Source organism: Corynebacterium curieae (genome assembly GCF_027570035.1).
Classification (GTDB): domain Bacteria; phylum Actinomycetota; class Actinomycetes; order Mycobacteriales; family Mycobacteriaceae; genus Corynebacterium; species Corynebacterium curieae.
The window spans coordinates 168,165-225,297 of the sequence record NZ_JAKMUU010000004.1; the positions used below are offsets into that span (position 1 = coordinate 168,165).

General features: G+C 58.3%; 54 protein-coding genes, 3 tRNA genes and 2 pseudogenes (2 of these 59 only partly in view). 30 read left to right on the forward strand and 29 right to left on the reverse strand.

The annotated features are described in order from the left end of the window. The 8 genes from L8V01_RS08360 to L8V01_RS08395 form a co-directional block, all read left to right on the forward strand. On the forward strand, positions 1-36 hold the end of the coding sequence (locus L8V01_RS08360; protein ID WP_269946623.1) for a PP2C family protein-serine/threonine phosphatase. It extends 1,329 nt beyond the left edge of the window; only the last 36 of its 1,365 coding nucleotides appear in the window; its start codon lies beyond the left edge, outside the window; its stop codon occupies positions 34-36. Between the two features lie 3 nt (positions 37-39). After that, the gene (locus L8V01_RS08365) at positions 40-1,392 is read left to right on the forward strand and encodes an FtsW/RodA/SpoVE family cell cycle protein (RefSeq protein ID WP_269946624.1); all 1,353 of its coding nucleotides are present in this window, start codon (positions 40-42) and stop codon (positions 1,390-1,392) included. Next, positions 1,389-2,819: a penicillin-binding transpeptidase domain-containing protein gene (locus tag L8V01_RS08370; RefSeq protein ID WP_269946625.1), complete on the forward strand. Its 1,431-nt coding sequence runs from the start codon at positions 1,389-1,391 to the stop codon at positions 2,817-2,819. The genes L8V01_RS08365 and L8V01_RS08370 overlap by 4 nt, the downstream gene beginning before the upstream one ends. Next, entirely contained in the window at positions 2,819-4,264 is a 1,446-nt protein-coding gene (locus tag L8V01_RS08375) for a serine/threonine-protein kinase (RefSeq protein WP_269946626.1), read from the forward strand. Before L8V01_RS08370 ends, L8V01_RS08375 begins: the two co-directional genes overlap by 1 nt. 3 nt (positions 4,265-4,267) lie before the next feature. Further along, positions 4,268-6,229: a Stk1 family PASTA domain-containing Ser/Thr kinase gene (gene pknB, locus L8V01_RS08380; protein WP_269946627.1), complete on the forward strand. Its 1,962-nt coding sequence runs from the start codon at positions 4,268-4,270 to the stop codon at positions 6,227-6,229. Positions 6,230-6,293: 64 nt separating this feature from the next. Then, positions 6,294-6,563 (forward strand): cell division protein CrgA, encoded by a 270-nt coding sequence (gene crgA / locus L8V01_RS08385; RefSeq protein WP_269946628.1) that lies wholly within the window; start codon positions 6,294-6,296, stop codon positions 6,561-6,563. Positions 6,564-6,637: 74 nt separating this feature from the next. After that, positions 6,638-6,811, forward strand: a complete 174-nt coding sequence (locus L8V01_RS08390) for a hypothetical protein (protein ID WP_269946629.1) — start codon at positions 6,638-6,640, stop codon at positions 6,809-6,811. A gap of 69 nt (positions 6,812-6,880) precedes the next feature. Beyond that, the gene (locus tag L8V01_RS08395) at positions 6,881-7,204 is read left to right on the forward strand and encodes a hypothetical protein (protein ID WP_269946630.1); all 324 of its coding nucleotides are present in this window, start codon (positions 6,881-6,883) and stop codon (positions 7,202-7,204) included. On the opposite strand, the pseudogene L8V01_RS08400 reads toward L8V01_RS08395, so the two are convergent. From L8V01_RS08400 to L8V01_RS08410, 3 genes and pseudogenes are all read right to left on the reverse strand, one after another. Further along, positions 7,173-8,607, reverse strand: a pseudogene (locus tag L8V01_RS08400) (phytoene desaturase family protein). The gene L8V01_RS08395 and the pseudogene L8V01_RS08400 sit on opposite strands and share 32 nt — an antisense overlap. Before the next feature lie 306 nt (positions 8,608-8,913). Then, positions 8,914-9,567, reverse strand: coding sequence for a rhomboid family intramembrane serine protease (locus tag L8V01_RS08405; protein ID WP_269946631.1), 654 nt, complete (start codon positions 9,565-9,567; stop codon positions 8,914-8,916). Positions 9,568-9,677: 110 nt separating this feature from the next. After that, a complete protein-coding gene (locus L8V01_RS08410) occupies positions 9,678-10,208 on the reverse strand; it encodes a peptidylprolyl isomerase (protein WP_269946632.1) in 531 nt (176 codons plus the stop codon). Positions 10,209-10,277: 69 nt separating this feature from the next. Here L8V01_RS08410 and L8V01_RS08415 point away from each other — a divergent pair, with 69 nt between their 5' ends. After that, positions 10,278-10,937: an HAD family hydrolase gene (locus L8V01_RS08415; protein ID WP_269946633.1), complete on the forward strand. Its 660-nt coding sequence runs from the start codon at positions 10,278-10,280 to the stop codon at positions 10,935-10,937. Here the strand turns inward: L8V01_RS08415 and L8V01_RS08420 are convergent. Next, positions 10,897-12,534: a dihydroxyacetone kinase family protein gene (locus tag L8V01_RS08420; protein ID WP_269946634.1), complete on the reverse strand. Its 1,638-nt coding sequence runs from the start codon at positions 12,532-12,534 to the stop codon at positions 10,897-10,899. The two genes, L8V01_RS08415 and L8V01_RS08420, sit on opposite strands and share 41 nt — an antisense overlap. A gap of 142 nt (positions 12,535-12,676) precedes the next feature. Between L8V01_RS08420 and L8V01_RS08425 the strand changes: the two genes are divergently transcribed. After that, the gene (locus L8V01_RS08425) at positions 12,677-13,315 is read left to right on the forward strand and encodes a DedA family protein (RefSeq protein ID WP_269946635.1); all 639 of its coding nucleotides are present in this window, start codon (positions 12,677-12,679) and stop codon (positions 13,313-13,315) included. A gap of 48 nt (positions 13,316-13,363) precedes the next feature. Here the strand turns inward: L8V01_RS08425 and metE are convergent, their stop codons facing one another. Then, a complete protein-coding gene (gene metE / locus L8V01_RS08430) occupies positions 13,364-15,634 on the reverse strand; it encodes a 5-methyltetrahydropteroyltriglutamate--homocysteine S-methyltransferase (RefSeq protein WP_269946636.1) in 2,271 nt (756 codons plus the stop codon). Further along, a complete protein-coding gene (locus tag L8V01_RS08435; RefSeq protein WP_269946637.1) occupies positions 15,621-16,553 on the reverse strand; it encodes a methylenetetrahydrofolate reductase in 933 nt (310 codons plus the stop codon). The genes metE and L8V01_RS08435 overlap by 14 nt, the downstream gene beginning before the upstream one ends. Positions 16,554-16,837: 284 nt before the next feature. Between L8V01_RS08435 and L8V01_RS08440 the strand changes: the two genes are divergently transcribed. Further along, the gene (locus L8V01_RS08440; protein ID WP_269946638.1) at positions 16,838-17,590 is read left to right on the forward strand and encodes a hypothetical protein; all 753 of its coding nucleotides are present in this window, start codon (positions 16,838-16,840) and stop codon (positions 17,588-17,590) included. A gap of 121 nt (positions 17,591-17,711) precedes the next feature. Then, positions 17,712-17,915, forward strand: a complete 204-nt coding sequence (locus L8V01_RS08445) for a hypothetical protein (RefSeq protein ID WP_259887647.1) — start codon at positions 17,712-17,714, stop codon at positions 17,913-17,915. A gap of 99 nt (positions 17,916-18,014) precedes the next feature. Here the strand turns inward: L8V01_RS08445 and L8V01_RS08450 are convergent, their stop codons facing one another. After that, a complete protein-coding gene (locus L8V01_RS08450) occupies positions 18,015-18,962 on the reverse strand; it encodes an SMI1/KNR4 family protein (RefSeq protein ID WP_269946639.1) in 948 nt (315 codons plus the stop codon). Positions 18,963-19,212: 250 nt separating this feature from the next. Here L8V01_RS08450 and L8V01_RS08455 point away from each other — a divergent pair, with 250 nt between their 5' ends. Continuing rightward, positions 19,213-19,683: a GNAT family N-acetyltransferase gene (locus tag L8V01_RS08455; RefSeq protein ID WP_269946640.1), complete on the forward strand. Its 471-nt coding sequence runs from the start codon at positions 19,213-19,215 to the stop codon at positions 19,681-19,683. Here L8V01_RS08455 and L8V01_RS08460 read toward each other — a convergent pair. Together L8V01_RS08460 and L8V01_RS08465 are read right to left on the reverse strand one after the other, a co-directional pair. Further along, positions 19,680-19,928: a hypothetical protein gene (locus L8V01_RS08460; RefSeq protein WP_269946641.1), complete on the reverse strand. Its 249-nt coding sequence runs from the start codon at positions 19,926-19,928 to the stop codon at positions 19,680-19,682. The two genes, L8V01_RS08455 and L8V01_RS08460, sit on opposite strands and share 4 nt — an antisense overlap. A 246-nt stretch (positions 19,929-20,174) precedes the next feature. Then, a tRNA-Ala gene (locus L8V01_RS08465) sits at positions 20,175-20,247 on the reverse strand. Between the two features lie 167 nt (positions 20,248-20,414). On the opposite strand from L8V01_RS08465, the gene L8V01_RS08470 reads away from it, so the two are divergent. After that, complete coding sequence (locus tag L8V01_RS08470; RefSeq protein ID WP_269946642.1) at positions 20,415-21,278, forward strand: polysaccharide deacetylase family protein; 864 nt, start codon at positions 20,415-20,417, stop codon at positions 21,276-21,278. Further along, positions 21,278-21,826: a DNA-3-methyladenine glycosylase gene (locus L8V01_RS08475; protein WP_269946643.1), complete on the forward strand. Its 549-nt coding sequence runs from the start codon at positions 21,278-21,280 to the stop codon at positions 21,824-21,826. The genes L8V01_RS08470 and L8V01_RS08475 overlap by 1 nt, the downstream gene beginning before the upstream one ends. A gap of 18 nt (positions 21,827-21,844) precedes the next feature. Here the strand turns inward: L8V01_RS08475 and L8V01_RS08480 are convergent, their stop codons facing one another. From L8V01_RS08480 to gyrA, 6 genes are all read right to left on the reverse strand, one after another. Continuing rightward, positions 21,845-22,330 (reverse strand): MarR family winged helix-turn-helix transcriptional regulator, encoded by a 486-nt coding sequence (locus L8V01_RS08480; RefSeq protein ID WP_269946644.1) that lies wholly within the window; start codon positions 22,328-22,330, stop codon positions 21,845-21,847. A 52-nt stretch (positions 22,331-22,382) separates the two neighbouring features. Next, the gene (locus tag L8V01_RS08485; RefSeq protein ID WP_269946645.1) at positions 22,383-22,799 is read right to left on the reverse strand and encodes an MmcQ/YjbR family DNA-binding protein; all 417 of its coding nucleotides are present in this window, start codon (positions 22,797-22,799) and stop codon (positions 22,383-22,385) included. A 174-nt stretch (positions 22,800-22,973) separates the two neighbouring features. Beyond that, positions 22,974-23,046 (reverse strand) — tRNA-Ala (locus L8V01_RS08490). 9 nt (positions 23,047-23,055) lie between these two features. Then, a tRNA-Ile gene (locus L8V01_RS08495) sits at positions 23,056-23,132 on the reverse strand. A gap of 161 nt (positions 23,133-23,293) precedes the next feature. Continuing rightward, on the reverse strand, positions 23,294-23,632 hold the full coding sequence (locus L8V01_RS08500) for a DUF3566 domain-containing protein (RefSeq protein WP_034667939.1): 339 nt from the start codon (positions 23,630-23,632) through the stop codon (positions 23,294-23,296). Positions 23,633-23,635: 3 nt separating this feature from the next. After that, entirely contained in the window at positions 23,636-26,188 is a 2,553-nt protein-coding gene (gene gyrA, locus L8V01_RS08505; protein ID WP_269946646.1) for a DNA gyrase subunit A, read from the reverse strand. 78 nt (positions 26,189-26,266) lie between these two features. Between gyrA and L8V01_RS08510 the strand changes: the two genes are divergently transcribed. From L8V01_RS08510 to L8V01_RS08530, 5 genes are read left to right on the forward strand one after another with little or no spacing between them, the layout of a single operon-like run. Next, on the forward strand, positions 26,267-26,488 hold the full coding sequence (locus tag L8V01_RS08510; RefSeq protein WP_269946647.1) for a CopG family transcriptional regulator: 222 nt from the start codon (positions 26,267-26,269) through the stop codon (positions 26,486-26,488). 6 nt (positions 26,489-26,494) lie between these two features. Then, a complete protein-coding gene (locus L8V01_RS08515; protein WP_269946648.1) occupies positions 26,495-26,755 on the forward strand; it encodes a cell filamentation protein Fic in 261 nt (86 codons plus the stop codon). Between the two features lie 38 nt (positions 26,756-26,793). Further along, the gene (locus L8V01_RS08520) at positions 26,794-27,150 is read left to right on the forward strand and encodes a hypothetical protein (RefSeq protein WP_269946649.1); all 357 of its coding nucleotides are present in this window, start codon (positions 26,794-26,796) and stop codon (positions 27,148-27,150) included. 20 nt (positions 27,151-27,170) lie between these two features. After that, positions 27,171-27,608 (forward strand): DUF6918 family protein, encoded by a 438-nt coding sequence (locus L8V01_RS08525; protein ID WP_269946650.1) that lies wholly within the window; start codon positions 27,171-27,173, stop codon positions 27,606-27,608. A 42-nt stretch (positions 27,609-27,650) separates the two neighbouring features. Then, positions 27,651-29,126 (forward strand): MFS transporter, encoded by a 1,476-nt coding sequence (locus L8V01_RS08530; protein ID WP_269946651.1) that lies wholly within the window; start codon positions 27,651-27,653, stop codon positions 29,124-29,126. 71 nt (positions 29,127-29,197) lie between these two features. On the opposite strand, the gene gyrB is transcribed toward L8V01_RS08530, so the two are convergent. The 5 genes from gyrB to dnaA form a co-directional block, all read right to left on the reverse strand. Beyond that, entirely contained in the window at positions 29,198-31,267 is a 2,070-nt protein-coding gene (gene gyrB, locus L8V01_RS08535; protein ID WP_269946652.1) for a DNA topoisomerase (ATP-hydrolyzing) subunit B, read from the reverse strand. A gap of 157 nt (positions 31,268-31,424) precedes the next feature. Then, complete coding sequence (locus L8V01_RS08540) at positions 31,425-31,994, reverse strand: DciA family protein (RefSeq protein WP_269946653.1); 570 nt, start codon at positions 31,992-31,994, stop codon at positions 31,425-31,427. Further along, the gene (recF, locus tag L8V01_RS08545) at positions 31,987-33,186 is read right to left on the reverse strand and encodes a DNA replication/repair protein RecF (RefSeq protein ID WP_269946654.1); all 1,200 of its coding nucleotides are present in this window, start codon (positions 33,184-33,186) and stop codon (positions 31,987-31,989) included. The genes L8V01_RS08540 and recF overlap by 8 nt, the downstream gene beginning before the upstream one ends. Next, positions 33,186-34,367 carry a DNA polymerase III subunit beta gene (gene dnaN / locus L8V01_RS08550; protein ID WP_269946655.1) on the reverse strand — a complete coding sequence of 394 codons (1,182 nt, stop codon included), beginning with the start codon at positions 34,365-34,367 and terminating at the stop codon, positions 33,186-33,188. The genes recF and dnaN overlap by 1 nt, the downstream gene beginning before the upstream one ends. Before the next feature lie 730 nt (positions 34,368-35,097). Then, positions 35,098-36,732: a chromosomal replication initiator protein DnaA gene (dnaA, locus tag L8V01_RS08555; RefSeq protein ID WP_269946656.1), complete on the reverse strand. Its 1,635-nt coding sequence runs from the start codon at positions 36,730-36,732 to the stop codon at positions 35,098-35,100. A gap of 673 nt (positions 36,733-37,405) precedes the next feature. On the opposite strand from dnaA, the gene rpmH reads away from it, so the two are divergent. Genes rpmH through L8V01_RS08595 form a run of 8 tightly spaced genes read left to right on the forward strand, consistent with a single transcriptional unit; the run spans position 37,406 to position 42,292 of the window. Beyond that, positions 37,406-37,549: a 50S ribosomal protein L34 gene (gene rpmH, locus L8V01_RS08560; RefSeq protein WP_003847033.1), complete on the forward strand. Its 144-nt coding sequence runs from the start codon at positions 37,406-37,408 to the stop codon at positions 37,547-37,549. A 3-nt stretch (positions 37,550-37,552) separates the two neighbouring features. Next, a complete protein-coding gene (gene rnpA / locus L8V01_RS08565) occupies positions 37,553-37,915 on the forward strand; it encodes a ribonuclease P protein component (RefSeq protein ID WP_269946657.1) in 363 nt (120 codons plus the stop codon). A 47-nt stretch (positions 37,916-37,962) separates the two neighbouring features. Then, entirely contained in the window at positions 37,963-38,178 is a 216-nt protein-coding gene (gene yidD, locus L8V01_RS08570; protein ID WP_259887629.1) for a membrane protein insertion efficiency factor YidD, read from the forward strand. A gap of 13 nt (positions 38,179-38,191) precedes the next feature. Then, positions 38,192-39,169 carry a membrane protein insertase YidC gene (yidC, locus tag L8V01_RS08575; protein WP_269946658.1) on the forward strand — a complete coding sequence of 326 codons (978 nt, stop codon included), beginning with the start codon at positions 38,192-38,194 and terminating at the stop codon, positions 39,167-39,169. A 29-nt stretch (positions 39,170-39,198) separates the two neighbouring features. Further along, complete coding sequence (rsmG, locus tag L8V01_RS08580) at positions 39,199-39,798, forward strand: 16S rRNA (guanine(527)-N(7))-methyltransferase RsmG (RefSeq protein WP_269946720.1); 600 nt, start codon at positions 39,199-39,201, stop codon at positions 39,796-39,798. A gap of 10 nt (positions 39,799-39,808) precedes the next feature. After that, the gene (locus L8V01_RS08585; RefSeq protein ID WP_269946659.1) at positions 39,809-40,657 is read left to right on the forward strand and encodes a ParA family protein; all 849 of its coding nucleotides are present in this window, start codon (positions 39,809-39,811) and stop codon (positions 40,655-40,657) included. 6 nt (positions 40,658-40,663) lie between these two features. Further along, positions 40,664-41,704 (forward strand): ParB/RepB/Spo0J family partition protein, encoded by a 1,041-nt coding sequence (locus tag L8V01_RS08590; protein ID WP_269946660.1) that lies wholly within the window; start codon positions 40,664-40,666, stop codon positions 41,702-41,704. 9 nt (positions 41,705-41,713) lie between these two features. Beyond that, positions 41,714-42,292: a hypothetical protein gene (locus L8V01_RS08595; RefSeq protein ID WP_269946661.1), complete on the forward strand. Its 579-nt coding sequence runs from the start codon at positions 41,714-41,716 to the stop codon at positions 42,290-42,292. 10 nt (positions 42,293-42,302) lie between these two features. On the opposite strand, the gene L8V01_RS08600 is transcribed toward L8V01_RS08595, so the two are convergent. The 9 genes and pseudogenes from L8V01_RS08600 to L8V01_RS08640 form a co-directional block, all read right to left on the reverse strand. Continuing rightward, positions 42,303-43,484 (reverse strand): N-acetylmuramoyl-L-alanine amidase, encoded by a 1,182-nt coding sequence (locus tag L8V01_RS08600; protein ID WP_269946662.1) that lies wholly within the window; start codon positions 43,482-43,484, stop codon positions 42,303-42,305. A gap of 87 nt (positions 43,485-43,571) precedes the next feature. Further along, positions 43,572-43,895, reverse strand: a complete 324-nt coding sequence (gene trxA / locus L8V01_RS08605; protein WP_259887624.1) for a thioredoxin — start codon at positions 43,893-43,895, stop codon at positions 43,572-43,574. Between the two features lie 6 nt (positions 43,896-43,901). Further along, positions 43,902-44,828, reverse strand: a complete 927-nt coding sequence (gene trxB, locus L8V01_RS08610; protein ID WP_269946663.1) for a thioredoxin-disulfide reductase — start codon at positions 44,826-44,828, stop codon at positions 43,902-43,904. A gap of 84 nt (positions 44,829-44,912) precedes the next feature. After that, positions 44,913-45,461: an RNA polymerase sigma factor gene (locus L8V01_RS08615; RefSeq protein ID WP_269946664.1), complete on the reverse strand. Its 549-nt coding sequence runs from the start codon at positions 45,459-45,461 to the stop codon at positions 44,913-44,915. An 83-nt stretch (positions 45,462-45,544) separates the two neighbouring features. Further along, positions 45,545-48,070, reverse strand: coding sequence for an aminopeptidase N (pepN, locus tag L8V01_RS08620; RefSeq protein WP_269946665.1), 2,526 nt, complete (start codon positions 48,068-48,070; stop codon positions 45,545-45,547). Positions 48,071-48,251: 181 nt separating this feature from the next. After that, on the reverse strand, positions 48,252-48,785 hold the full coding sequence (locus L8V01_RS08625; RefSeq protein ID WP_269946666.1) for a YceI family protein: 534 nt from the start codon (positions 48,783-48,785) through the stop codon (positions 48,252-48,254). Between the two features lie 216 nt (positions 48,786-49,001). After that, positions 49,002-52,430, reverse strand: coding sequence for a murein biosynthesis integral membrane protein MurJ (gene murJ, locus L8V01_RS08630; RefSeq protein ID WP_269946667.1), 3,429 nt, complete (start codon positions 52,428-52,430; stop codon positions 49,002-49,004). Positions 52,431-52,448: 18 nt separating this feature from the next. Then, a complete protein-coding gene (locus tag L8V01_RS08635) occupies positions 52,449-54,644 on the reverse strand; it encodes a DUF6049 family protein (RefSeq protein WP_269946668.1) in 2,196 nt (731 codons plus the stop codon). Then, a pseudogene (locus L8V01_RS08640) lies at positions 54,644-55,237 on the reverse strand (NUDIX hydrolase); the annotation flags it as partial. The gene L8V01_RS08635 and the pseudogene L8V01_RS08640, both read right to left, overlap by 1 nt. Before the next feature lie 88 nt (positions 55,238-55,325). Between L8V01_RS08640 and L8V01_RS08645 the strand changes: the two are divergent. Next, complete coding sequence (locus L8V01_RS08645; protein WP_269946670.1) at positions 55,326-56,762, forward strand: CCA tRNA nucleotidyltransferase; 1,437 nt, start codon at positions 55,326-55,328, stop codon at positions 56,760-56,762. After that, on the forward strand, positions 56,762-57,133 hold the 5' portion of the coding sequence (locus tag L8V01_RS08650; protein WP_269946721.1) for a YqgE/AlgH family protein. Its footprint extends 225 nt past the window's final position; only the first 372 of its 597 coding nucleotides appear in the window; its start codon is at positions 56,762-56,764; the stop codon falls past the right edge of the window. Before L8V01_RS08645 ends, L8V01_RS08650 begins: the two co-directional genes overlap by 1 nt.

Consider the following 57,133-nt stretch of genomic DNA (forward strand, 5'->3'; position numbering starts at 1 on the left):
AAAAACAAGCCTGGCGTCACCTGCCGGGAGGTGTAGGTTGTGAAAAAGTTTTTTAGCCGAGGAACCGAACTCGGCCTGCTCATCCTAGCCGCCATCGTCTTCGCTATTACCCTGGTCAGCCTGGAACTATCCCAAGACAACGCGCTGACCATGGATCTGGTTTACCTTATTGGCGGATTCATTGGCGTCTTCACCGTCGCCCACTTGGTGATGTGCTTCTTAGCGCCTTATGCCGATCAAATCATGCTGCCCATTGTGGCGATCCTTAACGGCATCGGGCTCATCATGCTGGCCCGCCTGGATCTGGTCAATGAAGGCGGGCTCGCCGTGCGCCAGGTCATGTGGACCATCGTCGGGCTCGTGTTGTTTATACTGGTCCTCGCCATTTTGAAGGACCACAGGTCACTGACGCGCTACTCCTATATCTTGGGGGCCGCCGGCCTCATCCTGCTGGCTCTGCCGCTGGTATGGCCGCAGCCCCCAGACGTGGAGGCACGCATCTGGCTAAATCTGGGACCCTTCTCTATTCAGCCGGGCGAGTTCTCCAAGATCTTGCTGATCTTATTCTTCGCCATGCTGCTGACGCAGAAGCGCTCCCTTTTTACCGTGGCGGGCTACCGCGTGCTGGGTATTTCTTTGCCGCGCCTGCGTGACCTCGCGCCCATCCTGATCGTCTGGGCCATCGCGATCGTCATCATGGGTATCTCCAATGACTTCGGCCCAGCATTGCTGCTGTTTAGCACCGTGCTCGGCATGCTCTACATGGCCACCGGCCGCGTGAGCTGGCTGCTCATCGGCGTGGTCCTCGTCGGCGTCGGCGGGTTTGGCATTTACCAAGTCTCCGCGAAGATCCAGCAGCGCTTTTCTAACTTTTTGGATCCGCTGGGTAACTATGACGTCACAGGTTTCCAGCTCTCCCAATCGCTATTCGGCTTGTCTTCCGGCGGCATCTCTGGCAGCGGCTTGGGCGAGGGGCATCCAGAACTAGTTCCGGTGGCCCACTCGGACTACATCCTTGCTGCAATCGGTGAGGAGTTCGGCCTCATTGGCCTCGCTGGCGTGCTGGTGCTTTTCGGTATGCTGGTTACCCGCGGCTTTGGCACTGCGCTGCGCACCCGCGATACCTATGGCAAGCTGGTGGCTTCTGGTCTTTCTCTTACCTTGGCAGTTCAGGTCTTCGTGGTCACCGGCGGCATCTCTGCCCTGCTGCCGATGACCGGTTTGACCACGCCGTTCATGTCTGCCGGTGGTTCCTCTCTCATGGCTAACTATGTGTTGTTGGCGATCTTGCTGCGGATCTCTAACGCGGCTCGCCGCCCCATGCAGGAGACCTCGAGCAATGCGCCGAGCGATACCTCCATGTTCCCGTCGGTCCAGGAGGCTCACCGATGAATAGATCCATCCGTCTAGTGTCCTTATTTGCCGTCATTTTGACCGCTATTTTGCTGGTCAATTTGACGGTAATCCAGGCTTTTTCTGAAGATAAGTACGCCCATAATCCACGGAATATGCGCGGCTTCATGGAAATGCAGACCACTCCGCGCGGCCAGATCTTTGCGGGCAATACCGTGTTGGCGCAGTCGACGCAGAACCCGGATGAGACCTACTCGCGCTCCTATCCCATTGATTCACCAGCCTTTGGCAACTTGACCGGCTACTTGTCTAGCCAATTTGGCGCCTCGGAACTGGAGTCCTCCCAAAATGACATCCTCAATGGCACTGATGATTCTTTAATGAAGCAAAACTGGCTGGATGCTCTGGCCGATAAGCCGAAGCAGGGCGCAAATGTGGAGGTGACCATCGATCCTGCGCTCCAGCAGGCTGCCTATGATCAGCTAGTGGGCCCGGGTTACGAGGGCTCTGCGGTTGCCATTCAGCCTTCCACTGGCAAGATCTTGGCCATGGCCTCCAACCCGGGCTATAACCCCAATGATCTGATGGGCGATTCTGCCGAGGATCATTGGGCCAACCTGCAAGAACAGGAGGACCAGCCACTGGTCAACCACGCCGGTGCCGAGACCCTGCCACCTGGTTCCATCTTCAAGATCATCACCACTGCGGCAGGCCTAAACAATGGTTTTGATCCCTCTTCCACGCTGACCGGTTCCAATGTCATTACTTTGCCGGATACGGTTACGGAGCTGACCAACTACGCCAATCAAAAGTGCAATGGCCAGGATTCGGTGACGCTCCAGACCGCGTTTGCGTTGTCCTGCAATACCGCGTTTGTGGAAATGTCGGAGCAGATCGGCGCGGATGAGCTGCGCAAGTACGCCAAGGCCTTTGGTGTGGGTGAGAACTACGACCTTGGCGTGTCCACCTCCGGCGGCACCTTGGGTGATTTGCCGGACGGTGCGGCCACAGCGCAGTCTGCCATCGGCCAACGCGATGTCACCATGACCGCGCTACAGGCGGCCGTCATGGCAGGCACGGTAGCCAATAAGGGTACCCGCATGCAGCCTTACCTGGTCAATCGCATTACCGACGCCCAGATGAAAGACGTCCGCACCACCAAACCCAAGAAGGCAGACCAGGCGGTTAATGAGGAGACCGCGGCTACGCTTACTGATTTGATGTATGCCTCTGAGCGTTCGTCCTGGGGCTATGACGGTAACGGCTTTGCCTCGAAGACCGGCACCGCCGAGCACGGCGAGGGGCTGGCCCCGCACGTGTGGTACGTTGCCTTCGATCCGGAACGCGATATTGCCGTGGGCGTCGTGGTGAAAAATGGTGGTAACTTGGGTGAGTCCGCTACGGGCGGCAAGGTTTCCGGCCCGATTGGCCGCGCCATTCTGCGCGCATACCAGGGGGAGCAGTAATGAATAGCGCTGAGAATAAAGAACATCTCCAAGAACTTATTGGCAGCGACTACGAGCTGCAGTGGATCATCGGCCACGGCGGAATGTCCACCGTGTGGCTGGCCGATGACACCCACAACGATCGCGAGGTAGCGCTCAAAGTCCTGCGCCCGGAGTTTTCCGATAATCACGAATTCCTCTCCCGCTTCCGCAACGAGGCGAAATCGGCCGAATCCATTCAGTCAGAAAACGTGGTAGCCACCTATGACTACCGCGAATTAGAGGATAACGGCCGCAAATTCTGCTTCATGGCTTTAGAGTACGTGCGCGGCGAATCTTTGGCGGATCTGTTGGCACGTGAAAATACGCTGCAGGAGGAGCTGGCGCTCGATGTCCTCGAGCAGGCTGCGCATGGCCTTTCCATCATTCACCGGATGGATTTAGTTCACCGCGATATCAAGCCCGGTAACCTGCTTATTACGCAAAATGGCCAGGTCAAAATCACGGATTTTGGCATCGCCAAGGCTGCCGCCGCCGTGCCGCTTACCCGCACCGGCATGGTAGTAGGCACCGCACAGTATGTATCCCCCGAGCAAGCACAAGGCAAGGATGTCACGCCGGCTTCCGACGTCTATTCGCTCGGCGTCGTCGGCTATGAAATGCTGGCCGGCAAGCGTCCCTTTACCGGAGATTCCTCCGTGTCCATCGCCCTGGCACACATCAACCAGGAGCCAGAGCCGCTTTCGACAAATATCAGCGCTCCAGCCCGCGAGCTCATTCGCATCGCATTGCGCAAGGACCCTTCCACCCGCTACGCCGATGGCAATGAGTTCACTCTGGCTATTTCCGCGGTCCGGCTAGGCAAGCGCCCTCCGCAACCCAAGTCTGCACCGCTAGCACAGCGCGCGCCGGAGCCATCGCCGTCTGCCTCGACGGAGATGTTGGGCAATGTCGCCCAACCCACCACCATCCATCCGGCCGTGGGAACCGCTCCCACAAAGGAGTCCAAGGGCGGCTCCTCTTTCCTGAAGGGTTTAGGCATCACCCTGCTCCTCGCAGCCTTGGCCGGTGGTGGCTATGCCGCCTACCAGCACTTTGGCGATAGCGAGGGACAAAGCGAGCCCTCCAGCACTCCTGAAGCCTCGGTCGTTACGGAATACCGCGACCCCACCACCACGCACCAGGATGCCCCGGAAGAAGATACGGAAGAGGCACCGGCACCAGTGACGGTGACGGAAACGGAGCCACAAGAAACCGAACGGGAAGAGGCGCCGCGTACGACGCACCGCGAGACGCCCACGCGTCATTCTCCCACGCACCAAAAGCAGCCTCCAGCCGCGCCGACGCAACAGAACCCGCAGGATACGCACGTTGAAACTACACCCGAGGTAGATACTCCAGTAAACTCACAGCCTAATGAGCTCCCCGGAGACTTGGCCGATCTAATTACGCAGGAGGGTGACTAAGCGATGGTCAATGACCGCTATCGGAGAGGCGAGATCATCGGCGCCGGCGGCATGTCTGAGGTTTATGCCGCCGAAGACACCGTCCTGGGCCGTCAGGTTGCGGTAAAGATGCTGCGCCCCGAAATGGCGCGCGACGTCAATTTCCGCGAGCGCTTTTACCGCGAGGCCCAGAACTCTGGCAAGCTGAATCACCCCAATATCGTGGCGGTTTATGACACCGGAGAGACTGAGCTGGACGGCATGACCATCCCGTATATCGTCATGGAGCGGGTCAACGGCCGCACCTTGCGCGATATCATCCGCGAGGATGGAGCGCTTTCTGCCCAAGAGGCAGCGGATATCCTCAAGCCTGTGGCAGATGCGCTGCAGGCTTCGCACGAAGCCGGGATTATTCACCGCGATATCAAGCCTGCGAATATCATGCTCACCAACACCGGCCAAGTGAAGGTGATGGACTTTGGCATTGCCCGTGCACTGGATGACTCCACCTCGGCGATGACGCAAACCTCCGCCGTTATCGGCACCGCCCAGTACCTTTCTCCAGAGCAGGCTCGCGGTAAGAATGCGGATGCCCGTTCGGATGTCTATGCACTGGGCTGCGTACTCTATGAAGCACTCACGGGCCACACGCCATTTGAAGGTGAAACCCCGTTTGCGGTGGCCTATCAGCACGTACAGGAAGAGCCGACGCCGCCGTCAGAACTCATTGCAGATCCTTCACTGACCCCCACCCAGCGAGTCAATATCGATGCGGTGGTGCTTACCGCCATGGCCAAGCACCCAGCGGATCGTTATCAGTCCGCTTGGGAAATGGCCGGTGATTTGGAGCGCCTGCGCAATGGACAGGTCACCGCAGCTGCGCGCATGCACGTCAACGAGGACGACATCGAACAGCCTACGGAGATGGTGGGGGCCGCTGCGCCCGCCGCAGCAGCGCATCGCGCACCCATTCAGTCCACTCGCCCCACCGAAGATGAGGATGATGATCAGGGCGGCGGCTGGATGAAATGGTTGGCAGCGTTCTTGGCCGCCCTTCTGGTAGCTATCGTGGGCTATTTCGCCTGGGACTTCTTCTCCGATGATAAGGAGGCTCCTGAAAAGCCGCGTCAGACCCAATCCGCTCAGCACGACAAAATCACCGTGCCAGAGGTGGAAAACCGCCCGCGCAATGAGGTGGTTAAGGAACTGGAAGACATGGGTCTACAGGTGACCGTCAACGAGGAAGCCAACCCGGATATCAAGCGCAATAATGCTATCCGCATTAATCCGGCCCCTGGTTCCGAGCTGCAAAAGAATGCCTCTGTGACCTTGACTGTTTCCTCCGGCAAGGAGATTACGGACGTCCCAGATATCACCGGCATGACCTTGGACGAAGCCTCCCAGGCCCTCGAAGAGGCAGGCTTGGCGCTTAACTCCGATGTCTCGGAAGAAAACGATGAAGCACCAGCCGGCCAAATCATCAAGCAGGACCCAGCGGGTGGTACGCAACTGTCCAAGGGATCCAAGGTACGGGTGACGGTTTCTAAGGGCGTCGAAAAGAAGCGCGTTCCCGATGTTTCCGGCATGGACGTCGATGATGCCCAAAGCCGCCTAGAGTCGAATGACTTTGATGTAGACGTGCGCGAGGTGGATTCCTTGGAGCCAAAGGGCACGGTGCTCAGCGTTTCCAATGAGGGCGCAGAGCTGGAAAAGGGCAAGCCGGTCACCGTTGAGGTTTCCAATGGCATGCTCTTTAAGGCCCCTGACCTGGTACGCAAGAATCAAGGCCAAGCTGAGGCTGCGCTGCGGGAGGCTGGCTGGACCGGCCAGTTCGTCGTGGGCGAGCCTGCCCCTACCGGCGCGTTGGTGGATGCCAATAAGATTGGTTGGGCTTCCGTGAACCCGGGCGATACCATGCGCAAGGATCAAAATATTGATATCCGCCTGTGGGACTTCGACCCCGCTGCACTTCTGCCGCAGCCATAACTGCTGGTATCCTAAGGCCTCAGTAAGAACTTAGATAAGAACTTAAATCTAGAAAAGGTATCTTATGCCGAAGTCAAAGATTTCCCAGAGCTCCTCCGTCCCTACCTCGAGCTCTACTACCAACCGCACGCCCGTCAAGATCAATTCTGAGGGAACCCCGAAGTGGTACGTCGCCATCATGCTGGGCCTGATGGTTATCGGCCTGCTGTGGCTCGTGGTCAATTACCTCGCTGGCGAGGACATCCCGTTCATGGCGGAACTCGGCGCTTGGAATTACGGCATCGGCTTCGGCCTAGCCATCATTGGCCTGCTGATGACCATGGGTTGGCGCTAAGCTAAACGCCCCAGCCTATTCCCTCGCTCCCTACTTCCGGTAGGCGGCGAGGGTTTTTCATATCTAGGAGCCTTATGCCTCGCCACATTCTTGCTGCTGGACTCATCATTTCGGTGGCCTACGCGGCCGTGCACATCGCCTTTGGCGATACCACCCTACTCACCGGCGCCGCTCCCCTCCGCCTTTCGGTGCGTAACTACCTTGGTAACGTCTTAGGCTCAGGCATGGTGTGGGGAATCTTTAGTTAGCTAGCGGGCAAAGCGTTTCCGGGTCGGTGGCTCACAGCACTCCTGGCCGGTACAGGGATCATCGTTATCATGCTGGTCGTGCACTACGCCCTGCTCATGGTCTTCGGTGTGTATAACTGGCGCGAAGCATTTGAGTATAACGCCCAGTGGTTTTTCTTGGCACTCGTCTCTGGACCGGTATTGGGCCTAGCCGGTGCCGCCTCGGCACGGTTCCGCTGGTTCGATTTATTCGCCGCCCTTGGCTTCTTCCTCGAACCCGTCATAACCGGGCAGGTCCCCGGTAGCTCCTACCTGCCCCGCACCACGACCATCCCTGGGTACTTCGCCGCCGCGACTCTCTGGCTCATCGGCGCGGGCTTTTTCATCTGGCAGCGCCGCCATCCCACACGCTAAACGCTTCCTCAGCGGCCCACCATCCCGGCATACCGTGCACACCAGCGCCGGGAGCGGCGGAGCTTGAGGCCATGAAAACTCCCGGCGCGAGACGATGCGGATGATTTGAACCGTGGTCGCAGGAGGGTTTGCAGCCCGGTCATGGCACCGCCAGCAATATCGCCACCCACCAGGTTAGGATTCCATCGCTCCAGATCGGCCGGGCTCGTAGCACGGGTGGCCAAAATAGTATCGCGAAAACCGGGAGCAAAGCGCTCGATCTGCGCGGTAATCAACTCGGTTACCTCGCCCGGATAGCGCTCCGCATAGCCGCGCGGGACGTGCGCATACGTCCACAGAGTAAGCCCCCGGGAAGGATCGGCCACGTATTGCTGGCACGCCAATAGCAATGGCCGCTCAGGCATGCACCGCTTGCCGACGTCCCCCTCGGCCCGACATATCTCCTCCAGCGTGCCTCCCACGTGCACGGTGCCGGCCTGACCCACGCGGGGATCGGTCCATGGCACGGGTTCGCTGAGGTGGAAGTCCACCCTAAAAACGGCGCTGCCATAGCGCCAGCGCGCTAGGCTGCGTCGGGTGCCGCCCCGCAGTTCCAGCCCGCCCAGGCTCAGAATCTGGCGCGGGGTCAGATTCAAAATGATCGCATCGGCTTGAGGCAGCTCGCGCAGGTCGGTGACTTCGCATCCGGTGTGGAGGCGGGCATGGTGGGAACGGAGGAGGGCCAAGAGGGCGTCGATAAGAGCACCCGTGCCGCCCTCCACCACGGGCCAGCCGCGGGTCATGCCCAGCCCGCCAAAGAGCAGGCCGAAAGCGGAGGTAAAAAGCGTGGTGGGCGAGGTAATCGCGTGCACCGCGCTGCCTGCAAAGAGCGCGCGGGCCTGAGGCGTGCAGAAGGCCACCCGCGCGAGGCTACTGGCAGGCAGGACTCCGGCCGCGCCGAATTGTGCCAAGCGCACAGGGCGATGGGGCCAGCGCACCAGCGGGGTAAGTGCGTTATCCACATGCTCATCGATGTGGCGGACAATGTGCCCATGTAGCCGCGTCCATGCCCGGGCATCGGCTCCCAACTCCGCCGCCGTGTCCGCCAAGCAGCCGTGCAGGATCCCGGCCAGGGCACCTTCTAGCGGATGGGCCATGGGATAAGGAGCATTGCGCCACCGCAAACCGTAGGCCTCTAAGTCGAGGGCGCGAAAGGCTGGGCTCGCTACGCCAAAGGGATGGCCAGCCGCTCCGAGATCCACAATCATGCCCGGAAAAATCTCCGTAGACGAAGCCGCTGCACCGCCGGCCCGGCTGGCGCGTTCGTAGATATCCACTCTCCAACCGGCTTTGGCCAAGCGCGCCGCGGCCGTGAGCCCGTTCGGGCCTGCACCGACGATCACAGCGCGGGGTTGATAATCCACAATGCTCCTTATGCAGGTCAGTACCCAAATTTATCAGGCTTGTTAACACAGTGGGTAAAAAGTTATCCACAGGCTGTGGAGAATGCCTGTGAAATGTGAATTTCACACAATTATTAACAACCTGTGGATAACTGTTTTCACGGACTTCCACAGGCTGATTTTCGCACTTTCGCACGGGCTAGACCAGCGTGATCAGGGAAAACTCCGGAAAAGCGTTCGGTAAATTACAAAAATGTAGTTATCCACAATGTGGATAAACATTGTGGAATTCTTTCGCACACGCTTTCCGGTGATCAAATTTCACAGTTATCCCCAAAGCCCAGCTTGTTGGGCTAGCAATGCGAGGATTACCGCGGCCGCCGCAGCAACGCCGCCCCAGCGAAGCGCAGGGCTCTTCCGATAGAGGAATAGGCTCAGCACGATTCCTGTGCACAACCCGCCCAGATGACCCCATAGGGATACGCCATCGGCGAGGAAGGTATAGGCCACGTTCGCCAGAACGAGGGCGATGGGCGCGCGGAGATCGAGCCCGCGCTGCCGGTAAGCGCCCACAAGCATCGCCATGAGCGCGAAGAGTACGCCGGATGCGCCAACGGTAGGAGTATTAAAATCGAATTTCAGGATCATAGCGGACGCGCCGAGGCAAGAGACGAGGTAGGCGGCGAGGTACAACCCAGTACCGAGCGCACGCTCCACTTCCCTACCTATGAGCAAGAGCATGATCATGTTTACTGCCAGATGGCCCGCGTCGAGGTGCATGAATTCGGAAGACAGCGCCGTCTGCGGTGCTAAGGAATACTCTGGGCCCCATAGACCCCAGTCCGCCGCGAGCGCGGAGTCATAGAAGGTAGCTCCCAATGTCCGCGCTTGCACCGCGGTAATGAGCCAAGCAATTGTGCACACGATGGCTATGAGTGCGGTAGCCGGGGTATCGCGGACATAGTTTCTCACCATGGTCATGAGTTTGTCAGTCCTTCAGACAGGTTCTAGCGAGTGTATAGCTCAGGGCAAAACTGCAACGAGCCCGCCGCCGCACGGAAATGCGGTGGCGGGCCCGAGGGAAAAGGAGATTACGCGATATCGATGGACTCGATAACAACGTCCTCGTGCGGACGGTCCATGCGGTCGGTATCAACCTTGGCGATCTTGGACACAACCTCCTGGGAGGCGGCATCAGTAACCTCACCAAAGATGGTGTGGTGGTTATTCAGGTGCGGGGTCGGCGCCACGGTGATGAAGAACTGGGAACCATTGGTGCCTGGGCCGGCATTAGCCATAGCCAGCAGGAATGGGCGGTCGAACTGCAGCTCCGGGTGAAACTCATCCTGGAACTGGTAGCCCGGGCCACCGCGGCCGGTGCCGGTGGGGTCGCCGCCTTGGATCATGAAGTTATCGATGATGCGGTGGAAGAGGGCGCCGTCATAGAACGGACCGGACTGCTCGCCCTTTGCGTTCTGGGTAGAGTAGTCCTTCTCGCCCTTTGCTAGGCCGATGAAGTTTTCAACGGTTACCGGTGCGTGGTTACCGAAGAGATCGATAACAATGTCACCGTAGTTGGTATGCATCGTTGCAGTTGCGGTCTTCTGAGTCATGCCAGCCATTGTAAAGAATTTAACGCGCGCCTGCCGTGCATGACATAACGCTGTCAGCGATCGCGCTAGCCTGAAGGCATGATTCGCGCGCTGCTTTTTGATCTGGATGACACATTGCTTGACCACACCGGCGCGGCCCGAGACGCGGTCGACCAGTGGTGCCGCGAGCTGGGCCTGCCCGAGGGCCAACATGCACGCTTTGCGGCCATTGAGCGCAAGTGGTTCAACGCCTACGAGCGCGGCGAGGTCACCCACCAAGGCCAGCGGGCGGCGCGCTGCCGCGAATTCCTCGGCCGACAGATGAGCGATGCCGAGGCGCTGGCCGCCTACGACGGCTATCTTTCCGCCTACCGGCAGCAATGGCGCGCTTTTGCCGACGCCCTGCCCACCCTCACTTGGGCCCTCGAGGCCAGCTTTCAGGTGGGTGTGCTCACCAATGGAGAGCGAGAAATGCAGCAGGCTAAGCTGCAGGCCACGGGCCTTGCGCTTGCCGACGTCCACCTCATCCCCACCGTCGACCTCGGCTGTCCCAAACCGCAGCGGGAGGCCTACCTTGCCGCGTGCGATCAACTTGGCACGGGCCCCGCGGACACGCTCATGGTGGGCGATTCCCTCACCAACGATGTGCAGGGCGCGCGCAAGGCGGGACTGCACGCGCTCCACCTCGACCGTGCGGGTGATGGCGATCTGAGTTCGCTTAGCGCGCTGAAAGAGGTTCTCCCCCAAATAGCCAGCTGACCACGATGGCCCCCGGATCTATTACACCCTTGCTGCGATCTCCCAGGTAGGAGGCGCGGCCCTTCTTCGCGGCGAGGTTCTCAGTATCGAGAGCGCCGGCATGGGCGGCTGTGAAAAGCGCCTGCAAAGTTTCCGCGTCCGGATCCTTCGCTTCCAGTTCGCGGGCCTTTTCTGCGGCCGGGATAAGGGCATCAAGCATGGTGCGATCCCCGCGCTGAGCACCGCCCAGCTCGTGGATTAGGTTGGCAGCAGCATTAAGCCCGTCCGTCAGCGTCTCCGCGCGGGCCAATTCATTAAAGAGCGTGCCGAAGACGGCTCCGGAGGTACCGCCGGCGAGGACGAGCAGGCGCTTGGCCAGCCCGGTGAGGATCTCCGTATCCGTGCCGCGCAGGGGAAGCTCGATGCCACCGAAGGCTGCCTCCATGTTCTGGCCAAAGTCGCCATCGCCGACCTTGCGGTCCAGCTCGGTGAGCGCCGCGAAGGAGGCTTGGAGGCGCTCCACGAAGGCGGTAAGCCATTGATTCTTCTCGCCCTCGGTAGGCAGCTCATCCTGAAAAGTGATGGTGGCCGGCTCCACCGCCTTCACGCCACCCAGGGTGTGGGGCCAAGCGGGGGCGGACGTAGGGGCGTCAATAAGGTCGAGCAACTCCGGATCCACCTTGAGCAGTGTAAAGGAAGCACCGTGCATATTCACCGCGGTGACATAGGAGCCCACCATCGACCGGGCTACGGTGACGCCGCGCTGGGCCAGCTGCGCGGAGGCCTCGCCAAAGAGCAAGCTCAGCTCCAGCGGTGTCGTGCCACCTAGGCCGTTGACCAAGCACACCACCTCATCGTCTTGGCCCAAGTCGAGGGCGGGCACGATCTTTTCCAGGACCTGGTTCACAATGGCACTCGCGCCATCCACCTGCTCGGTGTGCGTGCCCGGTTCGCCGTGAATGCCCACGCCCACCTCCATCTGGCCGGCTTCCAGATCGAAGGTCTCGCGGCCGGTAGTCGGCATAAAACCGGCGCCCAGTGCCACGGACATGCTGCGGGAATTCTCCGCGGCGCGCCTACCCAGCTCGGCAACCGTATCCACGTCATCGCCGCGGTAGGCGGCAGCTCCTGCGATCTTTTCCACCAGAATGGTCGCGCCGGTGCCGCGGCGGCCGGGGCCGTCTTCGTTGCCATCGGTGGCAAGATCATCGGCCACCAGCACCGTGCGGGTGTCTACCGCCTCGGCGGCGTTGCGGGCGACAGTGAAGTTCATGACGTCACCGGTGTAGTTCTTCACCACGTGGACTACTCCCCTGCCCTGGTCGGCCCACTGGGTAGCCTCGCTGACCTGGACCGCGTTCGGGGAGGTAAAGAGCAATCCCGGGCAGGCTGCGGCGAGCATGCCCTGGCCGACGAACCCCGCGTGCATCGGTTCATGGCCAGAACCGCCACCGGAAATCACCGCCACTGCTGGATCACCGTCCGCAGTGCGCAGCGGCGTAGTGCGGCCGATGAAGCCTACGCCGTGCCAGCGGGCATCGGGGTGGTTGGCAATGAGCCCGGCGAGGGCATCGGAGAGGAAAGTATCTTGGCTGTTACGGAATGCGGAGTGGTTCATACTCCCAGGCTAGTGATGTTTCTAACCCAGAAGCTAGAAGGAGAAAAGAAACATACCGGTTCCATTCGGACACCCAGCCGATTCGCAGCTACTTTGCAGTTTGCGGAGGATACTAAAAGAACTACTACGAAAGGATCCGCACATGGATTTCTTGTCCTCCCTCCACAACCTCATGGACGCAGGCTCGCTGCTCCAAAGCTTTGGACCCTATATTCTGCTCGGCGTAGCCGTAGTTATCTTCATCGAGTCCGGCGTGCTTTTCCCGTTCCTGCCGGGTGATTCGCTGCTCGTTACCGCCGCAATCCTGCGCCACGAACTAGACATCAACGCATGGCTGCTCTTTGTCGTGGCCGCGGTGGCCGCCTTTGCAGGCGACCAAGTGGGCTTCTACTTGGGCCGGCGCTTTGGCCGCAAGCTTTTCAAAGACGACGTCCGCGTCCTGCGCACCGAACACCTCGATAGCGCGGAAGACTTCTTCCAGCGCCACGGCCCAGTGGCCCTTGTATTGGGACGCTTCGTGCCGATTGTGCGCACCTTCGTTCCCTTCGCCGCTGGCACCGCGGAGATGGGTTACTCCTCGTTCCTGCGTTGGAATATCCTTGGCGGCATTGGCTGGGTAGGTTCTATGCTGCTCGTCGGCGTGCTGCTGGGCGGTATCCCGGGCATCGCCCACTCCATCGACATCATCATGCTCATCATCGTGGCAATTTCCGTGCTGCCGATGATCATCAGCTGGCTCAACAAGCACCGCAAGGCAAAACGCGAAATCCCGGCCAAGTAAGGATTTATTGTCCATCACCCAGCCGGGATTGCGGTGCAGTTAGAGGGTTTAGAGGGAGTCGCGTACCTCATCGCGAGCCAGCACCATATTGCGCAGGGAGGCTTCGGTCTCCTCGTAGCCGCGGGTCTTAAGGCCGCAGTCTGGGTTGACCCACAGACGCTCGACCGGAACATGCTTGAGAGCGGCGCGGATGAGCTCGGCCATCTCCGCTACGGAGGGCACACGTGGAGAGTGGATATCGTAGATGCCTGGGCCGATCTCGGAGTGGAAGGTCTCGTCAATATCCTCCAGTAGCTCCATGCGGGAGCGGGCAGCCTCAATGGAGGTGACATCGGCATCCAGGCCGGCAACGGCATCGATGATCTGACCGAATTCGGAGTAGCACAGGTGAGTGTGGATCTGAGTGGTCGGCTTGGCCTCGAGCGCTACGAGACGGAAGGAGCGCACAGCCCAGTCCAGGTAAGCCTTGCGATCTTCCTCGCGCAGCGGCAACAGCTCGCGCAGGGCGGGCTCGTCGATCTGAATGATGTCGATTCCGGCCTCTTCCAGGTCATGCACCTCATCCGCCAAAGCGACGCCCAGCTGGTCCGCGGAGACGGACTGGTGCACATCATCGCGCACGAAGGACCATGCCAGGATGGTCACCGGGCCGGTGAGCATACCCTTGACGTGGTGCTCCGAAAGCGACTGCGCGTACTTAGACCACTCGGTGGTCATCGCAGCCGGGCGGGAGATGTCACCGACGACTATTGGCGGACGGGTGCAACGGGAACCGTAGGACTGGACCCAGCCGTTTTCGGTGGTTACGAAGCCATCGAGCAGCTCAGCAAAATACTGGACCATGTCATTTCGCTCTGGCTCGCCGTGGACGAGGACGTCGAGGCCAAGGCGCTCCTGCAGCTCGATGACGGACTTGACCTCGTCCTTGAGGGCGGCGTTGTAGTCGGCGTCGGAAAGCTCGCCCTTGCGGTGCGCCGCACGCGCCTGGCGGATCTCCTTGGTCTGGGGGAAGGAGCCAATGGTGGTAGTCGGCAACTGCGGCAGGCCTAGTTCCTTCTGTGCCTCGTTGCGCTCGGCAAAGGCAGGCTCGCGCTTGACCTCGCCGGCCGGCAGCTTCTCAATGCGCGCCTTCACCGCCGAATTGTGGATGCGCTCAGATTCGGCACGGGTGCGCACCGCGCGGTCGCTAATGCTATACGCTTCCGGTGCCTCCAGCGGGCCCTGAGACAGGGCGACGACTTCCTTGACCTTCTCATTAGCGAAGGAGAACCAGGTGGCGACGTCGGCCGGCAGCTTGGTTTCTGCCTCCACGGTGTGCGGCACGTGCTGCAGGGATACGGAGGTAGACACGGAGAGGGAGTCAAGGCTGCCCTCTAGGTCCTCGTACTTGGAGCGCAGATCGCGCAGGTTAGCGGCCCAGACATTGCGGCCGTCGATAAGCCCAGCAACCAGGTGGGAATTCAGGTTCTTCACGCGCTCGAGGTAACCCTCATCCAGTGCCAGGGTGCCCACGGAAAGATCCACCTGGACGGCTTCTGGCTTGAGCTCCGCCAAGACCTCGAGGCCCTTACGCGCAGAACCGTACGGGGTGGTGAGGTACACCTGCGGGCGGTTGTCTGCACCCAGGATGGCCTCATAAGCGCGCTTGGTGTAGGCGGCCAGCTCCTCATCGTTGGCAATGGTCAGGTCCGCCACCAGGGCGGGCTCGGCAAGCTGTACCCACTGCACACCGGACTTATCTAGCTCGGCAAGTACCTCCTGGTAGGCCTTAACGGCGTCCTCCAAGCGGTCGAGCGGAGACTTGGTAGCGCCCTCTGCTTGCTTGGACAAAGCCAGCAGGGTCACTGGGCCGACGAGGTACGGACGCACGGTGTGGCCGGCGGCGCGGGCCTCTTCTACCAGCTTGATAACGCGCTGTGGGTGCGCCTTGAAGTCCTGGTTATCGGCGATTTCCGGGACGATGTAGTGGTAGTTGGTATCAAACCACTTGGTCATCTCCAGCGGCGCAGTGTCCTTATTGCCGCGGGCCAGGGTGAACTCGTCATCCAGGGTTTCGCCGGCGACGGCGCCGACGGTCAGTGCGGTTTCGAGTACCTGGTCGTAGTAGGCGACGTCGGCAGGAATGGCGTAGTCCTCAGTGAGACCAAGATCGCGCAGGCGATTATAGGTATCCAAGCGGAGGGAATGAGCAGCGGACTCAAAGGTCTCGGCGTCGATGCGGCCGGCCCAGTAGGATTCCAGCGCGCGCTTTAGCTCACGGTTAGCGCCGACGCGGGGGTAGCCCTCAATCGTCGCCTTGGGGAAGTTAGTGTTCGTCATTGTCTACTCCGATTCGAGATAACAGATCTTGTGTAATGTCCGGATTGTTGTGGGTATAGATATGGAGGCCTTCCGCGCCACCGGCCACAATGGTGCGAGCCAATTGGGCGGTAAGCTCCATGCCGATTTCGTATTCCTCTTCTGGGGTTGTCGCTGCCGCGAGCTGAGTGCGCACCCTTTCGGGTACGGTCAGCCCGGACAGCTGCCCCATTCGCTCCAACCGGCGCAGGCTGGTCATGGGCATAATCCCGGGAATGAGGGGGATTTTTACCCCGGCCAATTTCGCCCTTTGGGCGAAGCGGAGGAAATCCTCGGCGTCAAAGAAGAGCTGGGTGATGGCGAAGTCCGCCCCGAGACGCTGTTTATTGAGCAGCACGTCGAAGTCCTCGTCTTCATTTTTCGATTCTGCGTGGCCGCTGGGGTAGCAGGCAACGCTCACCGCTAGCCGGCCGGCGGCAAAGCGTGCCGCTTGGTGGCTTTCTAGCTCGCGGATGAGGCGAACCAGCTCATCGGCATGCTGCAGGTAGTGTTCTGGCATGCCCCCTTCTGGGAGATCGCCGCGCAAGGCAAGTAGACCGCGCACGCCGGCGTCCACCAAGCGATTGATCCACTCGATGAGCTCTTCGCGCGAGCCAGCCGTGCAGGCTAGGTGTGCCAGCGGGCGCATGGAGGTGTTCTGCGAGATCTTCTCAATGAAGGCCGCGGTCCCCTCTAGCCAGCCGGAGCGTTGGGAGCTAGTCACCGCGATGTAATCAGGATGGTAGCTTTCTAAGACCTCTAGCAGGCGGTCGATCTTGGCGGCATCGGCGTCGTGGCGCGGTGGGATTACCTCGAAGGAAAGGGCAAGGCGCTCGGGCACATCTGTTTCCTCTTCGCTTTCATAATCCAAGGGCGCGGAAGCCGAAAGTCGCGGACTCATGGTCACCTCCTTTGCTGGTCGTCGTTGGTGCGTTGAGAAAAAACGTACCAAGCTGTTCAGTTTGTGCGATAGCGATTGTTCAATGGTAATACCATTGCAAGCCCGCAAACTGCGAGGTTGGCGAAAAATCAGCTGAATAATAATCCCAGGTTCTGAACCAAGCGGTCTATTTCTAACCCTTTCCCCCAGCACGCCACCGCGCTCACGGTGGTACACCACCCAGCACGTCACTATGCTGGGTGAAAACGAATTGATAAATCTGAGTTAAGGAGTGTTCCGCCCCCATGAACCCCACCACGCTGAACGTGGCCTTCAAGACCGCATCAAACCTGTGGAGCCAGTTCCATAACTACCGCGATGAAAAGTCGCGCGAGGCCTATACCGCCCTAGAAGAAGCTGCGCAGAAAATGGACGAGCGCGATAACAGCAACTTCGCTGAATCCCGCCGCCAGGCAGGCGCCGTCACCCGCGCCGCGCACTCCCGCCTCGAGCGCGCCCTAGAGGAATTCAACGATTACCGCGAGGACGCTACCGAGCGCCTTAACGACGCCAAGGAAGAGGCAACCAAGAAGGCAAAGAAGGCCCGCAAGCAGGCAAAGAAGGATTCTCAGAAGGCACAGAAGAACCTCAAGAAGAAATCCTCCAAGGTAGCCAAGAAGCAGAAGAAGAATAAGAAGTCCTCTAAGGGCTGGATCTTCGCCGGCATCATCGCCCTGCTTTCCGCTGCAGCCGGTGCCGCCTATTACTGGCTGCGCTCCAACGACAAGCCTTCTCAGACCCCGCCGCGCGTGGATGACTTCCAGTCCGGATCCCACACCGCTCCGGAGTCCACCTTGGTCTACACTTCCACCAGCGAGAATGATGCCAAGTCCGACCTCGTCGAGGAAGGCGCTGTACGCGATGAAGAGCTCCTCGGTTCTATCGACGAGCAGCTGGCCAAGCACCGCGAGGAAGAAGCAGCTCAGCCGACCGATACCACCCGCATTACCGATGACCACCAAAACGAGGGCAAGCACCGCCTGCAGACCGACGAATAAATACGCTTACCACCCCGCCGTGGGGGTATGTGTAGCGTTGTCTAGATCTCATTGCTTTGCCTAAACAAAAATCTCTTGATTGAATTCCCACATTAGGGATCTTTCTACAAGGAGATGAACAATGAGCTTTGAGTCTCTTACCGTCAAGCTCAAAGACGGCGCAACGTATTACTTCCCGGCGGGTGCGGTGTCTAAAGACCCTTCCTCTCGCGTGGACAACCTGCGCTATGCCATCGACAACGGAACCACTTTCCGCTCCGTGGACGAGGCCGGCATCGAGCGCGAGTTTAATGGTCATGACGTCCGCAATTATCACCTAGCCTAAGCAATAGCGGTATCCCTTCCCGCAGGTCACCGATCTGTGCGGAGGGGATTTTCGCATGCTTCTTTCAGATAATCGGGTTCCCGCCCGTGATTGCGCTGCCTACAAAGACTCTTCTAGCGCTTTGTCTACAACATCTTGGTTGAGATAGAAGCCGTCGCCTTTTTGCACCAAAGATCCTTCATCCACGCGTGTGTTCCACCAGATTTCGTAGGGCGCGACACTGCAGAGGAATCCCGCTTTATGCTCCTCGATAAGGAATGAGTGGGTCAGCAGTTCGTCTAGAGAATCTGGCTTATTGCCGGCTACGTCTTCAATTCCTTGTAATGGGGCATCGTGTTGAAGGGCCCAGTACACTAAATCGAGGAAAGTGAACAGTTCTGGAGAAATCTTTCTAACTTTCAACGTTGTCTTTTCAGCGGCCCTGCGAATATGGCTCTCCAGACCTGGTGTTGGCGTTAGCTGGATTGCTCGTTGTAGTTTGTCGACAAGTGGCCCCTGGGCGCTTCTTTTGTGGACATAGTTCTTATCTTCCTGCGTTTCTTCTTCGTCTTCATCCACATAGTCAGGATGCGGACCAAGAAGGTTGAGAAAATCAGCAAAGGAATCAGCGATTTTAACTATTCCTTCAGGACCTTCAGCTTCATCATCGCAGTAAAGAACACTCAAATGAGGATATTCTTCAAGTCCATAGTTGATTGCGAGGTATTCGTGCATTCCAGATTCGGAAATCCCAAACAGCAAAACCTCATCTGGAATTTCGTACTCATCGGCTAGAAAGCGGCCATAGTCAACGAGATCATTCGGATCTCCCTCACGGGTTTGCCCATTGCCTAGGATCTGCTCCACAGATAGCTCATAGGAATCATCACCGTCGTACGGGAATGTTAAAAAGGAGTTTTTGAGGGAAAGAATTCCTGCCCCTGACCTCTTAATTAGTTCTCGGTATTCCTCTGGGAGCTTCTTGCCTAAGGCCTTTTCCAAAGAACGAATACGCAGTGATGTGCACTTCTTTCCTGGAAACTCGAAATCAATCGTTCGGTGCGGCAAGTCTTACTCCTTTATGCTCATGAATGCTTCTTGGAATAACAGCCCTTTTAGGCAGACATCAATAGTTACTTTAAACTAATTATCATGACTAAGAGGACGTTTCAGCGAGGTTAGCTTCTGGGAATATCGCTCTTTACTCTGACCGCACCAGACTTCTATCACGTCTGTACAAGCGTTATTTTTCAGCAGCAAAAAGCATGTGTCTTTAAAAAACACCCCCTAAAAATTTGCGCCGTCTATCGTGGATTCCATGGAAATTCGCGCAACCCAAGAATCTGACCGCACCTATCTCGCCCGACTCAACTTCCTCACCGATATTTTCGGCGACGAGCACGGCGAGCTTTCCCCCGATTTTGCCGATGATTTTGCCTTCTACGTGGAAAATTGGGAGCCCAATCAGGGCGGCTTCATCGCATGGGAGGAGTTCGTCCCGGCCGGCGGCGTGTGGCTCAATTGGGGCACGGAGGACAATCACGGCTTTGGCTTTGTCGAACCCGCCATTCCGGAACTCGCTATCGCCGTCGAGGCTCGCTATAAGGGCCAAGGCATTGGCACCGTGCTTATCGACGCCGCCATTTCCCTCGCCCACACCCTTCGCGCCCCTGGCATCTCTCTAGCCGTCCACCCCGATAATCCTCGCGCCAAAAGCCTGTACGAACACCTTGGTTTCGAGCACGTAGGCAGCCACGCGGGTCACTTTGTGATGGTCAAGCGCTTTTAAAGCGAACGCAGGCGGGCGTGAGTAACATAAATGGGCTCGTTGTCCACGGCCGTCTTAAACTCTTCGGTCAGTCCCGCCATAACCGCCTCGCGCGCCTCTTCGCGGGTGCCGTGAAAGCTCATTACCTCACCATCCACTGCGGCCTCGCCGCGCTTGCGCACCACCACAAATTCCGCACTCTCTGGCGCTTCGACTTCCTTATCGGCGGAGGTGAATGGATCGCTGTAGCGAGCGGTGGCGGTCATGGTCAGTCTCCTGGTGGTATCGCGGGACAGTAATGATTCCCCATTTACTGTACTGAAAGTTTCTCCTCGTGACCTTGTACCATCTGGCCAGCCTTCCGCGGATCAGGACTTTTGTCCATCTAAACCAGCAAAACCGTCGACGAAAAGCAGGCTTTAGATGGACAAGAGTCGCGAAATCGATGTCTACCCACCCATTGCATCGAAAAAGGTCCGGCTCCTCCGGAGAGGAAGCCGGACTTCATGCTGTGGAGCATAGGAGAATCGAACTCCTGACCTTCTGCTTGCAAAGCAGATGCTCTACCAATTGAGCTAATGCCCCAGTGCCTAAGTACTTTACTACTGCAGCCGAAGTAACTACAAACCGCACCACATCCTAACCACTCAAATCACTTTAGCCTCTTTAGGCATGTCCTATCACTTTCGTAACACGCAAGCGATAGTGTCATGGACACGTCTTGTCCACTTTCCCTTATCTTTAGGAAGAATATGCGCCGCATCCTCACCTCCGCTCTCACCGTGCTCGTCGCCACTGCCGTGCCAGCCGCCGCCAATGCCCAATTACCCCAAGTCCCACAGCTGCCAGCATCCTCCAGCTCGGATATTCAAGGCGAAATCAACCACCGCATCGCAGACGCGCGCGCACAAGTTGAAGACTTTTCCTCCAAGGCCTTCCCCCAAAGGGCCCCTAAACAGAAAGTGCCTGCCCCAGCTCCGGAGAAAAAGCCAGAACCGCGCAACGATGGAGGCGTCGACTGTGCCAACTGTGTAGCTATCACCTACGATGACGGCCCCGGCTCCGAGACCAACCGCCTGCTGGACAAGTTCAAGGCCAAGAACGCGCACGCAAGCTTCATGGTGCTCGCCCCCAATGCTGATCAGCACCCCGAGCTGCTTAAGCGCATGAAGGCCGAGGGCCATACCATCGGCAACCACACCAAGAGCCACCGCCAGCTCAATACCCTGTCCTATGAGCAGGTATCCCAAGAAATCGATGCCGGAAATGCCGCCATCAGCAAGGCCACCGGCCAGGGCACGCGCTGGGTACGCCCGCCCTACGGCGCCACCAATGCCACCGTGGATCAGGCAACCCGCGATAAGGGCGTCTCCCAGGCGCTCTGGGACGTCGACACCGTGGATTGGAAGGATCGCAACTCTGACCACGTCTGCTCCGCCGCCGTGCAGGGCGCCCACGCTGGTTCCATCGTCTTGATGCACGATATCCACCCCACCACCGTTGATGCCGCCGATTGCGTTATCGACGGCCTACGCGCCAAGGGCCTCGAACCCGTGAGCTTGGATCGCCTCCTGCGCACCCCTGTGCCAGGTAAGCGCTACTATGCTCGTGGCTAATGATTGATTTTGCCCTGACTGCCGACGCCGTCGCTCCCCAACTCCTCGGCTGCACCCTCACCCATGCCGGGGTTAGCATCCGACTTACCGAGGTAGAGGCCTACCTCGGTGCCGAGGATTCCGCGGCACACACATTTAACGGCAAAACCCCGCGCAACGCGGCCATGTTCGGCCCGCCGGGTAGGTTCTATGTTTATATTTCTTACGGCATCCACCGCAACGTCAATATCGTCTGCGCCCCTGAAGGCACTGGTCAGGGCTGCCTGCTGCGGGGCGGCGAGATTATCGAAGGCGCTGATATCGCTTTCGGCCGTCGCCGCACCAGCGATTTCCATAACCTCGCCCGCGGACCGGGAAACCTCGGCAAAGCCCTCGGTTTCGCGCTGGAAGACAACCACCAACCGATACAACTTGCCGAGCGGTCTTCCGAACCAGAATGGGTACGCGGCCCACGCATTGGAATCTCAAAAAACCAAGAAGCGGCCCTACGGTTTTGGATACCCTTCGATAAAACCGTTTCGGGCCGCCGCGGCTATCCTAAAAAATAGACCGACAGTGTTCGCTGCCTAATAGCGCCCACCGTAGCGCTCATCATTCTCGATGGCCTTAATGATCCGCTGATTAATCTGCAACATCTGGCGAATCTGCGTGCGGGTTAACTTGTCCATTACGGACTTCCGCGCCTGCTTAGCGTGCCCAGGTGCCGTCTCTACCACCTTGTCCCAACCGCTATCCGTCAACTGCGCCATAGTGGTACGGCCATCGGTCGGACACGGCCGGCGCACAACCCATCCCTGTTTTTCCAAGCGTGTAACGACCTGGCTCAAGCGCGATAATGACCCATTGGCAGTAATCGCTAGGTCACGCATACGCATTTCACGATTTTCCGCCTCAGATAGCCGGGAGAGCACCGTGTACTCAAAAAAGCTCAGACCTGCATCATCGCGCAGCTGAGCATCCAAAATATTGGTCAAGCGAATATTTACGCTCATTAGGGACATAAATGATGCCAGTTCTTCATCATTCAGCCAGTAATCATCGCGCTCGGTCATGATATTTATTCTAACAACATGGCTTTAATTCTTAAGTGACTCGCCACTGCCCTTATCCCAAAGATGTCGGATCAATAGGCCTCTGCGCTCTCGGCAGCTTTTCCACCACCAAACGGTAGGAATCCGTCACCAACTCTTCTATCAGCTGTTGGTGCAACTCTGGGTGTGGATAGACAGAAACCCAGCGCTTCTTATTCATGTGATACCCCGGCGCAATGAACGGGTATTGCTGCCGTAGAGCCTGACCATCTTCCGGATCGGTCTTAACAATCATTTGTTCCTGGCCCGTCACCGCGGTTAATAACAAGAAAATCTTGCCGCGTACCTTGAATACTTCCCAGTCGGGCCCGAAAGGATGTTGCGCCTGCGAACCGAGCATCTCTCCGGCGCGTTGGCGGGCAACTGCGTAGATGCCACTGCCGCCCATCGTCGGCTCCCTTCCTCGATACCGAGCTGGCGTAGTTTTCACTACTTTCGTCCATATAAACCGGCACAACCATCGACGAAAACCGAGGTTTAGATGGACGAAAGTTGTGATCCCAGCCAATTCCCCACTATTGTCGCACTTCACAGAGCGCTTGGGTGCGAGCGTGGAAATGAAAAATGTCCGGCCCCCTTAAAAGAGAAGCCGGACTTCATGCTGTGGAGCATAGGAGAATCGAACTCCTGACCTTCTGCTTGCAAAGCAGATGCTCTACCAATTGAGCTAATGCCCCATTGTTCCGTGGTGGGCCTAGCTGGAATCGAACCAGCGACCTCATCGTTATCAGCGATGCGCTCTAACCGACTGAGCTATAGGCCCTTGTGCGGAACGAGAATTAACTCTACATACGATCCCTGCACTAACACAAATCGCCTGTTCAAACGGAAATTCAGGCTTCGAAATAGAAGAGGAAGATTAGCACGAGGAAAAGAAAATACCGGCACCCGAAGGTGCCGGCATCTTCCAGAATGAGAGAGGTGCTAGCGGTTATCTAGGTCGACTCGTAGGCCGCCAAAGACATCCACAATGGCGTTATAGATGACCGCCATCAGTGGTGCCAGCAACGTAAGGAGAACGGCGAAAATAACGCCGATGAGTGCAGAGGCGGAAATGACGACACCGAAGGTGACCTCGAATCCGCCGCCCACGCCGCCGACGAGGCTATTGAGCGATTCCCAAATGCCCACCTGGTTCAGGCCGATGTAGAGCAGGCATACGGCCAGCATCCAGGCGATGAGTCCGACGAGTGACAAAGCCAGACCAACACGGAAGGCCGAGGTAGGCGAGATTCGCGTAATCGTTACGTCTCGTCGTGCCATTAATTACTCCTCATCCTTGGAAGCATCGCCAGTCTTGTGCTCCTGCTGGACCTCATCCACGGTCTTTTCACCCTTGGCCACAGCCTGAGCGTCTTCCTCACCATCTTCTTCCACGTTCCGGTCGATGGCAAGCAGCTCGACGTCGTCAGCCAAGTTCACCAAGCCCACGCCCATGGTTGCACGGGAGGATGGACGAATCTGCTCGACCTCGGTGCGGATGACGCCACCGGCGGAGGTGATAGCGAAGATCTCGTCATCCTCGTCCACAGAAATAGCGCCAATGAGCTTGCCACGCTTCGGGGTGTACTTAAAGGTCATAACGCCCAAGCCGCCGCGACCCTGCGGGGTGTATTCCTCGATGGCAGTGCGCTTGCCGTAGCCGCCAGAGGTGGCTACCAAGAGGAACTCGCCATCGTGGACCACGGACATGGACAGCAGCTGGTCATCACCGCGGAAGCGCATGCCCTTCACACCGGCGGTGGCGCGGCCCATGGGGCGCAGCTGGTCGTCGTCGGCAGTAAAGCGGATAGCCTGGCCCTGCTCGGAGGTAAGCAAGATGTCATCGCCCTCGGAGACGAGCTGTGCACCAATGAGCGCATCGCCCTCGTTGAGGTTGATGGCGATAAGGCCAGCGGAACGCGCGGACTCGTAATCGGTCAGGCGGGACTTCTTCACACGGCCCTGCTGGGTGGCGAGAACCAGGTAAGGAGCATCCTCATAAGACTGGATCTGGATGACCTGAGCGATCTTTTCTTCTGGTTGGAATTCCAGCAGGTTAGCCACATGCTGGCCGCGAGCAGCGCGACCGCCCTCTGGCAACTCGTAAGCCTTGAGGCGGTAGACGCGGCCGAAGTTGGTAAAGAACAAAATCCAGTCATGCGTGGAACAGACGAAGAAGTTCTTCACAATATCGTCCTGCTTCAGCTCGGCGCCACGCACGCCCTTGCCACCGCGCTTTTGCGCCTTATAGGAGTCCACCTTGGTGCGCTTGGCGTAACCAGTAGAGGTAATGGTGACCACGACGTTCTCGCGGGCAATGAGATCCTCATCGGTGACATCGCCGGTTGCCGGGATGATTTCGGTGCGGCGTTCATCGCCATACTTATCGACGATCTCTGCCAGCTCATCGTGCACAATCTGGCGCTGGCGCTCCTCGCGAGCGAGGATATCCTTCAGGTCGGCGATTTCGCGCTCGATCTCGGCCAACTCGTCGATGATCTTCTGGCGCTCCAGTGCAGCCAGCTTGCGCAGCTGCATGGCGAGGATGGCATCGGCCTGGATATCGTCGACGTCGAGAAGCTCCTTCAGGCCTTCGCGTGCCTCGTCCACGGTGGGCGAACGGCGGATGAGGGCGATAACCTCATCCAGCATGTCCAGGGCCTTTACCAAACCGCGCAAGATGTGGGCGCGCTTTTCGGCCTCATTCAGGCGGTACTGGGTACGGCGAACAATGACCTCAATCTGGTGCTCCACGTAGTAGCGCAGCATTTGATCCAAGCGGAGGGTGCGCGGCACGCCGTCAACAATGGAGAGCATATTCGCGCCAAAGGACGTCTGCAGCTGGGAGTGCTTGTAGAGGTTATTGAGCACCACGCGGGCCACGGCATCGCGCTTCAAGGTGACTACGATGCGCATGCCAACGCGGTCGGAGGACTCATCCTCAATCTTGGAGATGCCCGCAATCTTGCCGTTGGCCACGGACTCCGCGATATTGGAGATGAGGTTATCCGGGTTGACCTGGAATGGCAGCTCGGTGATCACGATGGTCTGGCGAGATCCAGACTCCTCGATGGAGGTCACACCGCGCATGCGGATAGAACCACGGCCGGTGGTGTAGGCATCCTTGATGCCCTGATCGCCCACGATAAGACCGGCGGTGGGGAAATCCGGGCCCTTGACGCGTTCCATGCAGGCTTCCAGCGCAGTGTCTTCGTCTGCATCCGGGTTATCCAGGATCCAGTAGATGGCCTCGGCCAGCTCGTTGAGGTTATGCGGCGGGATATTGGTGGCCATGCCCACGGCAATACCGCCAGAACCGTTCATGAGCAGGTTCGGAACACGGGACGGCAAAACGTCTGGCTCGCTGGTCTTGCCATCGTAATTGGGCGAGAAATCTACGGTGTTTTCGCGGATATCGCGCACCATCTCCATGGCCAACGGGGTGAGCTTACACTCCGTATAACGCATTGCTGCCGGGCCATCATTGCCGCGGGAACCGAAGTTACCTTGGCCATCCACCAGTGGGTAGCGCATGTTCCAGGACTGGGCCAAACGCACCAAGGTGTCATAAATCGCGGAGTCACCGTGCGGGTGGAATTGACCCATGGTGTCCGAGACCGGGCGGGCGGACTTCACATAGCCGCGCTCCGGGCGATAACCGGAATCGAACATCGCGTAGAGGATGCGACGGTGCACCGGCTTCAGACCATCGCGCACCTCCGGCAGGGCGCGGCCAACGATGACGGACATGGCATAGTCGATATAACTCGACTCCATCTCCTCATTAATGTCAATGGGAAATATGCGATCAAAAAGATCGTCGTTATTGTCACTCATATCGCTAAATTCTACCCTCTAGCGCCTTTCAGGGCCCGAATTGCCGCACTGGTGGTACCACCGTGGTATCACTGAGGTATGGCAATGACATTGCGGCTCACAGACGAGCAGGATCACGCACTCACGCTGCTGGCTTCCGCGCAGGGCACCTCCAAACACGAAGCAGTGGTTCGCGCCATTGTTTCAGCGGCAGCCCGCACGCTTGCCGACGCCCACGTGCAATCCACCGCCCGCGCCCTCCTCCCCAGCCGCGCTGAGCTAGAGGCGGAAATCCGCCGGGCTCGGCCCGCGCAGCCTTAGGTAGTCATGAGCACTGAGCAGCTCTACCTCTTGGCGCAGGAGTTTTGCGCACGCTTTAACGTTCGCATCACCAACTTCGCCGCTCTTGCGGCCGCCGCGGCCGCCAGCACCGCCAAGTTAGAAGGAATAGCCATCCACGACAGCCACCGCGATGCCGCCCGTTCCATGGCGGAGGTCTTAGCTCGCGTTCCGGCGCTAAGCGGGCATAACGCAGAGTTCGCAAAGTTCAGCGCGCGCGTCTACCTTAGTGTTAAGGAAGTTGCCTAAGTTATTGGGGATAGTGACCCTAGGAAGGAACCACCACCATGTCCCGCTTCAAGAAGATCGCCGCCTCAAGCCTCACGGCCGTAGCCCTAGCCACCACCGCCGTCACTGCTCCTACCGCCACCGCAGCGGACGCCGATTCCTGGAAAGACAACATAAATCCGGACTTTGAACAAGGCCAGCCTGGTGGCTCCTCCACTGGCTCTTCCCAGCTGGACCTCACTTTAATCATCACCGCAGCGGCTGCTGGCGTCACCGCGCTGGCCGGTGCCGTGGCTCTTTATTCCCCTAACGTGGATCTGGAGAAAGCCGCGCGCGATGCCGGCTTGAGCCAGATCGCCGATCAGATCGCCGCGATTCAAGCCAACCTTCCCGGCTTGCCGGGACAGCCCGCCTAACTCGCGTAAGGTGGTGCAGCATGGCACATCTTTCTGAACTTATGTCGGGTCCGCAGCGCACTGCGGTAGTAAACGATTGTGGCGAGTTGGTTGAGGGGGTCGTCGCCAAGCAATCGGGCATTACCGGTATGGCGCTTAAGGGTGCCGTCGCGGCCGCAAAAAAGGTTGATGCTGCCATCATCACCAAGGCACTGAACCACGTGCTACCAGATGTACTCGATGCCCTGGACCCGCACTGGCAAGACTTTGCTAGCAACCCCGAGCAGGATTTCGGTTCCTTCTTGGAGCCGCGCAGTGCCGAGGTGAGCGATGCCATCATGTCGGTAGCCGATAAGCACGCTGAGCAAATCAATTCCCCCGCGCTGTCCAAGCCTTATAACTCTCTGCGCGGCAAGGCCTCAAAATTCCTCACCCCTGCGGTCCCAGATTTCGGCCGCGTACTGCAAAAGCATATGTAGCTTCCTTGCGGTTGAATCGCGTTCCAAACGCCAGGTATAAGTGTGGAAGTGACTACTTCCGAAGCTAACCAAACCGAGTACCCCGCCGGCCAAGATCCTGCCCGCTGGCGGGTGCTTATCGTTTTGCTCACGGCACTCTTTATGTCGCTGCTGAGCGTATCCATCGTCAACGTGGCCCTGCCGTCTATTCAATCTGGCCTCGGAGCCTCTAATTCGGATGTGCAATGGGTACTCTCCGGCTATGCGCTCACCTTCGGCGTTATCCTCGTTGCGGCCGGTCGTGCCGGAGATCTCGTCGGCCGCGGCGGAATCTTTTTAGCGGGCATCGCTATTTATTCCATCAGTGCTGCGGTCGCCGGCTTCGCCCCAAACGCTGAAGCACTCAATGCCGCCCGCTTTATCCAAGGCGTAGGTGCCGGCCTACTCAACCCACAAGGCGTGGGCATGATCCAGCAGTACTTCCGCGGTGCCGAACGGGCCCGCGCCTTTGGATATTTTGGCTCGACGGTGGGGATCGCCGTAGCCATCGGGCCGGTGCTCGGCGGCCTGCTCATTCGCCTCGGCGGACCGGATCTAGGTTGGCGATTGACCATGCTGGTCAATTTTCCCGTCGGCCTAGTCGCCATCCTTTTGGGACTGATGTGGTTTCCACGGCCATTGTTTTCCCGGGTGCGCGATGAAGCAGGAAATAAGCTGGGTGTTTTCAAGGCTTTGGCTACTCTTGATCCCATCGGCGCGCTGATCCTTGGTACCGCCGTGTGGGCCATCCTCTTCCCCTTTATGGAATCCTCTGGATCACCGGCCGTATGGTGGCTTCTACTGCTAGGGGCCGTTCTGCTTGTGGCGTGGGTACAGTGGGAGCGCCACCACAAATCCACTGGTCATCCGCCGATGGTGGACCTTAATATCTTTTCCACCCCAAGCTTTCGCAATGGCACCATCATCGCCACCTTGTGGTTTATGGGCATTACCAGCATTTGGGTACTCGTCGCGCTTTACTTCCAAAGCGGTCTCGGCCACTCCGCCCTCGCTGCAGGATCCGTAGGTATCCCCGCCGCTTTATTGAGCTCCATTTCCGCTACTCTGGCCGGCCGATCCGTTTCCGTTTATGGGCGCAAGGTCGTGGTACTTGGCATGCTGGTGACCATCTTCGGTCTAGTAGCCACAATTGCGCTTATCTGGGCCACCGAGCAATGGGGAGCCAGTGAATGGTGGCTGGTTCTTTCGCTCTCCTTTGTTGGCGGCGGCCAAGGCTCGGTAATTTCCCCCAATCAAACGCTTACTTTGGCGCACGTTCCTCAAGCCTATGCCGGCTCTTCCGGCGCTGTGCTCCAGACCGGCCAGCGCATTGGCACTGCCGTTGGGCTTGCTGTTATCACGGCTATTGTCTTTGCCACCTTGCACGGCACCAGTGCGGACTGGCCGCTTTCCATCATCGCCGGCTTTGGCGTCATCCTGGCCATGTGTCTTGCATCCTTAGGATTCGCCATAGCGGACCAGCGCAGCTCCCAAGCCTAGGCTCTGCGCTTCACGACGCCGCACAATTAAAGCCCACCGTGGAAATTCCGCGGTGGGCTTTGTGCTGCGATTTAGATATCCAAGAAGCGAACGTCCTTGGCGCGGCGGGTAATGAAGGAGCGGCGGGCCGAGACATCATCACCCATGAGGATGGAGAAGAGCTCGTCGGCGCGCTGCGCGTCTTCCAAGTCCACGCGGCGCAGGATGCGGGTGCTCGGGTCAAGCGTGGTCTCCCACAGCTCGGCGGCGTTCATCTCGCCCAAGCCCTTGTAGCGCTGGATGCCGTCATCCTTGTTGATCTTGCGGTTTTGCTCCAATCCCTCGGCGAGCAGCTTATCGCGCTCGGCGTCGGAAAAAGCATAGCCCGGAGCACCCTTGGACCACTTGAGCTTGTACAGCGGCGGGTTAGCCAGGAACACGTGGCCATCCTCAACCAACTGCGGCATGAAGCGGAAAAGCAGGGTCAATAGCAGCGTGGCGATGTGCTGGCCGTCAACGTCGGCATCAGCCATGAGCACGATCTTGTCGTAGCGCAGCTTCTTGATATCGAATTCCTCGTGGATACCGGTGCCCAGTGCGGTAATGATTGCCTGGACCTCGGCATTCTTGAGGACCTTATCCATGCGGGCCTTCTCCACGTTCAAGATCTTGCCGCGCAGCGGCAAGATGGCCTGGAACATGGAATCGCGGCCGCCCTTAGCGGAGCCACCTGCGGAGTCACCCTCCACGATGTAGAGCTCGGAAATCTTCGGATCCTTCGAGCGGCAATCCGCGAGCTTGCCGGGCAGGCCGCCGAGGTCGGTGGCGGATTTGCGGCGCACCATCTCGCGGGCCTTGCGGGCAGCCATACGAGCATGCGCGGAGGAAACGGCCTTATTGATAATGGCCTTAGCCTCTGCCGGGTTGGCATCGAACCAGTCGTTGACGTGCTCGTTAACCGCGCGCTGGACAAAGCCCTTAATCTCGGAATTGCCCAGCTTGGTCTTGGTCTGGCCCTCGAACTGCGGATCGCCCACCTTGACGGAAATGACGGCGGCCAAGCCCTCGCGGCAGTCATCGCCGGAGAGGTTACCGTCCTTTTCTTTGATGAGCTTATGCTCCTTGGCATAGCGATTCATCAGGGAGGTTAGGGCCGCGCGGAAGCCCTCTTCATGCGTGCCACCCTCGTGGGTGTTGATGGTATTGGCAAAGGTGTGAACAGACTGCTTATAGCCCTGATTCCACTGCAACGCCACTTCTACCTCATGATCTTCACCCTTGGCCTCGAAAGAGACGATGCTGGGGTGGATCGAGGTCTTGGACTTATTAAGGAACTTGACGTAATCGGTCAAGCCCTCTGGATAGTGGAAGGTAACCTTCTTGCGGCGTTTCTTTTCTGCCGCAGCTTCCTTTGCCTCGCCGGATTCTTCATTGAAGGTATCGCCGGCGTCTGGAGCATCATCGAAAGAGGTTTCATCCGCACTGGTTTCGCCGGATTCCGCATCGGCGATTTCTTCCAGCTCAATCTGCTCTTCGGTGACGCGCTCATCAATGAGCTCAATGGTCAAGCCCTTATTCAGAAAGGCCATTTCCTGCAGGCGGCGCGAAATGGTGTCGTAATCGTACTCGGTAGTTTCGAATACTTCCGGATCCGCCCAGAAGCGGATCTTGGTACCCGTGCCACGGGCGTTGCCTCCCTCAACAAGATCATCCGGGATGGCATTCTGGAAGTTTTGATACCAGTGCTTACCGTCGCGCTTAATCTCCGCTTCTACGCGGGTAGAAAGCGCGTTCACCACGGAAATGCCGACGCCGTGCAGGCCGCCGGATACGGCGTAGGAGTCGGAGTCGAACTTACCGCCGGCGTGCAGCTGGGTCATGACCACCTGGACGGTGGGCGCGCCAGAAGCGTGCATTTCTACCGGGATGCCGCGGCCATTATCGATGACCTCGACGCCGCCATCTTCCAGCAGTTTGACGGTAACCTTATCGGCGTAGCCGGCCATAGCCTCATCGACGGAGTTATCTACGATCTCCCAAATGAGGTGGTGCAGGCCGCGCGAACCGGTTGAACCAATGTACATGCCGGGGCGCTTACGGACGGCCTCGAGGCCCTCCAAGATCGTAATTGACCCGGCATCATATGCGTGTTCTTCAGCCACGGATTCGTGCTCTCCTTTTGGCTATAGCTAATTCTAAGACCTTAACTATTCTACACGGATACCCCCTACTGAAAGACACCCCACACCCGTGAGAGACGGGAATCTGGCGCGCTCTGAAGTTATTTAAGTTTTCAAGGTCGGATCCAACCTCAGCCTATTAGCCATAGGTATCTTGAGATCCTTGCGGTTTAACCCACTGTCGTCCCTCGTAATTTCGCCGCTGCTTAGGCCCATGAATGCGCAGTTCAACAATGACATCCGGACCTAGGCGGTTAGAGATTTTTCGCAGGATTTGCCGCTGCAAATAGCGCAGCTCCGTAGCCCAGGTGGAGTTATCGCAGGAGACATAAACAATCTTGTCCTTAATCCGCTGGGGTTGAGTATGCGCGGCGATGCGCTCACCCACCAAGTTCTCCCAATTGCCCATCACCCAGCCATTGGCTAGGTCATGTTCCCAGCCACGATTGACAACTTCGCGGTTTATTTGGGATCCCAGGCTCAGCACCGCCAACGGTCGCCGCTTTTTCCTGCCATCAGGGCCAGTGGGTAGGCCCCGTTGATAGCCCATATACCCCTGCTTTTGTGCATTCCCTAGCGAGGGCACCGGCATCTTGGGGACTGGGCGGGTCAGCTTCGGCGGATTCTTGGAGGTGGACCGCACCAGCTTAAAGTACTGAGTGACAGGATCGATGCGCTGCTTGCCGACGCCCCCTTGATCCTCACTCATCCCCCTCACCTTCCTCGGCAACATCCTTGGCAGCATCCTCGGCGCTGAGCTTAGAGATGCGGCCCGAATCCGTATCTTCCACGCTTACTCGGTAGCGCACGATGGGCTCTAAGTTTCCCGGCAGATCCTCATCCACAGCTGCGGTAATGAGCACCTGCTCGGCCTCAGCTGCTAGGTGGACAAGCTGCTTGCGGCGCTTTGCATCGAGCTCGGCAAAAACATCGTCCAAAATCAGTACCGGATCTGATCCTCCTTCTTGTCGCAGGAGATTAAACTCGGCTAGGCGCAGTGCAATGGCATAGGACCACGTCTCGCCATGGCTGGCAAAGCCCTTGGCCGGTTGATCTCCCAAGTTGAGAATCAGATCATCGCGATGCGGGCCCACCAAAGAAATGCCACGTTCTATCTCGCGTTGCCGGGCGCTGGCCAGCTCGGTGAGCATAACCGCTTCGAGTACCTCGCGATCGGAGGTATCGATGGTGGACTTATACTCCACGTGCGCCGGCCGCGATTCTGGTGCCAGGCCGGAATAGGCAGCGGGGATGTGGTCCAAGAGGGCGTCGACAAGCGAAAGGCGCGCGGTGATTACTTGTGCGCCGAGGCGGGCAAGCTGCGCATCCCAAGTATCCAAGGTGGCCAGCGCAGCGGCGCCGTCGCTATCGGAATAGCCCCGGCGCAGGTTACCGGAGGCCGATTTCAGCAAAGCATTGCGCTGCTTGAGCACCTTGTCATAGTCGGACTTCACGCCCGCCAACCGCGGAGTTCGCGAGGCAATAATGCTATCGAGATAGGCACGGCGCCCAGCCGGTTCCCCGCGCACCAATGCTAAATCCTCCGGGGAAAAGAGCACGGTCTTCACCACTCCCAGCAGCTCACGGGGGCTGCGCAGGCGGGTGCGATTAATCTGCGCCTGATTAGCCGCGTGGGGCTTGATAAGCAAATGGGTGGTGAGCTCGCGGCCCTGGTTCACCGCGGTAATGGACACCCGCGCACTGTCCGCTCCCTGGCGCACCAGCGGCGCATCATGGGAAACGCGGTGGGAAGAAAGATGCGCGGTGTAGCCAATGGCCTCAACAATATTGGTCTTGCCAAAGCCATTGCGCCCAACAAAAAGGGTGATCCCCGGCCCTAGCTGCACATTAAGTTCGGGCCACGAGCGAAAATCCCGAACATCGAGATCCCTGACGTACATTAGCCCGGCAAGCGAACCGGCATCAGCAGGTAGGTGAAGTTGGTCTCCGGCGTGGGGAAGTTGCCATCTTCATCGGCCTCAGGCAGTTCTTCCGGTTCTGGGATCATGATTGCAGGGCGAGAAGGCTCGGTAAAGCCGAAGACCACGCGGTCGGTGTTGATGACGCCCAAACCATCCTTGAGGTAGCCCGGATTGAAGGCGATGAGGAATTCATCGCGACCATGGAATGCGCACGGTAGGGTCTCGGTCGCATTACCGGCATCCGCACCGGCGGACAAGGTTACTTGGCCATCGGCGAATTCCATGCGAATCTGCGCATTGCGGTCCGTCAGCAACGAGACGCGGCGGATTGCTTCCTGCAGTGGTGCTACCTCAATGGAAGCAATATTGGTGTGGGTCTTCGGCAGCAACGGCTGCACATTGGGGAAGTCCGCATCCAACATGCGCGTGGTGGTTTCGCGATTATCGGCGTGCAGGCCAAAGAGGCCATCGGCTCCAATATTGTCATCGGTGCCTACGGCGATCTCCACTGGAATGTTCAAATGCGGATCCAAGGAACGACCGGTTTCCTGGAGGGTCTTCGCAGGCACCAAGAGTTTCGCTTCTACATCCGGCGACTTCGGCTCCCACTCCAAGGTGCGCATGGCCAGGCGGAAACGGTCGGTTGCCGTCATTTCGATGTCCTTGCCATGAATATCCATATGCACACCGGTGAGCATGGGCAGGGTGTCATCTTTGCCGGCTGCGGCAGCAACCTGGTGAATAGCTTCGACGAAAAGCTGTGGCTGAATCGTGCCGGTAACCTCAGGCAGAACCGGAAGCTGGGGGTAATCATCCAGCGGGATCAGCGGCAGCTCAAAGCGCGAGGAACCACACGTTACTAGTGCCTTGGAATCTACCTGGGAGATCTCCACTTCCTTATTAGGCAGGGACGCCACAATGTCAGAGAGGAGCTTGCCGGCAACAGCAATTTGTCCCGGTTCATCCACCATGCCGGCAATCCGCACGCGAGTGGAGACCTCGTAGTCGAAGCCGGTGAACTCAAGACCATTGTCATCCGCGGTGATCAGCATCGCGCGCAGCACGGGCTGGGTGACCTTGGAAGGCAGGCTGCGAGCAACCCACGCTACTGCGTTGGCAAGGTCATCTTTGGCAACGCGAAATGACACGGCTTCATCCATGGTGCGAAGAGCTCCTCTATAGCGGCTAGCAATGTGTAACTTTCAAAAGCTGGCTTCCAACTTACCGTATCGGGCGCGGTGCGCCACAACGTGTAATTCCATCTTTGCGCGCTCGATCCGCGCCTAGTGGGAGGCGGACCGGGCCGAATTCCACACACCTTCTTTCTTCTATACAGATCAGAGAAATAATTTAGTAGTAGTAATAAGCGCTGTGGGATCTGTGGGTAACTAGGTAAATGACAAGTTCACGGCCCAGATCCGGGGTGTGCCAAATCGTGTGATCTTGCTGTGATCAAGTGGGGCGAATTGTGGACAACTATCGGGGTCGCCGTTTTATCCACAGGTTTTGTCATTTGATCACCGATCTACACACATCCCTGATCACAGGGTGGTTCTTCCTGCATAGGGCCTGTGGAATTTGAAACTGTGAGTAAGATCTATGAATTACAAAGATGAAATTACACAAGTGTGAATAACGTTGTGGATAACTTTTTGCCCAGTTAAATGGCTATCTTTCGAAGATCTTTCGGTTCTTTTGTGAAATTACAAGAGGTTGCGAGCACTTTCCGGTGGCGGTGCGTTGTTTTCCTAGACAGGGTCAGTGCTTAGATCCGAGTTATGCAGTTCTGTCGTTCTACGCGGGATTAGGCAGGATAGGAGATGCGCCAACAGGCAAAGCAAAAGCGCCCTCCTTTATATAAGGAAGGCGCTGAAACAATTTCTGCGAGGATTAGGCGCGTCCGCGGTTTTTGATGCGCTGGGTCAGTGCCTGGATCTCGTCATAGGTATTGCGCTTTTCAGTCATCTCCTTACGAATCTTGCGATCCGCATAAATAACGGTGGTGTGGTCCTTACCGCCGAACTGCTCGCCGATTTTAGGAAGGGATAGCTCGGTAAGCTCGCGGCACAGATACATCGCCAGCTGACGAGCATGCGCCACTGCACGCTTCTTTCCGGCACCGCGCAGAGTTTCTACATCAATATCGAAGAATTCTGCCGTGACCTCCATAATCGAGGTAGCGGTGATTTGCCGATCAGCGGAATCCGGGGCCAAATCACGCAACGCGATTTCCGCCATCTCCACGTTGATTGGTTCATTAACCAAAGAGGAATAGGCCGAAACACGGATGAGCGCGCCTTCGAGCTCGCGAATAGAAGATTCAAAGCGCGAGGCAATGAGCTCCAGCACGGAGCGGTCTACTTCGGTGCCATCATTGGCTGCCTTCTTCATCAAAATCGCGATGCGCGTTTCTAGATCTGGCGGCTGAATATCGGTAATAAGACCGCCTTCAAAGCGGGTGCGGAGGCGATCCTCCAATGTTGTCAGTTGCTTGGGTGGCCGGTCCGAAGACAAAATGATCTGCTTATTGGCTTGGTGCAGGGCATTGAAAGTATGGAAGAACTCTTCCTGGGTCGATTCCTTGCCTTCCAAGAACTGGATATCATCGACCATCAAAATGTCGAGATTACGGTAGCGCCGCTTGAATGATTCCTGGCGGTCATCGCGCAGTGAATTAATATAGTCATTCGTAAATTCTTCCGAAGACACGTATTTCACGCGCAGACCTGGGTGCAGCACCTGGGCGTAATTGCCAGCAGCGTGCAAAAGGTGCGTTTTGCCTAGACCAGAACCGCCCCAGATAAATAGGGGGTTATAGGCACGGGCGGGGTTTTCGGCCACAGCTACGGCGGCACCATTGGCAAAACGATTCGAAGAACCAATCACGAAGCTATCGAAGGTGTGCTTTGGATTCAGCGAAGTCTCGCGGTTGGGATCGTGTGCTGGGGCTTCGCGTGGGATGCGCGCAGCGTTGGTAGCAGTACCAGAGAAATTGCCAGCGGATTTTGCCTGCTGTTGGTTATAGTGCTGTGCTAGCTCATCCAGGCTGGCTGGAGCGTGGCTGGACTGCCAATTGTTCTGGGTGGGGGCCTGTTGTGCAGCGGTATCGGTTTGTTGCGGGCGCGGAATGTAAGTCTGAGGGGATTCCGCGTTCTGTGGAGGCTGCGCTTGGGGAGCCTGCTGCTGAGGAGGAGCTGCCTGGGGAGAGGGGGCTGTGGCCGGTGGTTGCGGTTCTTGCGGTGTAGCAAGAGTGACTGCGAAGGAGCAGGGACGCCCGAGGTGGCGGGTTAATGCCTTAGCGATGTGCTCGCCTAGTTCATTTTCGACCACATTTTTGGCATCCAAGTTCTCAGCGGCGACAAGGGTATACCCGTCGACCATCATGATAGGACGAACCAGCTGGAGGTAGAGGCGTTGTGAATGCGAAAAACTGGGGACCTCGGAATTGGGTTGCTCGGATTGTGCGAGCAGGTCATCAACGACCGCGCGCCAAACGGCATGCAGGTTCGCTTGTGGGTCAGTCACAACAGGCTACCTTTGTGGAATTTAGTCGGGGACGGATGGACATAGAATTACAATTTTCACCGCGGATTCCACTGTGGTTTTCACATCGGTTTTTATCGAGTCACCTCGATCTCCACAGAGTTATCCACAGGTGTGGATGAAATAGTTATTCACAGCTTAGTTCATGGCTGTGGATAACTCTTCATCGGCTGGTTTATGGCTCTACGCTGCGGAAACTACAAAAGTCTCAAGTGTTGATTTAGAGTTATCCACATGCCTGGCTTGGCTGTGGAATTTGATTCTTCTGTTGTACCGCCGAAACGGCGGGTGTGTCTAGCGAGAAAAATTCACCACCCGGGCGCCGGTTCGGGTGGGTCCTCCAGCGCGGTGGATTAGGTGCAGTAAGAGCCCGGAATCTGGCCGCCTAGCTGCAGGAAAAAACATTTATGTAATTTCGGGTGTACCCGGGTGTCGATTTGTTTCCAGCGGCAGAAATCACGTAGTCTGGCATGGTCTATTGCAACAAAGAGTTGCGCGTGAAAGTGACCGCGTCACCTCGTACTGGCTGGGCCCATTGGCTCGCTGTGCACCGGAGAGACTGTGACGCGTCAGGTTCATGGAATCTATTCATCAGTAGGTGCGCCGCTGCCCAGCAGCGGCGGTGTGCCTACGCACAACTTCAAGGAGAATTAACGTGGCAAAGGGTAAGCGCACGTTCCAGCCGAACAACCGTCGTCGTGCTCGTAAGCACGGCTTCCGCACCCGCATGAGCACCCGTGCAGGTCGCGCTATCGTTGCAGCTCGTCGCAAGAAGGGCCGCGCAAAGCTGACTGCATAAGTTATGCTTCCAGCCCAGCATAAGCTCACGTCGCCGGTGCAATTTCGGCGCACGATGAAGGGCAGCCGCCGGGCGGGCACTCGTACGGTTGTCGTGCATGCGCGCGATAACGCAGGTACGGACAAGGTGGCCGGTATCGCGGCCTCTGGGCCGCGATTCGGGCTGATTGTTTCCAAAGCCGTCGGGAATGCAGTGGTTCGCCACCGCACCTCCCGGCGGCTTCGCCATGTGTGCATGACATTTGTCCCTAAGTTGCCTGCCAGCGTGGACGTCGTCATCCGTGCCCTTCCCGCCAGCGCCACTGCCAGCAGTGAGCAACTAGAAAAAGATCTTGCCAAAGCGCTGCGCAAACAATGGGATATCTAAACTCCCGCGGGGAGGAAATTCCGCCGGCCAGAGGATTAGCCGAACCAATGGTAAAAGTGGTTCGTTTCTACCAAAAACATGTCTCTGGCCTTAAGATGGTATCGACCTGTCGGTTCGAACCGACATGCAGTGCTTATGCCCTTGAAGCATTATCCAAACACGGCGCATTTAAGGGTACGGCGATGGCAATAGCTAGGGTCTGCAAATGTGGTCCCTGGCATCCGGGTGGGTTTGACCCAGTCCCGGATACCAACAACAACTGAGGATTAAACACTCGTGCTTAATTTCATTTACTGGCCAATCTCGGCCGTTTTATGGTTCTGGCACTGGCTGCTATCCTTCGTAATGGACCCATCGTGGGGCATTACGTGGATCCTGGCCATTGTGCTGCTGACCTGGACGCTTAAGGCGCTAATGGTCAAGCCGACCATCAGCCAGATTCGCTCCTCGCGCAAAATGCAGGAAATCCAGCCTAAGGTGCAGGAAATCCGGGCGAAGTATGGCAATGACCAAACCAAGGCCGCGCAGGAAATGCAGAAGGTCTACAAGGAATCCGGAGTCCGTCCGATGGCTGGCTGCCTGCCGGTCTTTGTGCAGATTCCGATGTTCGTTGGTTTGTTCCACGTGCTGCGCTCCTTCGACCGCACTGTCGCTGTGGCCGGTGGTATTGGCCACCCCAGTGGCGATCCGATGTCTATTGAAGAAAACGCCAATACCGCGAACTACATCTTCAAGCCGGATCTGGTTCAACAGTTCCTGGACGCCAAGATCTTTGATGTACCACTGGTGACCAACCTGCGTTTGAATTCACCGATTGTAGAAGGCGTGACTACTAGCCAGGCGGCAGTAATCATCGTTCCGATGATTGCCATCATTGCAGTCATGACTCACTTCAATGCCCGCATGAGCTTGAACCGTCAAGAAGAGCGTCGTGCTGCTGGCAAAACTCAAGCTCCGCAGGGACAGAATGCGGAAATGATGCAGCAGCAAATGGCCATGATGTCCAAGATGATGCTGTGGGTCATGCCGGCCATGCTGATTTTCTCCGGCTTCATCTGGCCGATTGGTCTGCTGTTTTACATGATGGCCAATACCGTTTGGACCTTCTTCCAAACCCGCATTGTCTATGCCAAGATGGACCGCGAGGAAGAAGAGGAGGAAGCCGCTAAGGCTGAGGCCAAGCGCACCTCTGCTCCTAAACCGGGTGCCCGTAAGAAGGACAACCGCACAAAGAAACAGCGCAAAAACAAATAAACACGGAGGAGAACCCCATCGTGTCCGAGATGGACCCGTCAGTAGTATTCGGCTCCCGCTTGCCCCTCGCGCAGGCTTACCATGATTCGCTCGCTACGGACGGGTCCACTCGTGGTTTTATAGGCCCCCGCGAGGTGCCACGTCTGTGGGATAGGCACATTATTAATTGCGCCGTCGTCAAGCAGGCTATCCCAGAAGGTGCCACGGTTATCGACGTCGGCTCAGGTGCTGGGCTGCCCGGTATTCCGCTGGCCATTGCGCGCCCGGACCTGCAAATCACGCTGATTGAGCCGTTGCTCAAGCGCTATAATTACCTCAACGAGGTCGTTAAGGAGCTTGGCCTCGATAATGTCACGGTATTGCGTGGCCGTGCCGAGGAAGGCCCGATCAAAAAAGCTGTGGCGGGCGCGGACGTGGTGACTTCCCGAGCCGTGGCACCGCTGGGCAAGCTGGCCAAATGGTCCCTGCCGCTTGTTCGTAAAGGTGGCGAGATGATCGCGCTGAAGGGCTCCTCAGTACATGAGGAATTGGAGCGCGATGCTACCGACATTAAGAAGGCCGGCGGAGGAAAGGCCGAGGTCAGCACCATCGAGGGAACCACGATCATTCGTGTCCCGCGCGTGAACTAAAGTAGACGGCATGACTAATCCGCGCCTTATCACCATTGCTAACCAGAAAGGCGGCGTAGGTAAAACCACCTCCGCCGCCAACTTGGCCGCAGCGCTAGCTACAGAGGGCAAGAAAGTGCTGGTGATTGACCTCGACCCGCAGGGAAACGCCTCCACGGCCATGGGCGCGGAACATAACTCCGGCACCGATTCCAGCTATGAGGTCCTCCTAGGTGACTGCAGTGCGGAAAAGGCTATGCAGCCTTCTTCCCACAATGAGAATCTCTTTTGCATTCCCGCCACCATCGACTTGGCTGGCGCGGAGATTGAAATGGTGTCTTTGGTACGCCGCGAATTTCGGCTCTATGACGCCCTACATAACGGCTTTCTGGAAGAGTATGGCTTCGAATATGTCTTCATTGACTGCCCGCCATCGCTTGGCTTGCTTACCATCAATGCGATGACGTGCGCTGAAGAGGTTATCATCCCAATTCAATGCGAGTACTACGCCCTAGAGGGCGTGGGCCAGCTTTTGGGTAATATTTCCATGATTCGTGAACACCTCAACGAGGACTTACACATTTCCGCCGTGCTGCTTACTATGTATGATGCTCGCACCCGTTTGGCGGAAGATGTGGCAGATAACGTTCGCGAGCAGTTTGGTGCCGTGGTGCTGGGCAATGTTATCCCGCGCTCCGTGCGTGTTTCCGAGGCGCCGGGGTACGGTACTACGGTTATTGATTACGCGCCCTCATCTACTGGTGCGCGGGCCTACCTTGCGGCGGCTCGCGAGCTCAACCGGCGCGGCGATTATCGCCCGCATCCGACAACCGGTGCGATTGGCGTAAGCCCAGAGATTTACGCGGAATTGGAAGGATAGGAACTCATGGCAGAACAGAAGCAAGGCGGCCTTGGCAAAGGCCTAGCCGCACTCATCCCGTCCGGTCCTGATGCACCTACCCGCAAGCCGCGCTTGGGCGATTCCGCTGCGGATATCATCTTGGGCAATTCCACTCCGCAGCCGAGCCGTAAGGGTGGCGAGGGCAAGCGCGTCAAAGGTGCCCCAACCATTCAACAGGGATCGGGTTCTAAGTCTTCCAAGAAGCGCCAGGCCACTCCGGCCCCAATTGGCGCGACCTATCGCGAGATTTCTATTGGGGATATTATCCCCAACCCCAAACAGCCTCGCACCGTCTTCGATGAAGATGAGCTTGCCGAGCTCGTACACTCCATTCGCGAGTTCGGCCTTTTGCAGCCTGTTGTTGTGCGTCCTTCCGAAGAGGGCGGCTTTGAGCTCATCATGGGTGAGCGCCGTTGGCGCGCTTCTTCCAAGGCGGGCCTAGCTACTATTCCAGCCATCGTGCGCGACACCAAGGATGACAACCTGCTGCGCGATGCCCTGCTGGAAAACATCCACCGCGTGCAGCTCAACCCCTTGGAAGAGGCGCATGCTTACCAGCAGCTGCTGGAAGAATTCGGCGTTACACAAAACGAGCTGGCGGACCGCATTGGCCGCTCGCGCCCGCAAGTGACCAATATGCTGCGCCTGCTCAAGCTGCCAGTAGAGGTACAAAAGCGCGTTGCCGCAGGGACCTTATCTGCCGGCCATGCCCGCGCGCTTTTGTCCTTGGAGGACACCGAGGCCATGGAGTACATTGCCAACCGCATTATCGCGGAGGGCCTTTCCGTGCGCGCTACTGAGGAGGCCGTGACCCTCTATAAGCGTGACGGCAAGCCGGCTGAAACTAGGAAGAAGCAGCCAGCGCCGCAGCCGCAGTACTTCACCGATTCCGCTGAGCGGCTGTCCGATCGCTTCGATACCAAGGTCACCGTGACCATGGGCAAGCGCAAAGGAAAGATGGTCGTGGAATTTGGAGACCAAGAAGATTTCGAGCGCATCATGTCGCTTATTGAGGGCCAGCAGTAGTTCGAGGCGATGATCCTCGAGCCGGTGACCGAAGGCACGCGCATCCACCGCCAGGCTGCGCGTAGTACCTTTTGGGAGCTTGAGGCTGCGGTTAGCGATCCCGTTTTTGAAAAGGAAGCATGGCTGGCTACTACCCTGCTGTCTTTTGGGCAGTGCGGCTTTACCGTGGGCGAGGACGCCACCATTTTGTTTTGTTCCCGTGAGGATGCCGCCGGCGCCGCCAAACTTCCCACCGCACCCATTTCTGAGGATGCGGAGGTTATTACCTCGCTCTTCGTCAAGGCTCATTTAGCGGGGCGTGGCATTGAGGCAGTGCCTGTCGACGCCGCCATTATGCACCTAACTAACCGCGGCAGCTGCGCAGTAGAGGTTTTTGGCTATTACGGTGACCCCCTTGCTGCGGCAGAATTTTTGGGCCATAAGCCAGCCTATATCGGGCTAATGCCTTATGACACTCTGCGCTCAGCCGGCTTCGAGGTGGCCGCCGATCACCCAGTACTCCCCCGCCTGCGCTTGGAGCTTCCGCCGGAGCACGATGTGCTCAGTGCGGCGGCTGTTGAAGATTTCCTAGCTCGCGCTTTGGCCTAGGTGACTAGGTCTAGGCCTGCTCGGCTTGCAGAAGCTCGGAGAACTTATATGCGCCTGTCACAGCGGTGTCCTGCTCCATGAGGTACATGCGCTTTACTGCAATGACGATGGCTTCGGCAATGTCATCGCGGCGGGACGGATTGGTGAGAATCTTTACGTCTTCTGGGTTGGTCAGATATCCCAGCACTATCTGGATGACCGGCATCTGGGTCAGGCGCAGCAGATCCCAGGTGCGGCCGTGGTTGCCGCAGTCTAGCAGCTCGGTGCGGGCGACGATTTCGCGCTGGATGAACCCAGAGAGGGTCTCACCAATGAGCGAGGAATTGCCCAACTCAGAACCAAAGTAGAAGGTGGCAACACCATTGGCCTTCTCATTGGGGTAAGAATCGCAGGCCAAAGAAATCACAATGTCCGCATCGAAGGCATTTGCCAGTTCGGCGCGCGACTTTACATCAGCATCGGAGGTGCGGGGCCGGGAGATGATGGTCTCCATTCCCGCTGCAATCATGCGCCCTTCGATTCGCTGGGTAAGATCCCACAGGATTTCTTGCTCTGAAATATCGCCGAAGCGACCCTTGACCAGCTGTCCAGCTTCGCCGCCGCTTAGGGCGGGATCGATGACGACGCGCTTGCCGGCCAGCTTCGGGCCTGCGTTGCGCACGCGCTCGCGTTCTTGAATATTGTGTGCGGAGCCGCCAGTGATGCGGCGGCCGAGCAGACCAAGCGCGCGGATGGTGGCGGGGCCGCATACACCGTCTTCTTGCAGGCCGCAGTTGTGTTGGTATTCCTTCAGCGCGGCGTGGGTATTAGGGCCGAAGTGGCCATCTACACGCTGCTGGTAGAAACCAAGTTCTTGCAGTTGCTGCTGCAGCTGGGAGATATCGTCACCCACCAGTGCATTTGCGGGCTCGTAGCTGAGCACGCGGCTGCCGAGCGTGTACGAGGCTTGGCGCAGTTCGCGCAGGGTGAGGTCATCGATCTCACCCGTGGGCACGATGCCGCGCGATTGCTGAAAGGCCTTGAGGACCTCAGACAAATTGGCATCAAAGCTCTTGTCGCTCTCGGAGTACTTCTGCTTCTTCCATGCAGAAAGCTCCCCCTTGAAATCTGACAAGAGGCCGAGACGGGCCAAGGTGGCGCGAGCCTCAGCTACACGCACGCTTGTATCGCCGACTCGAAGAACGCGATTCACGCCTTTTACCCCTTTCGCAGCCCGCTTTAATTTGGGCCGCATTCCAGAATTTCTACACGCTTAATCTAATAGAAATTAGATTAACAGTTAAAGCTGCTTTTTCACTTGCGCCACGATGTCATCTTTAGAACGCAGACCAACAAATTCATCTACCTTCTCGCCGTGGTTGAAAATCAGCACGTTTGGGATGGACATGATCTGGAACATGGCGCCCAGATTGCGCTCTTCATCCACGTTTACTTTGGCGATGGTGACCTGGCCAGCAAGCTCGTCTGCCACCTCTTCCAGGATGGGGGAAAGCTTCTTGCAGGGGCCACACCATTCAGCCCAGAAGTCTACGACGACGGGCTTATCGGACTCGATGACGTCCTGACGGAACGTATCGGTGGTTACATTCTTGACGTTGCTCATACTAAATTAACGGTTTTCTGCGAGGAAATGTTCCGCATCAATTGCTGCACGGCAACCGGAGCCGGCAGCGGTAATTGCCTGCTGGTAGTGGTCATCCACCAAGTCACCGCAGGCGAAAACACCTGGTAGGGAGGTTTTAGTGGTGGGCTGGTCAACTACAACATAGCCGTTGTCATTGAGCTCAACCTGATCATTGAGGAAGGAAGAGCGCGGATCATGGCCAATTGCTACGAACATGGCAGTGACGTCCAAGGTGGAAGTCTCGCCGTTGGTGACGTCCTTGAGTTTGAGTGCGCCGACCTTGCCATCGGCTTCAATAACTTCTTCGACGATCTTATTGGTCTCCCACTTGATCTTTTCGTTGGCCTGGGCGCGCTCCAGCATGATCTTGGAGGCGCGGAAGTTCTCGGAGCGGTTCACAATGGTGACAGAGTCCGCGAACTTGGTGAGGAAGGTAGCCTCCTCCATGGCAGAGTCGCCGCCGCCGATAACAGCGATATTGTGGTCCTTGAAGAAGAAGCCATCGCACGTAGCGCAGGTAGAAACGCCGCGGCCGGTAAGTTCTTCCTCACCTGGTACGCCGAGGTGGCGCGGGGCGGCACCGGTGGCGAGGATGACGGCGCGGGCCTCAAAGAGCTCGTCACCCACGTGCAGCTTTTTAATATCGCCTTCCAGCTCAACGGAGTCAACGACCTCCATGCGGAGATCCGCACCGAAGCGGATGGCCTGGGCGCGCATTTCTTCCATGAGCTCTGGGCCCATGATGCCCTTTTGGAAGCCGGGGTAGTTTTCTACCTCGGTGGTATTCATAAGCTCGCCGCCGTACTCGAAGCCCTCGAAGACAATCGGGTTGAGCTCGGCGCGTGCCGCGTACAGCGCGGCGGTGTAACCGGCAGGGCCGGAACCTACGATGGCAACATCGTGGACGGTCATTGCTAACTCCCTTAAATCAGAGTGTGGTTTCGCGTAACGCCATGAGTCTACCCGCCACGGTGGCAAACGTCGGTATTAGCAAACTCACCCGATGGCGACGCGTAGGACTTGTCTTGCGCGGGCACGGCGGGATTTGATGGTGCCGGGCTTTACCCCTTGGGCGGTGGCGACTTCGCCAACGCGGAAACCGGCGACGTCGGTAAGTACCAGCGCCTCTCGTTGATCCTCACGCAGCAGCTGCATGGCCTCGCGCACCACCAGCTGCTCCGCTAGGTTTTCGGAGGGATTATGTGCCAGCAGCGGATTGCGATCGTCTTCGAAGTCTTCCGCATCTAAAGAGGCATTTTCCCTGTTCGAGCGGTGGTTGAGGTAGTCATAACCAGAGTTTTTCACCAGCCGGTGCAGCCAGGTCGACAGCGCGGACTCGCGGCGATACGAGTGTAGATTGCAACTGGCGCGCAGAAAGGCTTCCTGGACCACATCTTGGGCGTCATGATCGTTTCTGGTGTAGCGGCGTGCCACTGTGGTCAGCCGCGTGCGGTGGCGTTCCACGATGGTGGAAAAGGCCTTATTGTCCCCCTCGATAAAAGCATCAACTAGTTCTTCGTCACTGCGCTCATGACTAATAGTCATATGTAAATTTCCCCCCGGATCAATAACTCTTATATACAGTGTGACCCGAGGGAAGCTAGGGCGCGAGCGCTAGGCTGTACAGTCTATTGACCAGCCCGCACGCGCAGAGTGCGCCGCAGGTTATCTCGGCACTCCAGCAGCACGCGGCGCAGCGCACCTGGAAGCTCTCGGTGCAGCAGGTGTGTCGTGGCGGCATCGGCCATGGGCAACTCTGGGTAGAAGCCACGGATGAGGCGGTTGGCAATCTCAATCGGGTGCGCGGCCCAGATATCCTCAACGCGGGAGAAGAATTCCTCCGCAAAGGCCTCCTGCAGCGCGGCCGAGCGCGGCGCATTGAAGCCGGCAACCAGCGCGTCCACCTCGGCATTGGAGTACGCACCAGGGGCAAGCGCCTTATCGAATGCAGCGCGCTTGGTCTCCGGCGTGGGGAAGGCGTGGCTGGCGCCGAGGAATTCGGTAGAGCCGGTCAGCGTATTATCGCGCTGCTTTTCCTCCTCGAGCTCGGCCGGGGTTACGGCATCGCGGGCAGCGAGGGCGCGCAGGACGGACCAGCGGATTTCGGGGTCCAAACGAAGGCCCGCAATGTCACCGGAAAGCAGGGCCTTAAGGCGCTCGGTGCCGGATTGCTCCGGTGTTGCGGCGAGGGCGCGGATGGCGGCGCGAGCGAGCACAAGCTGCGCATCCGAGGCTGATTCGGCCTCGTCTAGGTGGCCCCAGATTGCCTCGGCATAGTCAGTGCGGGCCTGCTCGAGCTCTGCGTCCGCAACATAGTGCGCAATGGCAAAATTGGCATTGGCGCAGGCAGTAGCCAGCAGCGTCGTGTTGGTCTCGTAGGCTTCGTGCTTGACGACGCCCCCGACATAGTCAACCGCCGTCAATTCCCCATCGCGAGTGAGGTTCCACAGGGCGGTCCAAATGACCGCGCGGGTCAATTCATCCTCGATCTCGGTTAAGCGGTGCTCGACGGTATCCAGCGAAGTCTCGTCGAAGCGGATCTTGGCGTAGGTATGGTCGGCGTCGTTAAGCAGCAGCAATGCTGGGGCCGGGAGACCGGCTGCCTCATCAATGATGGTACGGGTGGTGCCATCGCCGGCTGGGAGATCGATGTCGATCTCGCGGTACTTGTGTAGGGAAGCATCAAAAAGCGAGGCGGTTAGGCGGTGTGGCCGGGTGACATCCTCGGCCTCCGCAATGATGGCTAGCTCCGCAATCTTCTCGCCTTCGGTGTGCAACTCGGGAGTGAGCGTATCTGGGCCCCAGGTGCGCAGCCAAGCGTCCGACCAAGCATCGAGGTCGCGGTCCGTGTGCTTTTTGAGCGCCCTCAAGAGGTCATCAAAGGTGGCGGCGGCAAAGGCGTGCTCTTGGAAGTAGTCGCGGGCACCGGCGTAGAAATTATCGCGGCCGACATAGTGCACCAGCTGCTTGAGCACCGCGGCGCCTTTGGCATAGGTAATGCCGTCGAAGTTCTGGCGCGCGGCATCCACGTCTGGGATCTCCGCCTTGATCGGGTGTGTAGTGGGCAGCTGGTCTTGCAGATAAGCCCAATTCTTGCGGGCGCCGGCAAAATTGGCCCAGGCCTCGACGTATGCGGTGCCGTGTACGGAAGAATCGGCGCCCATAAATTCCGCAAAGGACTCCTTGAGCCACAAGTCATCCCACCACTGAGGGGTGACTAGATCACCGAACCACATATGGGACATCTCGTGCAGGATGGTGTTTGCACGGCCGGCATGCTGCGCGCGGGTGGCATGGGAGCGGAAAATGTAGTTCTCTGTGAAGGTCACCAAGCCAGGGTTTTCCATGGCACCCAGGTTGTACTCGGGCACAAAGATGGAATCGTACTTGCCCCACGGATAGGGATAGCCAAAATTCTGGTGGAAGAAGTCCATGCCTTGGGCGGTAAGTTCCAGAATTTCCTCGTCGAGGTGCTCAAACATGGACGCGCGCGCAAAGGCGCGCAGCTGTACCGAGTGGCTGCCATCCGGCGCGGTCCACGTGCGCTCTTGATACTTGTAGGGACCGGCGGCGAAAGAAGTCAGGTACGTCGATAGTGGCGGAGTCGGCGCAAAAGTAACGGTGGCGATATCGCCCTCCTCGCGGCGTTCGACTTCTGGCTGATTGGAGAGAATCTGCCACTGTTTCGGTGCGGTCATGTGTACGTGGAAGACGGCCTTGAGGTCCGGTTGCTCTAGGCACGGAAAGATGCGGCGGGCATCGGAAGGCTCGAGGTGCGAATACAGGTAGGTCGAGTCATCGGCCTGATCATGCATGCGGTGCAGTCCCTGTCCGGTGCGGGAATAACGAGAGTGGCTGGTGATCTCGATGGCAAGGTCCTCGCCTACCGGCAGATCGTGCAGGCGGATGATGCCGCCGTCGAAGTCCACCTCTTGCGGGGTGCCATTGACCTTGACCTCTGCGACTGATTCGCCCAGGTAATCCAGGAAAAGTTTTGGCTCGCTGCTGCTGAGTTCGATGCGGGTAGTCACGCGGTAGGTGGGCTCATCGAGTACCCCTGAGACATCGAGGTGGAGGTGATAGGCGCGCAGGTCCACCGCCGCTGCGCGTCCTTGAAGCAACTCGTGCTGGGTCTTGTGCTGTGGTGCGGTCATACCTACGAACTATAGTTACCGCCATCACTGAGGGTACTGGGGGTGGCTGATCCATATGCCGAGGCCAGCGAATTGGGGCGGCCGAAGAAAAAGAAGAGCCGAACGAAGGAGTGATTTCCTCAGTTCGGCTTCTTAACTATGGGTATATGTGGGGCGCGAGTGAGGCGCTCCTACCTAGGCCCTACTGCTTGATAGCGGAGACCTCGAGCTCAATCTTGATTTCCTCGGAGACAAGCACGCCGCCGGTCTTTAGCGGAGCGTTGAAATCGATGCCGAAGTCCTTGCGGTTGATCTTGGTGGTTGCCTCGAAGCCCAGGCGCGTATTGCCAAACGGGTCTTCCGCGGTAGCAACATCTTCCACGTCGAGGTCGACGGACTTGGTGGTGTCCTTGATGGTGAGGTCACCGGTGACGGTGCCGTTGCCATTCTCATCAACGTTGAGGTTGGTGGCCTTGAAGGTCATCTCCGGGTACTGATCTACTGCGAAGAAGTCCTCGTTCTTCACGTGTGCATCGCGGTCATCGTTGCCAGTGGAGATGGATGCGGTACGGATGGTGGCCTGAGCGTTGGACTCAGCGATGTTCTCGGCCACGGTAATGGTGCCTTCAAAATCTGCGAAGTTGCCACGGACCTTGGTGACCATTGCGTGCTTGGCGACGAATCCGATAACGGTGTGGGCTGGGTCGAGTGCGTAGGTATCTGCTGCGAGGGACATAGTGAATACTCCTAAGGTTGTTGTTTGCGTTACACCCCACAGTGTACGCATTACTTCTAAATAGTCAACACTTGAAGTAAATAATTTTAGAATATGCAGGTCATGGACTTTTAAATTCAAGAAAAATAAAAATTGAGGCCGAACTGAAGGCGATTTTTCCTCAGTTCGGCCGTCAATCTATGGATCATGAATTAAGTCCCGGCTGCCGGAGCCTTCCTAGGGCTGTCCGACGAGCTCAATATCTGCGATGGTTGCCTTATCGGACTTGGGCAGTTCGGTAATCATCAGGAGAAGGGCATCGAATTGCTCGTTGGTTTCCTCCAACTCAATATCTTCCTTGCCGCTTTTGAACTTACCCCGGGCCAATTGATGCAGGGAACCAGCCTGTGGATTCTCGGGATTGAAGCTTTCCTGGTTGACGCCGTAGACCGCGTATTTTGCCCCAGTGGAATTGGACTGGACTACTGGCATTACCGCGAGGTGGGTCGGGTTGTCCAAGGTGACCAGGACTCCGGTGTCTTCTTCGGTGGTGGACCAGGTGGTGGCTGTTTTGCCGTCGATAAGCGCGGCGTTGTCTTTGTCATCGGGGACGGTGACCGCGGAGGAGGGCTGGAGGCGCACCGGTGGGGTATCCGGGATATCCGTGGTGCCATTGATGGTTTCGCTGACTGGGTTGGAAGCCTCTACATCGCTGAGTAAGGACATGATCCAGGTGGTCAATGCGGCCATCGCTACGACGAAGATGGTGGCGAAGATGCCGATGACGATGACGCCAGAACCGGAATAACCGCGGCCGCCAAAGCCAGGCTCTTGTGCTGGATCATCCTCTTGGGCTGGTTCTTGCTCTGCCTTTACCGGTAGGGCTTCGGGCGCGTCCTCAGGTTCCTCCGGTGCAAAGTCGTGCAGGCGCTGGGCGATGCCGGCTAGCGTCAGCTCTTGGGCGGCTTGCAGCCCTTCTGCCTTCTCATCGCGGCTGTCCGCGTCGGCATTATCGAGCGCAAAATGTGCCTCTTCGACGCGCTGGGCGGCCTCTTCTGCCGAGAGGTTGGCATCGTCGGAGATATCGCGCAGCTTCTTCGGCGAAGGTTCGGTGGACTCTACAAGCAGCTCGAGGGCGGAGCTTAAAGCCTCGCGATCTGTGGTGGCGGAGGTACCATCCAGTACCGCTGGGAAGGCAACCTTGACTACGCCATCGGTAGAGACGCGGAAGCGGTCGCGGTGTTCCACGCCGAGGGTGAGGCCGGCATCGTGGGCAGCGGCGGCGTCGGCAAATAGCGGCGCTGTCGCACGGGCCACGGAATGGGGATCGAGATTATTGGCCTCCGCCACCTGTTTGAGGGAGGTGCCCTCAAACCAATCCGCCACCACTAGGCAGCCGGTACGGTAGGACAAGATTTGGATATTATCCGCCACCGTATTGAGCTCCAGCTCGGCAAGGCGGCGGGTATTGCGGGAAATTTCCGCGGAACGACGTGCCGCGATTCCTGGTGTCGAGGGAGCGATAGGCGCGAGGCTATTGGTATCGACGAAGGTCATTGCAACTAGGCGGCCGGTGGACTGTTCGCGGGCTTGCCAGAACTGTGCGCCGGTGACTGCACCGTGGTCCTGCAACAGGCGGAAGCGGCCATCCGATACCGGGGCGCCCGGCACCAACCGCGGGCCACGGACGATGCCGGCGGACATCGGCGGCGGTACCAAGGTGGCATTGAAGGAGTCCTGGGTAAATACCGGGCGGATCTCCGGTACATCCGGCTCCTCCAGCTCGATGGCCTTGGAGGAATCGACGGTAATAAAGCGGGACATGCCCGGGACGCGCTGGAGTGCGCGGGCAAGGTTTTGTACCTCCGGCAAGGAGGACTTGGACAGCACTAGGCCAGTAGCGATGAGGAAGATGACGCCAAGAACAACGACCTTGAGCAGCGAGACGATGGAGGGAAGATTCTCCGGGAGGAGGAAATTCACTCCCCAGTACAGCACCCACGAAACGATAAGGCCCACTAGCCCGGCACCAGAAGCCCACAGGACCGTCTGTGTGACGGCCTTGCCGCCCAGGCTGCCGAGCTTCCGCTTGAGCAGGAAGCCGCCGATGACCGCACCGGAGACAAAGCCAAAGCCATTGGCCGTACCGAGCAGAATGACCACGCGGTCCGGGTTGGTGGTCATCAGCGGAGCCAAAAGCGTGAGGACGATCTTGGTCAACGTGATGCCAGCGATGATGAAGGTAGGCGTCCACGCTTCCTCACGGGCGTAGAACACGCGAAGGTGCAGTAGCACCAGTGCGTAAGGAATGAGTGTGAAGGCGGAGAAGCTGATGGTCAGGCCGAGCTGCTCGGCGCTTTCGGCGCCGTAAGCGCCATATTGGAAAAGCGCGCGGGCGATGGGAACGCCAAAGCCGGTCATGAAGATGACAATGGGGATAAGTGCGATGAAGGTTAGTTTGGAGCCCAAGGTGAGATCGTGGACCACGGCATCAACATCGCCGTCGGCGGCGTTGCGGGACAGGCGCGGCATGATGGCCGTTAGCAGCGTCACGCCAATAACGCCATAGGGCACCTGCAGCATGAGCCAGGCATTCTGATAGACCAGCGGAGCGCCCGCATCCGCGTATGCGGCCACGCGAGAGGTAATTACGTAGCCCAATTGGGAGATGGCTACGTAGGTAATAATGGCCAGTGCCATGCCGCCGAATTGCTTGATGCGGGCATCAAGGCCCCACTTGGGGCGCAGGTTAATGCCGGCCTTCTTTAGGTACGGCAACAGGATGAGGCACTGCACCATTACGGCGGTGGTGGTTCCCAAGCCCAGCAACATGACGTGCGGATCGGCCACTGGAGTGGGTTCGTGGGGATCTAGCTGGCCGGGCAGGAAACGATAAGCCAGCAGCACGCTAATGGAGATAATGTTATTGACCACGGGGGCCCAGGCGCCGGGGCCAAAAATATTCTTCGTATTTAAGACAGCCTGGAAAAGGGCGAAGAGGCCGTAGAAAAGGATCTGCGGCAGCAGTAAAAAGGCCAAGGAGGTTGCCTGCACGGCATTGGCCTTGGAATCCTCCGGCAGCATCATCCTTGTTAAGAAGGGAGCGAGTACTACGGAGGCGATGGTGACTATGCCCAGGATCGAAAATGCCAGGGTAAATAGCCGTCGGACAAAGGTCTCGCCACGATCCGTATCTTCCTTTTCCGCGCGTACGAGGACCGGCACGACCAAGGAGGTCAGCACGGCACCCAGAACAATCTCGGTGACGAGGTTGGGGATCTGGTTGGCGCTACTAAATGCGGTGCCTACCGTGGCGCCAAGGGTGGCGCCGATGAGCATCTGGCGCAAGAAGCCGGTGATGCGGGATAGCAGCGTCGCGATGGCCATCGTGCCTGTTGCGCGGATGACATCCTGATTCGAGGATTCGGTCTCCGCGTTGCGGCCGGTGAGCGCGGACTTGTCCTCCTCGGGCGGAACGGTGGTGCCCTTCTCCGCGGGAGTGGGGCGCTTTTCCGGTACCGGAGCCGGAGGAGAGGCCTTGACGATGCGCCCGCGGGCACCCGCCGGGGCGCGGTGTTCTGCCGGCGCGGCGGCATCCGTCGGGTCAACTACACCTGCAGGTGACTTCTCCACGTGTTCGGCCTCGCGGCCAGTCTTATCAGTCATAGAGGATACAACTTCAACTTACTTATTAAGCCTTTGTGATTTTTTGCGCCGATGGCGGCCTAGCCGGAAGAGCATGGCTAAGACCAGCGCAAGAGCGCCGGCTATGCCGACGCCATACACGCTTACGATACCGGCACGCGTTTGCACGGCGATACTGATTGGCTCCGAGATGGTTTGCTTTTCTGGGGTGGCAAGCCACAAGCCAATATCCGTGCGATCGACGTCCTTAGGCATATCGGCGGTCATGGATACAGTAATAGAGCCCTTGGCCGGAATTCGGACGCTCTTGGGCGTGTTGAGGCGCGCGCCATCGGGGGCGTCGTATTGCAGCTTGGCCTCCACCGGTAGCGGAAGACCGTTTTCGGCCACGATGAGCAGCGGCGATGACTCGGAAACGCGGGTATACACATTGCCCGGTGGGATAAGCGCCACAGAAGAGCGCAGGTCCCGCAGCGTATCCGAATGCACATCCATGGTGTGTGTAAATGCGCGCCGCGCTTGTGTATGACTGCCCAGGCTATCGCGGTTGGTCAGCGAGAGCGCGGTCAGCAGATCCCGGCGCAAAGGCAAGATAAATTCATAGCGTGTGAGCGCGATATCTGGATCATCGACCATGATATTCATCAGCTCATCGGTATAGCGGGCTTGCTGCTCCACGCGGACGATATCGGATTCGGCGAAAGCGGCGGGATCGCTAAAGGGGCTGCCGGGAATCGAACCAGGCTCCGCGGTCTCCAGCTTGCGGCTGGCGAGGCTGCGCGGATGGGAAGCCCCAGAATCGATAAGCGTCTGGGCAGAGTCGAGCGCATACTCAGCGGCGCTGGGGTCCAAGTAATTGGGCAAACGCGCCACGGTGTCCTCGCTAGCGGCCAAGCTTAAGGCTGCGCCGCCGGTGATCGCGCGGGAAAGATCGGAATCGAGCGCGTAGTCATAGCGTAGCTCTGGGTTGGAATAACCCACCGTCTGTGGCTTGGATCCGGTTTGGGCAAGCAGGGCGCCCAAGGAGGCATCGAAAGTAACGGCACGGCCGGGCCAAGAGGTGTTATCTGCTACTAATGCGGGCACAGGGAGTTGTTGATCTATGTAGCCCGAGCCGACCGCGAGCAGCGAGGTGGCCGGCTTTGTCCCTAAAACTCGCTCGATGGTGTGATCGCCGCGCTGTAGTCCCTCATAAGTAAGAAAGGGATCATTTGCCTTGGCCACAGCTGAAGCATTGGCGTTGGCCCAGGGCATGGACATAAAGCAATCTAGCTCCCGCAAGCGATTGAGCCAGCGGGCGGCATCCTCTTTGCCAGTGCCGGGTTCGAGGTGCACATCGTCATTATTAGTGAACCAGGAATCGCGCAGGCGCTTTGGCCGCTCAGCTTGGGATGAGCGGGCGGAGCCCACCTTATAGCCCTCCGCCATGCGGCTGACCGTGTCTAAGAGGGCAGGATCGATGGCTACGCAGGCCGCCCCGCGCAGATCATGGTCGGCATAAGTGCTGACTAAGCGGTCGAGGCGGCCGCCCTCCGCCAATTCGGCGGCTAGCTTATCGGAGGAGAGGATAAGGTCCTCTCCCCCAGTGCCACCAGGTACCGAGTCGATATCGGCGCTGATGGGATAAACCACGCTGAGATCGTGGGGTTTGGGGTCCGAGGGGGCATCGCCAAGCGCCGGCTTCTTCCCTTTTACCTGGCCTACCAGGCGCTCTTCTGCAAAGCTGACTGCTTCGCCGCCGACGGTGCCGGTGAGGGTAAAAAGCAGCGGATAGGCTCCGGGCTCCTCAATCGCCAAGGTCTGCTCGCCGTGCAAGGAGGTGGGAACCTGGAAGGTAACCTCGCGGGATTCGCCCGGTTGCAACGGCGCGGTGGTGGTGCTGGGGCCGTAATACGGAAACTCGCCGGTGGCCAGCTGCGTGCGGGCCTGCGCGGTATCCTCAACAGCATCGCCGCGGCGGCTGGTGAGCTGGAGATCCTCCATGGCCTCATCGGTGGGATTGTGCACCCGAAAGGTAAGTTTCAAATCTTGGTCCACGGCGAAGGGCTCGGCCGCAATAAGATCGAGGTTGGCCCGCTCCGGACCGCGCGCGCCCAACCACGCCTGGATATCCTGCGGTTTTTCCGCGGCAGAATCCATTTGTGCCGCTGCATTCGGCAGCGGTAGGCACAAGCCCCACCCCGCTACCGCCACGCAGCCGCCCACGGCTGCCCAAGACTTCAGGCGTTGGCGCATTACCGTGGGGTCACTTTCCCCGCGGCGGCTTCCTTTCGTGCGAGATCGGGAAGGAGATCGTGCGCGATGCGCGCCAGCTTGCGCTCATCGGCGTAGGCTAAATGCTCGATGAGCTCGGAAACTGGGATCCACGAGACTTCGGTGACCTCCGGATCCTCATCGTTCATAATGCCGTCCACAAAACGCAACAGGTGGTGGTGGACGGTTTTATGGATACGCACCCCATCGGAGACGAACCAATAATCAATCACGCCGAGGTCTGCAAACACCTCGCCAAAAATGCCTGTTTCTTCCCATACCTCGCGCTCGGCGGTGACTTCCTTGGCCTCGCCATTTTCCACGTGGCCTTTGGGCATGGACCATAGCAGGCGCCCGCGGCGGTCGAGGCGGCCGATGAGCGCCACATAGAGCCGGGAAAGATCCACCTGGCCATTGGCATCAACGCACTCTGCCAAACCCGAAACAACCAGTCCGCCCGCGGAGGTTTCATCGCGCGTCTCCATGGCCGTGGATTGGCCATTACCACCGCGGTAGGGCTTGCGCTGCTGATTAGTGCGACGCGCGCGATTATCCGGCCGGCGGCGCCGCCTGCGCCGAGACCGGTTGCGGTTGCGGCCGCCTCCTTTGGAGTGGCCTTGTTCTTGGTTAGTCATCGCTGCCAATCGTAGTAGACTCTCACCCGTGAATTTTCAGGACACTCAGCTAATTGGCGTTCTTGCCCGCGCGGAATCCACCGTCTCGTCCCTCAGTGGCCTGCTGGGCGGTCTGGTGGAGAAATTCGCCGCACGCGGCTATTCGCTTTACCTTGTGGGCGGCTCTGTGCGCGATGCGCTTTTGGGCCGCTTGGGAAATGACCTGGACTTTACTACCCCAGCCCGGCCTGAGGAGGTTAAGGAAATCCTAGATGAGTGGGCCGAAACCGTGTGGGATACCGGCATCGACTTCGGTACCGTCTCCGCGGCCTATAAGGGTCAGCAGATCGAGATCACCACTTTCCGCTCCGATTCTTATGATGGCCAGTCCCGCAACCCTGAGGTGGTTTATGGCGATACCTTGGAGGGCGACCTCGTGCGGCGTGACTTCAAGGTCAATGCGATGGCCATTGAGCTGCTTGCCGACGCCACCTTTAAGTTCCACGATCCCCTCCACGGCCTCCAGGACGTGGCTGACCGAGTACTCGATACCCCGGATAAGCCGGAAATCTCCTTCCACGATGATCCCCTCCGCATGCTGCGCGCGGCCCGTTTTGCTTCCCAGCTGGAATTCCGCGTGGCCGATCGCGTGGTGGATGCCATGCGGGATATGGCTGGCGAAATCCAGCGCATCACCGTGGAGCGAGTGCAGGTGGAACTGGATAAGCTCATCTGCGGCACTGCCCCGTGGGATGGCATTGAACTGCTGGTCTCTACCGGCATCGCGGACTACATCTTCCCGGAGATCCCTGCGTTGCGCATGACCGCGGACGAACACGCGCAGCACAAGGACGTCTATGCCCACTCACTGAAAGTGCTCAGCCAGGCCATGGACCAGGAAGAAGATGGTCCAGACCTCGTCCTGCGCTGGGCGGCGCTACTACACGATATTGGCAAGCCGGATACCTTTGATAACACCGATGGCAAGGTATCCTTCCACCACCACGAGGTGGTGGGCGCCAAGCTCGCCCGCAAGCGACTGCGGAAGTTGAAATACCCCAAAGCCACCACGGAGGCCATCGGCCAGCTGGTCTATCTGCATATGCGCTTCCACGGGTTTGGGGAAAATCAGTGGACGGATTCCGCCGTGCGCCGCTATGTCACTGATGCCGGCGATCTACTCCCCCGCCTGCACAAGCTGGTGCGTGCCGATTGCACCACCCGCAATGCGAAAAAGGCTCGCCGCCTCCAGCGCACCTACGATCAGCTCGAGGAGCGTATTGAAGAGATCGGCCGCAAGGAGGACCTAGCCCGCGTGCGCCCCGACCTCGATGGCAATGAGATCATGGAAATCCTGGGTCTTAAGCCCGGCCCCGAGGTGGGCCAGGCATGGTCTTATCTCAAGGAGTTGCGTCTGGAGCATGGCCCCCTCGAGCGCGAGGAAGCGATTGCGAAGTTGCGCGAGTGGTGGGATTCTAAACAGTGATGTTTGCCGATAGATTATTCAACGCCCTCGAGCGCAATGACCCTGCCCCCGGCCAGCTGCTCATCGCTTCTCCGGGGATGCTTTCGCCGGAATTCGCCCGTTCCGTCATCCTGGTCATCGAACACAATGACATGATGACCTTCGGCGTGGATCTGACCAAGCGTTCCGAGGTGGCCATATTCAATGTGCTGCCGGAATGGCTCCCAGTCGTAGCTAAGCCGCAGGCGCTATATATCGGTGGTCCTCTTAATCAGCAATCCGTGGTGGGGCTCGCGCAGACCAAACAGGGCGTAGATCCGGAAAAGCACGATCGCCTCACCCGCCTTGCTCCACGTCTGGCTCATGTGGATCTGCGCGCGGAGCCGGAAGAG

Bases quoted from the DNA above. Each gene is read 5' to 3' on its own strand.
- L8V01_RS08370 (WP_269946625.1), top strand. From the start codon at position 1,389: ATGAATAGATCCATCCGTCTAGTGTCCTTATTTGCCGTCATTTTGACC.
- L8V01_RS08375 (WP_269946626.1), top strand. From the start codon at position 2,819: ATGAATAGCGCTGAGAATAAAGAACATCTCCAAGAACTTATTGGCAGC.
- pknB (WP_269946627.1), top strand. From the start codon at position 4,268: ATGGTCAATGACCGCTATCGGAGAGGCGAGATCATCGGCGCCGGCGGC.
- crgA (WP_269946628.1), top strand. From the start codon at position 6,294: ATGCCGAAGTCAAAGATTTCCCAGAGCTCCTCCGTCCCTACCTCGAGC.
- L8V01_RS08390 (WP_269946629.1), top strand. From the start codon at position 6,638: ATGCCTCGCCACATTCTTGCTGCTGGACTCATCATTTCGGTGGCCTAC.
- L8V01_RS08395 (WP_269946630.1), top strand. From the start codon at position 6,881: ATGCTGGTCGTGCACTACGCCCTGCTCATGGTCTTCGGTGTGTATAAC.
- L8V01_RS08405 (WP_269946631.1), bottom strand. From the start codon at position 9,567: ATGACCATGGTGAGAAACTATGTCCGCGATACCCCGGCTACCGCACTC.
- L8V01_RS08410 (WP_269946632.1), bottom strand. From the start codon at position 10,208: ATGGCTGGCATGACTCAGAAGACCGCAACTGCAACGATGCATACCAAC.
- L8V01_RS08415 (WP_269946633.1), top strand. From the start codon at position 10,278: ATGATTCGCGCGCTGCTTTTTGATCTGGATGACACATTGCTTGACCAC.
- L8V01_RS08420 (WP_269946634.1), bottom strand. From the start codon at position 12,534: ATGAACCACTCCGCATTCCGTAACAGCCAAGATACTTTCCTCTCCGAT.
- L8V01_RS08425 (WP_269946635.1), top strand. From the start codon at position 12,677: ATGGATTTCTTGTCCTCCCTCCACAACCTCATGGACGCAGGCTCGCTG.
- metE (WP_269946636.1), bottom strand. From the start codon at position 15,634: ATGACGAACACTAACTTCCCCAAGGCGACGATTGAGGGCTACCCCCGC.
- L8V01_RS08435 (WP_269946637.1), bottom strand. From the start codon at position 16,553: ATGAGTCCGCGACTTTCGGCTTCCGCGCCCTTGGATTATGAAAGCGAA.
- L8V01_RS08440 (WP_269946638.1), top strand. From the start codon at position 16,838: ATGAACCCCACCACGCTGAACGTGGCCTTCAAGACCGCATCAAACCTG.
- L8V01_RS08445 (WP_259887647.1), top strand. From the start codon at position 17,712: ATGAGCTTTGAGTCTCTTACCGTCAAGCTCAAAGACGGCGCAACGTAT.
- L8V01_RS08455 (WP_269946640.1), top strand. From the start codon at position 19,213: ATGGAAATTCGCGCAACCCAAGAATCTGACCGCACCTATCTCGCCCGA.
- L8V01_RS08460 (WP_269946641.1), bottom strand. From the start codon at position 19,928: ATGACCGCCACCGCTCGCTACAGCGATCCATTCACCTCCGCCGATAAG.
- L8V01_RS08470 (WP_269946642.1), top strand. From the start codon at position 20,415: ATGCGCCGCATCCTCACCTCCGCTCTCACCGTGCTCGTCGCCACTGCC.
- L8V01_RS08475 (WP_269946643.1), top strand. From the start codon at position 21,278: ATGATTGATTTTGCCCTGACTGCCGACGCCGTCGCTCCCCAACTCCTC.
- L8V01_RS08480 (WP_269946644.1), bottom strand. From the start codon at position 22,330: ATGACCGAGCGCGATGATTACTGGCTGAATGATGAAGAACTGGCATCA.
- L8V01_RS08500 (WP_034667939.1), bottom strand. From the start codon at position 23,632: ATGGCACGACGAGACGTAACGATTACGCGAATCTCGCCTACCTCGGCC.
- gyrA (WP_269946646.1), bottom strand. From the start codon at position 26,188: ATGAGTGACAATAACGACGATCTTTTTGATCGCATATTTCCCATTGAC.
- L8V01_RS08510 (WP_269946647.1), top strand. From the start codon at position 26,267: ATGGCAATGACATTGCGGCTCACAGACGAGCAGGATCACGCACTCACG.
- L8V01_RS08515 (WP_269946648.1), top strand. From the start codon at position 26,495: ATGAGCACTGAGCAGCTCTACCTCTTGGCGCAGGAGTTTTGCGCACGC.
- L8V01_RS08520 (WP_269946649.1), top strand. From the start codon at position 26,794: ATGTCCCGCTTCAAGAAGATCGCCGCCTCAAGCCTCACGGCCGTAGCC.
- L8V01_RS08525 (WP_269946650.1), top strand. From the start codon at position 27,171: ATGGCACATCTTTCTGAACTTATGTCGGGTCCGCAGCGCACTGCGGTA.
- L8V01_RS08540 (WP_269946653.1), bottom strand. From the start codon at position 31,994: ATGAGTGAGGATCAAGGGGGCGTCGGCAAGCAGCGCATCGATCCTGTC.
- recF (WP_269946654.1), bottom strand. From the start codon at position 33,186: ATGTACGTCAGGGATCTCGATGTTCGGGATTTTCGCTCGTGGCCCGAA.
- dnaN (WP_269946655.1), bottom strand. From the start codon at position 34,367: ATGGATGAAGCCGTGTCATTTCGCGTTGCCAAAGATGACCTTGCCAAC.
- rnpA (WP_269946657.1), top strand. From the start codon at position 37,553: ATGCTTCCAGCCCAGCATAAGCTCACGTCGCCGGTGCAATTTCGGCGC.
- yidD (WP_259887629.1), top strand. From the start codon at position 37,963: ATGGTAAAAGTGGTTCGTTTCTACCAAAAACATGTCTCTGGCCTTAAG.
- rsmG (WP_269946720.1), top strand. From the start codon at position 39,199: ATGGACCCGTCAGTAGTATTCGGCTCCCGCTTGCCCCTCGCGCAGGCT.
- L8V01_RS08585 (WP_269946659.1), top strand. From the start codon at position 39,809: ATGACTAATCCGCGCCTTATCACCATTGCTAACCAGAAAGGCGGCGTA.
- L8V01_RS08590 (WP_269946660.1), top strand. From the start codon at position 40,664: ATGGCAGAACAGAAGCAAGGCGGCCTTGGCAAAGGCCTAGCCGCACTC.
- L8V01_RS08595 (WP_269946661.1), top strand. From the start codon at position 41,714: ATGATCCTCGAGCCGGTGACCGAAGGCACGCGCATCCACCGCCAGGCT.
- trxA (WP_259887624.1), bottom strand. From the start codon at position 43,895: ATGAGCAACGTCAAGAATGTAACCACCGATACGTTCCGTCAGGACGTC.
- trxB (WP_269946663.1), bottom strand. From the start codon at position 44,828: ATGACCGTCCACGATGTTGCCATCGTAGGTTCCGGCCCTGCCGGTTAC.
- L8V01_RS08615 (WP_269946664.1), bottom strand. From the start codon at position 45,461: ATGACTATTAGTCATGAGCGCAGTGACGAAGAACTAGTTGATGCTTTT.
- pepN (WP_269946665.1), bottom strand. From the start codon at position 48,070: ATGACCGCACCACAGCACAAGACCCAGCACGAGTTGCTTCAAGGACGC.
- L8V01_RS08625 (WP_269946666.1), bottom strand. From the start codon at position 48,785: ATGTCCCTCGCAGCAGATACCTACGCACTCGACCCAGCCCACACCGTT.
- murJ (WP_269946667.1), bottom strand. From the start codon at position 52,430: ATGACTGATAAGACTGGCCGCGAGGCCGAACACGTGGAGAAGTCACCT.
- L8V01_RS08635 (WP_269946668.1), bottom strand. From the start codon at position 54,644: ATGCGCCAACGCCTGAAGTCTTGGGCAGCCGTGGGCGGCTGCGTGGCG.